A 57,671-nucleotide genomic window follows, 5' to 3' on the forward strand; every position below is an offset into this window, starting at 1 on the left:
AAATCGCCTACTTTTTCATATACTAGACCGTTAGGCACAATAAGAGTACGACCGTAAAAAGAACTAAATTTTGTACCTTTGTAAGAGCAAAGAATAAAACAGAAAACAAAAGAAATAAATGGCGAAAATTGAACGATATAAAAAAGCTGAACTTGTTGAATATTGTAAAAGTATTGGACTGGAAACCAAAGGTAAAGGAAAGAGTATTTTAATGGAGGAAGCTTTGGAATATGGGGACAATGAAATTCGTCAAGCAATAGAAAAAGGAGCAGGACTTCAATTATTAACTTCTAAAATGGAAATATTAGCTGAAGAATATGCTAATAATCTTAATTCCAAAATAGAAAACCGAAAAGAAGAAATGAAAGGGGATGACAACTCTCATTATCTTATTTATCGAGTTTTAGGAATAACCACAACAGAAGGACAACTAATTGATGAATATCAAAATACGGGTCGATTTCTTTATAAATATGCTGGTTCGTTTCTTGAAGAAGCTGCTTCTCTATGTCTTAAATTCAATAATGTTGGAGGAGGTAAAACTCTAGTTGAAAACAATCTAGGTCAAAGACCAAAAACATTTGAAATAGATTTTTTGGATGGTAATAATGCAATTGAGATAAAATGGAGAGACGCCACAACTGATGGAGACCACATAACAAAAGAGCACACAAGAGTAAAAGCAATAGAAAGTTATGGTTATACTCCAATAAGAGTAATTTTTTACTATCCACAAAGGGAACAAGCGAAAAGAATTCAAGCGACCTTAAAAACAATTTACACAGGAGTTAAAGGGCAATATTATGGTGGTGAAGAAGCTTGGGATTTCATTAAAGAATACACTGGATTTGACTTAAAAGAGATTTTGACAATAATAGCAGACAAAAGAACGCCAGAGGATGAAAACAAATAAAATATATTTAGGTAATTGTCTTGAAAGGTTAACAGAAATAGAATCAAACTCTGTTGACTTGGTGTATTTTGATCCTCCGTTTTTCACACAAAAAAAACATAGTTTAGTTACTAGAGATAATTCTAAAAAGTATGAATTTTGTGACAGTTGGGATTCTTTAGAAGATTATTTAGAATTAATTGAATCTTGTCTTAAAGAATGTAATAGAGTTCTAAAAAACACAGGAAGTGTGTTCTTACATTGTGATAAAATAGCTTCACATTACATTCGAGTTTCGTTGGACAAAGTTTTTGGAATGAAAAACTTTAGAAGCGAAATTATTTGGAGTTATAAAAGATGGTCTAATTCAAAAAAAGGATTGTTAAATTCTCATCAAAATATTTACTTCTATTCAAAAAGTAAGGATTTTAAATTTAATCAATACTACACAGATTATGCTCCAACAACTAATCTTGACCAAATTTTACAAGACAGGCAAAAGACCTCAAATGGAAAGTCTGTTTATAAAACAGATAAAAGCGGAAATATAGTTTTAGGAAAAGAAAAAAAAGGTGTGCCATTATCTGACACTTGGGAAATTCCATATCTAAATCCAAAAGCAAAAGAAAGAGTTGGTTACCCAACTCAAAAACCAGTTTTACTTTTAAATCAAATAATAAAAATTGTAACTGACAAAGGAGATTTGGTTGTTGACCCTTTTTGTGGTAGTGGTACGACTTGTGTTGCTGCTAAATCTATGAATAGAAACTTTATTGGAATAGACGCTTCTAAAGATGCTGTTGATTTAGCTAACCAAAGATTAGAAGAGATGATAATAACCGATTCTGCTTTACTCAAAAAAGGTTCAAAAAGCTATCTTGAAAAAACGGAATATGATACTGCTCTATTAAAAAGTATTGATGCTTTACCTGTTCAACGAAATTCAGGAATAGATGGGTTCCTAAAAGCTCATTTCCAAGAAAAACCAGTTCCTGTTAAAATACAGAGTGATAGTGAAACTCTAAATGATGCGATTGAAAAATTAGAACGAGCTTGTTTAGGGAGAGAATATCATTTAAAAATTGTTATTCAAACAAAAAAAGAAGCAAAGGGAAATAGATTGTTTGATTTTATATCAGATGTAAGAATAATCAAATCAGATAAATTAAAGATTGAGGAAATGAAAGAAGAAATTACTGTGCCTAACAAAGTGTATAAGTAATTGCTGATTTTTGCTACTCTAGAAAGTTTTTTACAAGTCTTAAAGTTGGTGCATATTTACAAAGTTGATTACTAAATTCACGCAACTACTCATAGCCCAACCGATATAAAAAATAGCAGAAAAGTGCAAGTTTCAAAATTTGTACTTTTCTGCTATCTTTGTTTTTAAACTGAAAGAATTAGCTTTTTAGTCTGCTACTTTTCATATACTAAAACGTTGGCAACAAGGCTGGATGACTCACACGGAGAAAAAGGGCTGAAAAAATGTTTTAGAAATTGATAAAAGCCATTCACAATTTCTAAAGTTTAACTAAATTTGAATGGTATAACTTAAAATTATTTATTATGAAATCATTAGATTTAAGTCAGATGGAAATTGTTACAGCTGGAGAATGTTACAGCTGTGGACAAGCTGTATTTATGGCAGCAGCAATGGGTAGTTGGTTTTTTGGAGGCATAGGAGCTGCTATAGGAGCAGGACTAGCTGCACTAGGACCAAATTGTTTAGATATGCAAGATACAGGAGCATGTGAGTAAATTTGAAGAAAACACCTAAGCATTTTTTATTTTGCTTAGGTGTTTATTAAAATGATTACAATGGATTTAATGTTTGACTACTTAAAAAATGAAATTAAAGAAATTATTAGTATAAAATGTATTAAACAAGATATTAATAAATTAACTATTAAAAGTAATTATTATTACTTTAACTTAAAAAAACAAGAAAGCAACTACATTTTTTCTTATAATTGGAATTTCGGCATTTTAGGTAAATTTATTTTTAATAAAAAGTTCAATAATATGCTTGAAATTCTTAAAATAATCAAAGATTATTCTGATGAAAATAATATAATATTATCTACAATATATAAAAGCAAAAAATGAGAAATAACTATATATTATTTTCATTCCTTGTGTTTTTAAATTTTATACTTGGCTATCTTTCAAAAGAACTTTTAAATTCTGATGAATTACTTTTAAACTTTCTAGGAGAAAATTTTTCTAAAGAACAACTTAATGGCTTTATATCAACTCAAAATAAAATTGAAAGATTAAGTTATCTATTTATACCTTTATTTTTATTTTTAAAAATTACAATTATCTCTTTCACTCTTGAAGTAGGAATTTTCTTTTTTGATAAAAAAATTAAATTTAAAAAGTTATTTAACATAGTTGTGAAAGCAGAATTCATATTCTTATTAGTCATTATCTCTAAAACCGTTTGGTTTTACTATTTTCAATCAAACTATACAATTCAAGATTTACAACACTTTCATCCGCTTTCTGCTTTAAATATTGTTGGATATCAAGGTTTAGAAACTTGGTTTATCTACCCTTTTCAAGTTATAAATATTTTTGAATTAGTTTATTGGTTACTTCTAGGTCATATGATTAGTAAAGATATAAACTCTAATTTAGATAAAGCAATGACAATAGTTGCAAGTAGTTATGGTTTAGGCTTACTAATTTGGGTAGTTGTTGTTATGTTTTACAATTTAAATATGAGTTAAATTATGAATAAAAAAAAGATACTACTTATAATCATTTTTTGTATAGTTTGCCTACTATCTTATTTAGGGTATAGTATTATTATAAAATCAAAAGAAAAAAATGAGATTGCTAAGCAAATACAAACTATTCCAAAGTTTGAATTAAAAACATTAGAAAATATTTCATTTACAAACTCAAATTTACAAACTAATATCTCTACTATTTTCATTTACTTTAATAGTGAATGTGATTTTTGTCATCACGAAGCAGAAAGTATAAGTCAAAATAAAAATAAGTTTAAAAAAGTTCAATTTATTTTTGTTTCAACAGAAAATATTGACACTATCAAACAGTTTTCAGAAAAACACAAATTAAACAATCAATCCAATATAACTTTTTTATATGATAGTGATTACCATTTTACTAATAAATTTGATGCTCAATCTATTCCGTATATTTTAATCTATAATAAAAATAAAGAGTTAATCAAAAAGCATAATGGTCAAATAAATGCTAACGGAATTTTAAGGGTATTAAATCAAAATGACTAAAACAATAAATACGTCTCAGAAATACCTACAACAAACTTTTACAATGCAACACGACCAATCTGATTGTGGTCTTTATATAAAAAGCCAAAAATTCTACTATTAGACGAGTTTACCTCTGCAATGGATAGAAAAACAGAGTAGTTTGTTTTAGATTTGTTGAATAAGTTAAAATCTGAATTGACAATAATTTTTATTTCTCACAGATTACATTCTTTACCGAAAATTGCTGACCGAATTTATGTTTTGGAAAACGGGATTATTACTAACTTTGGGAATCACGAAAAACTTATGGAATCAAAAAATTTTTATAGTGAATTCTGGACTGATTTGGGGCTTGAATCATGAACTGAATAACGCCCAGTTGCCAACATTGTATAAAAATAATAGCGGTTTAATCGCTAAAATGAAACAAAGTAAATATAAAAAGGGTCTGTGATTATCCGAAAAGTAAGTGCGACAAAATCCGCTACTATTCTTATACGAGACCGTTGGTAGCCATTATGACCCGTCCTGAAATATGTATACAAAAAACAACAAGTATATGTATAAAAATGATGGATATGTAAGACGTTATAGTGAGAGTTTTAAACTCAAAGTATTAGCAGAACTTACCAAAGGAAACCATTCCAAAAGACAAATTGCCTTAACTTACGGCATACAATCTAGTACGATAAACGTATGGATTAAAAAATATGACCGTAAAGATTTAATGAACACCCGTGTAACCGTGCAAACAGACGACGAATTATCCCGTATTAAAGCCCTTCAAAAAGAGCTAAAACAACTCAAAGATCTTCTTATTAAAAAGGATCTAGATAAACTTGTGAATGATAGTTATCTTGAAGTAGCTGCTGAAAATCTTGGCTATAAAAATGTTGAAGAATTAAAAAAAAACTTAAACATAAAGCCTTAATGAAAATAGCACCGATTAATAGAAAAAAAAGAAGGTACGCCATCGCTACTATTTGTAATGCTTTCGAGTTAAAAAGAGATGCTTATTACAAATATCAAAAAAGGTTTGTTCTTAAAAAACAAATAGAACAAAATGTAATAATGCTTGTTAAAAAAAGCAGGAAAACATTACCCAGAGAAGGTACTAGAAAGCTAATGAAATCCTTACATAATGATTTTAGGAAACAGAATATAAATATAGGTAGAGACCAGTTATTTAGAATCTTAAAAGAAAATAATTTGTTAATTAGAAGGAAAAAATATTCTTCTAAAACAACCAACTCTTACCATCGTTTTTATAAATATAAAAATATCATAAAAGACCTGATCATTAATAGACCTAACCAAGTTTGGGCTTCGGATATTACCTATATAAGAACTATAAATGGATTTTGTTATTTAGCACTTATTACTGATATGTATTCAAGAAAAATAGTAGGCTATGATATTAGTGATAGTTTAGAACTTAAAGGCTGTGTTAGAGCTTTAAATAAAGCTATTTATCAAACTAAAAATACCGAAGAAATCATACATCATTCTGATAGAGGAATACAATATTGTAGCAATGTTTATACTCAAATTTTGAAAAGAAAAAAGATACAAATCAGTATGACCCAAGAAAATCATTGCTACGAAAACGCAATGGCCGAAAGAGTTAACGGAATTTTAAAAGATGAATTCTTCCTCGACCAAACATTTACAAATATCAATCACGCCAAAAAAGCAACAAAAAATGCAATCAAATTATATAATAATAAAAGATTACATTTATCTTTAGATTATAAAACACCTAATTACGTGCACAAAAATGTAGCATAAATTTTAATAATTAACTGTAGCCCTATTTTAGGACGAGACATTAGAACCGAGTAAACAGAGTGAATTTAAGACCATCCGATTTACGGAATTAGCACAAAAAAAAGAAAAACACTCTCTGGAAAAGTTAAAAAGTGGAAACCTAAAAAGTCGAAACCGTGGAAAAACCACACGAAGAATAGCGGCTAATTAAATTGTTCTTCTAACTAATTTTATAAAACAAATATATTATGAAAAATTTATTTTTATCAGTAGTATTATTACTAACAGTTTCATTTACTTTTGCAACAAATGATGTAGAAAAAGATTCAACATTTGATGTTGCAATTGTTGAAATGACCAATTATGCAGAATTAGCAAGTGTTGATTTTACAATGAACAGTGATATATCTTACTCTATCTCATCAGAAGCAGAAGCGGCAATTTGTGGCTTTACTTTTTCTTGGGACACTGACGAATTTGGTTCAGGAAGTACTTGGGTTGATTGTTCTGACGACACATTTGGGTCTTTTAGCGATTTTATGGATGTAATAATGGCATGGTTCTTTTAATAAGAGTTTGTGTTTTAATAGTTAAAATATAGGGTTGGTAAAAATTATCAACCCTATTAAAAAAAAAATAAAAAATGAGACTCTTATTAATATTATTTAGTATCCCTTTTGTTGCTTTATCGCAAATTGAAAAAGGGTACATTGAATACAATTATCAAGTACCTGCTGAAAAGGTGATTATTAAAAATGCAATTCTTGAATTTAGCAATAATAAATCTTTATTCATATACAATAGAACTGATTTACTTAAAAATGATAACTCTGGAATAAAATCTGAAGGCACAAACGTTAAAGCTAGTTTCAGCATTTCTGACGATTATGGCACACAAGTATATAGAGATTTTACTAATAAAATTATAATAAATAGATTTGCAAGAATCAATAAGTTATTTAATCCTTTTAAAGTTGAAGATAATTGGATAGCTATCAATTGGGGAATTAAAGACGAATACAAACAAATTGGAAAATTTAAAGCACAAAAAGCTATAGGTGTGTATAGGGGAAGGACATATACAGCTTGGTTTACTGAAGAAATACCTTTGCCATATGGACCTTGGAAATTATTTGGTCTTCCGGGACTTATTTTAGAAGCAGAAGATTCTGAAAAGATGTTTAAGGTAGAATTTAAAAGCATAAAATATCCTTGTAAATGTGATTTCATTATTAAAAAACCAACTACAGAAGAATCAAAAACCCTCAAGGAGTATGTTGAATTTAGAGATAACTATAATGATTATGTTTTTAAAAAAATGAAATCTAAACTACCAAGAAATATTGCAAATAAAATGAGGCAAATACCAAAAAAAGGTCATAAGAGAAAATATAGAGGTGAAAAAGTATATGAATGGGAAACAGAAGAGAAAAAAGACAAATAGTATTTTCAATTGCATTTATATTCTTCCTGTTTTCAACATCAGTTTCTGCTCAAATTAAAATAAGTGGTTTTGTGAAAGATAGCACAAAAGTAAGAGGAGTTTTTGCAAACGTAGTTTTAAAAACAAGTGTTGATAATTCTATCATAACATATGTTATAACAAATAATGACGGTAGTTACTCTTTAAAAATTAAAGAAACCGGGAAATTCAATTTGATTTTCTCTGCTCTTTCATTTGAAACAAAAATAATTCCATTAACAATAAAAGGCACAGAAAAAAACATCAATATTGATGTTTTTTTAAATTCTAAAACTGTTAAACTCAATGAAGTTATTATACAAGCAAACAAGCCAATAACAGTCAAAAAAGATACTGTTATTTTTAATGTAAAATCCTTTTTACAAGGTAACGAACAAGTAGTGGAAGATTTACTAAAAAAAATACCAGGATTAACGGTAGAAAGTGATGGGACAATAAAAATAGGTAATAAAGAAATAGAAAAAGTAATGGTAGATAGCGATGACTTCTTTGAAAGAGGTTACAAAATTCTAACAAAAAATATGCCACCAGACCAAATCGATAAAATTGAATTATTACAAAGATATTCAAACAACAAGTTGCTTAAAAATGTAGAAGAAAGTGATAAGGTCGCTTTAAACCTTGTATTAAAAGAAGATGCAAAAAGAATTTGGTTTGGAAACATTAATTTAGGTTATGATATTACATTAAATAACAGATACAAAATTAGTAGTAATTTAATGAATTTTGGTAAGAAAAATAAATATTATTTTCTCACTAATTTTAACAATGTTGGTTATAATGTCACAGGCGATATTAATCATTTAATACGTCCTTTTCTCTATGGAGAACCAGCAAGTATTGGCGACAATCAAAGCGTAAATACATTAATCAACTTAAATTGTTTTACACCAAACTTTAAAGCATCAAGAACCAATTTTAATAATACAGAATTGGCATCATTAAATGCAATTTTCACCTTATCTAAAAAAGTAAAACTAAAAACACTTGGGTTTTTTAATTGGGATGAAAATGATTTTTTTAGAAATTCCGCTCAAAATTTTAATATTAACGGAATAGAATTTACAAACACCGAGGATTTTGTATTACGGAAAAAGAAATTTATAGGTTTCGGAAAAATAGATTTAACCTATGATATTTCAAAAACTAAAATGCTTGAAGTAACAACAAAATATAACAATCAAGATACTGAAAATACAAGTAATTTGAATTTTAATAGCCAACAAACAGTAGAAATTTTAAAAGACAGAAACACCTTATTTGACCAAAAAATCATATACACAAATAAATTTAAAGACAACAAGGTTTTCCTGCTTACAGGACGATATATAAACGAAAAAACACCTCAAAACTATACAATCAATCAATTTTTCTATCAAGATTTATTTCCGAGTTTTATCAATACAAATAATGTGCAACAATTAAGTGAAAACAAAATGCAGTTTGCTGATTTTGAAGCACATTTATTAGATAGAAAAGAAAACGATAATTTATTAGAATTACAATTTGGAAACGAGTATAGAAAAGACGAATTGTTATCTTCCTTTTTGTTAAAAGAAGACAATGCTATTTTAGAAACACCGACAGATTATCAAAACATAACGACATACTCTGTAAACAATTTATATTTCACATCAAAATACAGAATAAAATTGAAAGATGTTGCAATTACAGGAAAATTAGATTTTCATCAATTATTCAATCAGTTAGTACAAAATAATAAAACAGAGCAACAACCTTTTTTTATAAATCCAACCGTAGGTTTAGATTGGAAAATAAACAATAAAAACAGAATACGAACCTCGTATTCCTATAACACCACAAATGCTAAAATTTTAGATGTTTACAATAATTTTGTTTTAACAGATTTTCGTTCTTTCTCAAAAGGAATAGAAACGTTTAATCAATTAAATGCTTCAACTGTGTTTTTAAATTATCAATTAGGTAATTGGAGTGATGTGTTTTTTGCTAATACATCCATTATTTACAGTAAGAATTTTGATTTTTTTTCAACAAACTCTTTTATAACTCAGAATTACTCACAAGCAGAAAAAATTATTATTAAAGACAGAGAAATTCTATCTATTAATACTAATATTGACAGATATTTTAAATCTTTATCATCAAACTTAAAATTAAATTTAGGTTATTCAAAATCAAATTATAAAAATGTAGTTAACAATTCTGTATTACGAGAAGTGAAATCGACTAATTATAATTACGGTTTTGAAATTCGTTCTGCTTTTAAAGGTTTTTTTAATTACAATATTGGTTCAAAATGGACAGTAAACGAAATAAAAACTACTATAAATAACTCATTTACAAATAACGAATTGTTTTTAGATTTGCTTTTTGAGATTAATGATAATTTAAATTTCCAAATTCAAAATGAACGTTATTTTTTCGGAAATATAGATTCAGAAAATAACACTTATTATTTTTCGGATATCGAAGCGAGATATACTTTAAAAGAAAATAAATTAAGTTTTTCATTGTCGGGTAAAAATCTGTTTAACACAAATACTTTTAGAACATATTCAATCAGTGATATTAGCACATCAACAACCGAATATAGATTACTACCAAGATATGTGCTTTTAAAAATGGAATATAGGTTTTAGCTTTATGGAATATCAACAACGGCTACCAACACGGTATAAAAATAATAGCGGGTTTTGTGCTAAATTCAAAGTGAGTATCTTTGTACAAAGTTTAGTGATAAATTGAAAGGCAAGTGCTTTTAAATCCGCTACTATTCTTATACAACAACGTTGTAAATAATGCTGAAACTCACTCAAAAAGATAAAATGTGGAAACAGTAATTATAATCTTAATAGTTGGATTTATTCTTTATCAACTTTTCAAATTCTTTGCAAGTGAGGAAAAGACAGTCAAGAAAAATAGAATTGAAACGAATAAAAAAGTTCTTGAACAAAAGGAGGAAATTGAAGGCAATCAAAAGAGAAAAAGCTATACGACTGAATTTCAAAAATCGATGATGCGACTGAATACGACTTTGGTTAATTCTGCCAAGAGTGAGTTTGAGGAATTTAACCTGAACGAATACTCGATTGAGCAAAAATTTGACTGGTTCTACGTCATATCTTTCGGATTTAAAAACAGAATTTTGAGCTATAATTTTGTTTTGGAAACAGAATCAAAAGAATTGGAAAACCCAATGTTCACTGAAATGAATGCAAAAGTAATTGTTTACCCAAGTTCGGTGCTGATTAAAAATGAGGATGAATTTAAGAAAGCTTACGAATTAGAAAAGTCATTTTCAATTCTAACTGACATTAAGAAATCATTGGAGCACGATGAGTATTTGAAAAAAACATCAATACCAAGCGACTGATTTTTAAATAAACTGAATGGAAAAGCAACGTACGATAATTTGATTATATTGCATAAAAACAAAAAGAATGGGAAGTTTAACTATTTCAAATAAAACTCTAGATAAATATTTCGGCTATTTGAAAAACTTAGATAATAATAGTAAAAAAAGTTTAATTATTAAATTAACTAAATCAATACAAACAAAATCAAAAAAACCATTTGACATCAAATCGGTCTTTGGTGCTTGGCAAGACCATAGAACTTCAGACGAAATAATTAATGAAATCAAATCTGCTAGAGTTGATAAACGAAATAATTTGAGTTTAGAATGAAATATTTATTAGATACGAATATCTGCATTCACCTATTTCGTGGAAAATTTAACGTAATAGAAAAATTTCAAGAAATAAATCTCAATGACTGCGCAATTTCAGAAATCACTCTTGCGGAACTAATCTTTGGTGCAGAGAATAGTCCTAACCCAAAAAAGAACTTTAAAATAGTTGATCAATTCTCGGAACAAGTTAAAATCCTTCCAATTTTTAATTCAATACGGATTTATGCAAAAGAGAAAGTCCGTTTAAGAAAAAAGGGAATAATGATTAGCGATTTCGACTTATTTATTGGTTCTACTGCAATTGCAAATGAATTGACTATGGTTACGGAAAATGTGAAAGAGTTTAAACGAATTTTAGGTATTGAAATTGAAAACTGGGTACAAAGATGAGGAAGGCACTATTTACAACATTGTATAAGCGTAATGCGGATGAAAGTGCTAAACTTGAATAAATTGAAAATTAACAAACATATTGCTAAACCGAAAGGTAAGTGTTTCAAAACCCACACTACGCTTATACTTTCCCGTTAGTCTTCATTGAAGGAGACCGAATTTTCAATAAAAACTGATGTAAAATTGAAGGTATTTGTATTTTGAAAACGAAATATTGACAACGAAACAAATGAAAGAAGAAAATGATTCGTAAATTTATGAATTGAAATTAAAGGAATTAATATGACAGAAATAAAAGACGGATATATAAGAGATTACATCTCTGGAGAACAAGTTAAAGCAACACCGGAAGAGGTTGATGCTGTTCAAGTATTTTCAAAAATGCTTGTTGAAGATTATGGTTATCCAAAGGAAAACATTCAAACAAGACCGCAGTTCAGAGTTAAATCACATCCATCTGATAAAAAAGGATACCCTGTTGATATAGCAGTTTTTAGTAAGTCTGAAAAAAATGACGATAATGCTTACATTATTGTTGAATGTAAGAAAAAAACCAAAAAAGATGGTTTAGACCAATTGAAAGATTATTTAAAATTTTCTAATGCTTATCTTGGAGTTTGGTTTAATGGTGAAGAAACTTTATTTCTTCGGAAAATTGAAAAAAATGGGAAAGTTTATTTTAAAGATGACATTCCCAATATCCCAACCTATACCCAAAGATTGCAAGATATTGGGCTATTTAAAAGAAAAGACTTAAAACAAACTCATAATTTAAAATTCAAATTTGTCTCAATAAGAAATTATCTTGCTGGTAATGCTGTCGGTATAACAAGAGATGAAGAACTTGCAAGACAAATTATTAATTTGATTTTGTGTAAACTATATGATGAGAAATTCACAAAACCCGATGATATTGTTCAATTTAGGGCGGGAATGGAAGAATCAATCAAAGATGCATCCAATCGCATAAAAGCACGTTTTGAAGAAGCAAAAAATGTTTACCCTGATGTACTTGACAAAAAAGATACTATTGAGTTAGATGATAAGTCGCTTGTTTATGTGGTTGGTGAACTGCAAAACTATTCATTGATGGAAACTGAACGTGATGTTGTTGGTGATGCTTTTGAAGTATTTATCCACAGGGCATTAAAAGGAGGGCAAGGTCAGTTTTTTACGCCAAAAAATGTTGTAAAAGCGGCAATTCAAATACTTGATGTAGATGTAAATGATAAAGTTATTGACCCTGCTTGTGGTTCAGGGGGGTTCTTAATAGAAGCATTAAAATATCAATATACAAAAATTGAAAAGCGTGGAAAAGAATATAATTGGCCACAAAATGAAATTGACAATGAGAAAAACTCAAAAGCAAGTGTAAATATTAGAGGAATTGAAAGGGACAATTTTCTAAGTAAGGTTGTTAAAGCCTATATGGTAATAATGGGAGATGGCAAAAGTGGTATTTTCTGCGAAGACTCACTTGAACCAATAAAATCTTGGCATAATAAAACACAATCAAGTATCCAATTTGGCACATTTGATATTCTTCTTGCAAATCCACCTTTTGGGGCAAATATCCCTGTGGTTGGTGAATCTAAATTAAGTCAATTCCCATTAGGTTACAAATGGAAAAAAAAGAAAGATGGAAGTTGGGAGAAAGGCAAAGTTAGAACAAGTGAAGCACCCCAAATTCTATTTATTGATAGATTTTTAGATTTATTAAAAGATGGTGGTAAAATGGGCATAATATTACCTGACGGAGTATTGAGTAATCCTACCACTGGTTATATTATTCAACACTTATTGAATAATGCCGAATTAATTGGACTTATTGATTTGCCTATGAGTACTTTTTTACCATATACACCAACCAAGACACATTTAATATTATTGAAAAAAACATCAAAGCCAAGAAAAGACTATTCTTTCTTTATGAGTTATGCTAAAACTTGCGGACACGATAAGAGAGGACGTAAGATTTATGAAGATGAAATAGCACTCATTCCTAATCACCTAAAAGAATTAGAAAATGGAGGGTCACCATCACATCTTGGTTTTAAAATGAAATTTAGTGAAATAACCAATAATATTTTATTGCCAAAATACTACAATCCTGATATTAACTTTGAACTAAATAAATTTGTCGAAAGTGGTAAATACACAGTAAAAACAATTAAACAACTGGTTGATGAGAAAACAATAACTGTATCTCGTGGAAATGAGGTTGGTAGTGAAAATTACGGAACTGGCGATGTGCCTTTTGTTAGAACATCAGAGGTTTCTAATTGGGAAATTGTTGCTGATTCAACACATTGTGTATCAGAAGATGTTTATCTCGAATATAAAACAAAGCAAAATATTGAAATAGAGGATATTCTTGTAGTAAATGATGGTACTTATTTGATGGGCAGAACAGCAATGGTTACAGATATGGATTTGAAAATCGTATTACAAAGTCATTTTAGAAGAATTAAAGTTATTAATAAAAAAGCGATGTCACCATATTTACTTCTGACTATGCTTGGTTTGGAAATTGTGCAACGACAAATTGAATCAAAATCATTTAGACAAGGTACAATCTCTACTCTTGGTAGTAGATTACTTGAAGTTAGAGTACCCGTTCCAATTGACAAAAATGAACAAAAGAGAATCATTGAAGAAGTTAAAATCATAGTTCAGAACAAAAGAGATGCAAAATACCACGCTCAGAATTATGAAATACTTGGAAAAAAAGAGAATCTAATGGGAATTAAAAATAAGGCTAAACTTGGTAATTTATAGAAAAAAATAACAACGAAAGGCTAACAAAGGCTATACGTAATTTGGGCAACGTGCTAAATTTGAACTTAGTAGCTCTAAATAAAATTTGTAATAAATTGAAAGTTAATAGTTTCAAAACCCCAAACTACGCATAGCCGAGACCGTTAGCTACAATAGCCCTAAGAAAGGTTAGTGGTAATTTCCCCACCGCACAAGAGGTTTTTATTTGATTTTGCCAACACACTGACAAGCACATTGCGCCTGCCCTTCGGGACATTCACAAAGAGCTTGCCTTCCAACCCTCAGATTTAAGAATTTGAATTTCGTTTTCGAGTTGGGTACAATTTCTGCTTAAAATCTGTGATTTCATCTTTCAATTTCTTGTTGGCACTATTCAATAATTCATTTTGATACTTCATGATACTTAATAGGTCATGTATGGCATTGAGGTTTTCCAGTTGAACGGAAACGATTTTTTCTAAATCAGCTTTGGTATATCTTCTGCTCATAATAATTGCTTTATGACAATAATTAATTTTTACGAAAATACAATAAATTATTGTTTTGTAAAATTTAAATTCGATTTAACAGCAAGAAATTTACATGAAACTACAATTAACAGGGAAAACTAAGAGTTTTAAGCTTTGTATATTTACACCAAACAGCAATTTAATTGCACAATGGATAAAATAAATTACAATCGGATAAAAGCGGTTTTGGCTGAAAAGAACGTGTCATCAAAGGAACTTTCAAAGCATCTCGAAAAAACAGAATCTACCGTTTCGAGATGGTGCACTAATGATGTCCAGCCTTCGGTTGAAGTGTTTTATCAGATAGCCTTATTCCTAAAAGTTGATATAAGAGATCTTTTCGTTTCCACAATGTAAATCTTATGAGAATTCTTGTTCAACCATACGGTGCAATCACTTTAGGTGCTTTTCTTAAGGACATTCTTTCAGGAAAGCATGGTGAATTTAAAGTGTTTCAATCTTGTGTTGCTTTTGCCAAGCGATCTGGAGTTCGTCATATTCAGGGAGAAGTCAAACAATTTTTAGAAAATGATGGAAATCAAGTTCGAATAGTTGTAGGCATTGATCATTCTGGGACGAGTGTAGAAGGTCTGGAAGGCTTATTGGATTGTTGCACAAAAGGGGAAGTTTGGATTAATCACTGTGAAGATAAGTTTGTAACATTTCATCCTAAAATCTACCTGTTTGAAAATGATGAAAAGGCTATATTAGTAATAGGCTCTCAAAACCTTACCGAAGGTGGTCTTTATACAAATGATGAATCTTCCGCTGTTTACTGGCTCAATATTGGTAATAAAGCTGATGATGAATTGCTTGCTGAAATTAAATCGTACTTTGATATTTGGTGTGACCCAAAATCTGAAAACAGTAAGCAACTTGACTCTAGTTTTTTAAAAGTCTTGACAGAGAATGGTAACATTCTTCCTGAAGTGTTTTTGACCAATGGAAAACAAAGTTCAACCAAATCCGAGCCATCGACAGATTCCATTCAGAAAGAAGCACTTTTTTCAAAATCTCAAGTTAAAAGATCTGCCCCGAGAATTTCAGTCAGTAAAGCGACTAAAGCTATAGAACTCAAATCAGAAATTCCTACATCTGATTTGTCTTCTACTGGATTTGTAATGACTTTGCAAAAAACAGATGTTGGAACAGGTCAAACAACAAAAGGTACAAGCCGAAGGTCGCCAGAAATATTCATTCCGTTATCAGCACGAGATTTTGCGCCAGACTTTTGGAGGTGGAAAGAAAGTTTTACAGAGGACAAAAAAAGGCCAGGAAAATTTGACCGATTAGGAGTAAAGATGCGTATAGGCGGAGAAACAGCTATTGTAAATATGATGACTTGGCCTGTTAAGCATGATTTTAGACTAAGAAGTGAAGTACTTAGGAACGCTGGAAATATCGGTGATATTCTAAGAATTGAAAGAGTTGATGGCTCTGACGAATTTTCTTATTATGTCGAAATAATTCCTAGAGGGACAACTTCATATGATCAATATTTAGCTCTTTGTTCAAACAGTACTAGAAATTCTAAAAAAACTTGGGGATACTACAACTAAGCTTTCCTAAAGAAAAGAATAGACTCTGCTTTCCCAGCATTTTTCTTAAAAATATCTCGAGAAACTAACATATCCATAGATAGTTTTTCCTCCAAAATCAGCCCACAACTTTCACCAAGTTTAGCCAATAAATTGTCCGTTTCAATTTCAATTCTCGTATCTCCAGAATTTGTATGATTATTTCCGACAACAACAAAAGCCATTCCCCCTTGTCGTAACAATAGTTTATATGACTCAAAGATTCTCTTCATATCAAAAAAATATTTGGAAAGCAATGGCGGTAGATTTTCGCGCCTGAAACCAACTTTGTTTTTTTGATTTAGATTGTAAATTAAATCAATCAAATCTACTATTTCTTGTGTCAGAAAACTCTTATGCTTCAAATAATACGTCCAATACGCTTCTCTGTTTGTTTTAGTTATCTCTCTGTTTCCAATCATATCATAATCCCTTTCCCTATGTCCTGACCTAGAAAGAAAGTTTAAATAATATAAACTTAACCTATCTGTATCAAGATAAGGGAGTGCAGTAGCGTATGGTGGTGAAGTTATTATGGCATCAATCTTACCGACCTGATTTTTGAAAATTTGTGCTGATTTACGGCTATCACCTTCAAACAATTGATTTTTACCAGTATTAAGACCTTGATTTTCATATAGTAGAACCAAAATTGAATTAACTGATCGATCCAACTCATCTAAAAACAACTTTGAGACATTTATTTCTGAATTTTCAGGTATATGTTTACGAACTCTTAAGTCATCATCTTTTTGCCATGATATGTTTCTTATAATATTACTCAAAGCTACCTTGAACAAGTTTTTACAGACAACTTCTTTTACCTGCTCAATTCGTGCAACAATACTGTCTAACTCAACTAAAACATCTTCGGAAAACCAATTCTTTAAATACTCTTGGTCTTCTATAGATAAGCGTAAAAACCATTTTAATTTATTGTTCTTACTAAGACCTTGATTTGAGATTTGTTGTCTTAATGTTTTATACTGTTCTTCTAACAATTCGGGATTAACATTTAGAACATCACATTTAGTTTGTGAAATAAAAACTGATAGCGGATTTAAGTCAAGTCCAAAAGTCTGACACCCCATTAACATTGATTCAACTAAAGTAGTACCACTACCGCACATTGGATCCATCACCTTAGATGATTCTGATGCTCCGGAGATATTGAGTAATGATCTCACTAACTGAGGGAAAAATTTTCCTCGATATTCATGAATTCCATGCGGACCATATCGAAGATTTCTTCTGTTTATCTTAGGGACATTTCCATTAAATGGTAATAAATCTTGAAAATCTAAAGGGTATTTATCTTTCTTCAGCAAGGTGGTCGTAGCTTCTACCCTGACTTGTTTTGTAACAATATGCTCTAATTCATTACCATTATATACTCTTTCCCAGTATGCTAAGCGATTAGCAAGTTCTTTTTGAGAAAACTTTGATTGGACTGAAAAATTAAGGCTATCTAGTTCATTTCCTTTTATTGGCAGTGGATTACTTCCTGCCAATGCTTCTAATTCTTTAAATGCAAGAACTCTCTCAAAAGGCTGAATATATGACTTAATTACACAATTTATTTGATATAAATTTTCCATTAGTATTTAATTAAGTCTATTCTTTAATATTACAATATGCTCTTCTCTTATCTTTCCAATTTTAGGATTAAATGATTTGCGAGTACTTTGAAGGGTGCGGTTTATGTTTGCTTCAACTTTATAACCTAAGCCCTTTGCAACTTCAATAAGTAACTCATCATTTTTGATCCTTTCTCCTTTCAAAGTGGAATCTCCTATAACAAAACAAGCATAGCCATTATTACGGATCATATGTGTCAACCAAGATAATATTGTATAAAGCTCTCCTCTGAAAGTATCTGCCGTAGCAGCATTTTTACCTTTCCGACTATACTTTCTATGACTTCCTATTTCATCTTGTTTAAATGTAGGTTGATCCATACCAAGCCACATCATTCTAGTTCTGTGATATAAATGATAACTATACGCATTTGGATAAGGAGGGGAGCATACAACTAAATCTACTGGAGGAATTTCTGGAGGTAGTAATATGCTAGACTGGAGGACTTGTGCTTTATATGGAGTTATAACTTCTTCACTGAACTCCAAAGATTTTTTAATCGTATGCCTTAGTGCCCTGACAAATTGTTTGAATGTATCTCCAGGCTTCGTGTTTTTTTCTCTTCGAACATATCTCGTATCTGAATCTTGTCGAGATACGATAACTATAATTGATGAAAAAGCGGTCAAGGCTAAATCTCTAACTCTTAAATTTTCAATCCTCAAACACACCTCTTTTATATAGGATAATTCTTCTATAACATGTTGATCAAACCAGTCCTCAACTCCCTTAAATTTGTGTTTTTCTACGTAATTATAAAGTGTTTCACCAAATAAAGTGAGCGTTCCTGTTGAGAAATTCTCACTTAATCCCTCTGTGTCTTTCGCCAGATTAACTAAGATCTCAACCTCTTCTTCATCAATAACGTGCGTCTTAGCCCTACTCATCAAACAAGCTAATGGATTTGAGTCAATCCCAATCGCGTTACATTCTAACCGCAGAGATTCAACCAAAGTTGTACCACTTCCACAAAACGGGTCGAGAATAGTGTCTCCAGTAGAAGCTAGTTCTCTAATTAGAGTTTTTGGAATCTGCGGGATGAATTTTGCAGGATATGGATGAATAGAATGTGTGAGATAGCTACTATTAGCATTATTAAAATCCCAATCCACTTTATGAAGTTGAGCTATTTTGAGACTTGCTGGATTTGTTTTTTCATACACTTCTGCAGGTTCATTTACCAAATTAATAGAGCCTTGAGAACCATTTGCGAAATTCAAAATATCGGAAACCTGAGAATCGTTAAATACTCTCCATCCATTTCTATTTCTATCTGGTTCTTGGATTTTGCCCTCTCTTAGCCACCTTAATATTGTGTCCTTATGTACGCCAGCTTTTTGGGCGACTTGTTGAGTTGTATAATTTTCCACATCCATCCTTCAAGTATATGTAAGTATATGCAAATATATGTATATTTGAAAAATAAAGAAATTCTGCCAACGCTATTTGCACATTACCATCCTCGTTCCTGCGGTGGCAAAGAACAAAGCCAACGCACAGATAAAAAGAATTAAAAAATCAAATAAAAACCTCTTCTCCCCTCGCTTGGGAATAGGGAAAAAGAAAATAAATAGTAAAAAGAAACGGCAATGCTAATCGGGCTACAGTAGCTAACAAGGTGTATAGGTCATAGCCTCCCTTCGGTCAGCAACACCCCATACACAGATCGTTAGGCACAAGCAAAACCAAACCAACAAACATTTGAACAAAATATGGGACAATTCAGAGATGTATCAATAAAAAATGTCATTGAGGACTTAAATCAAAGCTACTTTCTTCCAGATATTCAGAGGGAATACGTTTGGTTAAGAAAAGCCAAAGAAAAGAAAATTGAACAACTTTTTGATTCCATTTTACGAGGTTACCCAATTGGTTCGTTTCTGTTTTGGAAACTCAAGAAAGACGATATTGAAACCAATAAAGACGCTAAAGAAGATTCGGAAAAACTGAACTTCCAGCTGTACAAGTTCATTGAAAACTATGATGAACGAAAAACACACAATGAAAAGGTCAATATTGAGCAAATAAATTCAGACGATTTATCTATCGTACTTGACGGACAACAAAGGTTAACTTCACTTTATATAGGACTTAAAGGGACGAGAACTCTAAAAAAACCTAAAGCTTGGTGGGATAATCCTAACGCATTTGAGGAAAAACAACTCTTCTTAAATTTAAGATACAAACCAAACGAAGAAAATCCAGATGATAACTTTGATTTTGATTTTTTACGAAAAAATACTGTTCCAAAAATTGACGAAAACAACTATTGGTTTAAGGTTGGCGAAATTCTTCAATTAGGAAGTATCGTAAGTTACGCTAGAGAAAACAACCTTTCTGACAACGAAGCAGAAATATTAGAAAAATTAAAAGACGCTTTTTGTACAAAAAGCTTGATTTCATATTTTGAGGAAACAGAAAAAAACCTTGACAAGGTTTTAAAAATCTTTATTCGTGTAAATAGCGGTGGAACACAATTATCATATTCAGACCTTTTAATGTCAATTTTGACTGCGAATTTCTCAACCGATATTCGTGATTTAATGAACAAGTTTGTTGATTCAATAAAAGAACAAGGTTTTGGTGTAATGGGCAGAGACCAAGTACTAAAAACTTGTTTACTCTTGACGGAAAGCAACCATATCTTTCAACTAAAAAACTTCAGCAAAAGTAATATCAACAAAATTGAGGATAATTGGGAAGAAATAACCGAAACGATTTTTAAAGCAACAAAACTTCTAAAAGAGTTTGGTTATACAAACCAACTCTCGTCTGCTTATATTTTATCAGCTGTTGCTTATTACATTTTTAAAAAGAAAACCATAACACAAGAAGACAAAACAGAATTACTGAAATTTGTGCGAAACGCACAAATTACCAGTTATTTTACCACTTCTTTAGATGGTAAATTAGAGGTTGTCGCCAAAATCATTAGAACAGCTGAAAATTTTGAAATAGTTAATAAAAATCTAACTACAAGCAAAGTACAACCTTTAAAAATATCAAGTGACGATATTGACAGAATGATGGATTTTCAATATGGGAATCCTGCAATTCTTCCGATTTTACAAATTTTATATCCAAATCTAGATTATAAGAATTCAACTTTTCATATTGACCATATATACCCGAAATCAAAATTCAAACAAAAGAACACAGATTTAGAAGAAGATTATCTAACAGAAGCTAATTTTCTCTACAATCTTCAACTACTGCAAGGAGAAGAAAATTTAGCAAAAAAAGCAAAAGATCCTGAAAAGTGGTTGAATGAACATTTTTCTAGCAACATAGAACAAATTAAGGCATATAAGGAAAGGAATTATATAGAACCAAATTTTGAACTGAATTGGAGTGTAATTAAGGAGTTTGACGAATATCGAACCGAAAAAATAAAGAGCAAACTAAAAGAGATTTTGCTTACCGAGAAAGAAATGCCAGTGCCTAACAATGTATAAAAATAATAGCGGTTTAATCGCTAAAACGAAAGTAAGTAAATATAAAAAAGGTCTGTGTTTAACCGAAAAGTTAGTGTGTGTAATCCGCTACTATTCTTATACTAGACCGTTACCTGCAAGCTAAAAAAGCCAACGCACAGTCAAGCACATTTAGTTTTTGCCGACACGAAATCCAACGCTGAAAAAACTAAAAGAGCTTGCCTTTTCCCTCTCAAAAATTCGTTATTCTCATATTAATTTGATAGATTTGCAAAAATCGCCAAGTCAAAATGAGCAAGGTAAAAATGGAAAGTTTCGGTAGTTATATAAGAAGGCTTAGAACTGAAAAGGGGCTAAACCAAACAGAATTAGCTGCAAAAGTCAAACTTGACAGCGGAAGTATGAGCAAGGTCGAAAACGACAAAAAACACTTGGACGAAGAAAAATTGATACTTCTTGCAAAGGCACTTGATATTGATACTGAAATTATGAAGAAGCAGTATTTAAGCGACCAATTCGCCAAAGAATCTGTAAAATATAAAGTTGAAGAGTCGAGAACGATATATGAGCTTGCAGAATCAAAAACTAAATATTATCTAAACAATAATGTTAAACAAGGTACTCTTAAAATATAACCAAAATTATGAGTGAAGAATTATTACAAAGAGACCTTCAAAAAAATCCCGAAAAAATTGGGAAATGGGACTTTTACAATATTGGAGCAACTTCTGTAAAAGCTCTTAAAGAATACGGAATTATTCGTAATGTAAACTACGGAAAAGAAGAAAGAAAAAAAGTTGACGCTCTAATTGTTCAGCAAAAGAATGTAATTGTTGTTGTTGAATACAAGAAGCCTTCTGAGTTTAAGACTAAAGCTGAAAAGAACAAAGCAATCAAGCAAGAGATTGAAGTTGCTAAAAAAATCGGCTCAAATATTATCATTGCCACAGACACAAAAGAATCTGTTTGGGTAAATGTAAAAACAGGTAAACGAATAAAAGATGAAGATGGGAAGGAGTTGAAATACAACTTTAATCCAAAAGACGAAAAACTTCCAGATTTAATTGAGAAAATAATTTCGTCAATCAATGAAATTAATGACCAAATAAAGCCAAAAAAATTAGTCAATCCAACAGATTTAGCAAAGCAAATTTGGCAAGACATTTGGTCTGTCAGTGGTGCAACGCCTGAAAATTGCCTTTACACTTTTGTCGAGCTTTTTATTTTTAAATATTTAAGTGATTTAGGAATTCTCGGTCAAGGAATAAACTTTGACCATTTACAGGAAAGATATGATTATCAAATTGACAATCCAGATGAAGAGGCTTTAGGTTATTATGCACAAACAATTAGACCTCAAATTAAAAACCTTTTTCCTCCAGGGATGGACGGAACAACTATTATTAACGGGACAATATTTGTAAGTAAAGACCAGAAAGCAGTAAAAGGTTATAGCACTGTATTCAAAAAGGTTTTAGGTAAATTCAAAACTTACGGAAAGCTTGAATACATTGATAAAGATTTCAAGAGCCAACTATTTGAAAGTTTCCTTAAAGAAAGTATAAGCAAAAAGAATTGGGGTCAATTTTTCACTCCACTAAAAGTAATTAGAGCCATTACAGAAATGGCAAAAGATGATATTAAAGTTGGTTCAAAAATATGTGACCCAGCTTGCGGAGTTGGAAAATTCTTGCTTGAACCAATTTTCACAAAACTTGACCAGTTTTACGAAGTAAAAAATGGGAACCTCAAACCTAAAGTCACAATTCACGGATATGATAAAGGATTTGATAAGGACGAACAAAAAACCATAATATTAGCAAAAGCTAATATGCTTATTTATTTTTCTGACCTATTAAAAGAAAATCCAAATATCACTAATGATTTTGCAGACTTGTTCAATGAAAGTTTCGTCTTAAAAACCAACTCTATTTTAGGAACACTTTCAGATGCGGTTGAAAATGAATATGACCTTATCTTGACGAATCCTCCTTATGTAACAAGTGGCAGCAGTAACCTAAAAGAAGAAGTCAAAAAAAATGGCGATTTAGTTAACTATTTTAAAGTTAACGCAATGGGAGTTGAAGGGTTATTTATGGAATGGATTATTAAAGCCTTAATACCAAATGGTAAAGCATTTATTGTCGTTCCTGATGGTATTTTTAATCGTCAAAATGACAAAAACCTAAGGCAATTTATAGTTGATGAGTGTTTCATTGATGGTATTATTTCACTACCACTTAACACTTTTTTCACCACTAATAAGAAGACATATATTTTAGCTCTCACCAAAAAAGCTGACAAGAAAGAAAAGCAAAAATCACCTGTATTCTCATACTTGGTAAGTGAAATCGGAGAAAGTAGGGATGTTTACCGTTTTGACATAGAAAACAATGATTTATCTGAAGCAGTTACACTTTATTCATTTTTCAAAGGCAATAAGGAGAATTTTGCTAAAATAAACACAGATAAAAGGTGTAAAATATTTCCTTTTAAAACCTTTGGGGAGAGCATTGAGAAAAGTTGGATAATTGACAAATGGTGGTCGGAAGAGGAAAAAATTGAAATTGGATTAAGTGAGAAAAAGGAAAAAGTAGGTCTTTTAGAATTTTCTTCCTTGGTTGAAGATATTGCAGTTTCAATAAGCGGCTTCCAAGAAGAAATAAAAGAGCTTTCAGAAAAAAAAAAGTCTGAACTAACCTATTTAAACTTTAAGATTAAAGACTTATTTTCTATAGAAAGAGGAAAATCGAAATACACTAAAAAATATGGAAATCAAAACAAAGGCAATTCCCCTGTTTATTCTGCTTCTAACAACGCTCCTCTAACTTATATTAACTCGTCTGACTATGATGGAGAATATTTGACTTGGGCTACAAATGGTTTTGCAGGTTATATTATGGTTATTAATGGTAAATTCTCTATTAATGCAGATAGGGGACTTTTAAAACCAATAAAAGAAAATATCAATATTACCTACATAAAAAACGTATTAGAACCAACATTGAGAGGTCTTGCAAAAGGACGAAAGGGAGAAAAAGGAGAAGATGAATTTACAAAAGTTTATCCCTCAATGATTGAAAATGTAGAAATTAAAATGCCTGTTAATGAAAATGGCAATTTTGATATTGAAGCTCAAGATGAAATTGTAGATAAGATTCTCTTCACGGAGGAGATAAAATCAATAATAGAGAACTATAAATCTCAATTAAATGATTTGATAATTCAGTTTGACCAATTTCAATATAAAGACGTTCTAATATCCAATATATTTGAACTCCCACCCATTAAAGGTTTGACAAAGACGTTTATTAATAAACACAAAGGAAATATCCCTGTTTATGGTGGTAAAATCAAAGAAATTCCCATTGGTTATATTTCAGATAATTTAACGAATGTTAAATATTTTGAGAATTGTTTAGGTTGGAATCGAGAAGGTTCTGTTGGATATGTTTTTCTTCATAATCATAAGTTTACAACAAATGACCACCATAGACCGCTCATTTTGAAAAACGAACACATTTCTAATATAAATCTTGAATATGCCAGATATGCTGTTGAAGAAACATTATTGAGCCAAGGTTTCAAATGGAGTAAAACTGCAAGTAAAGAGAAAGTTTCTAAACTAACATTTAAAGTACCTGTAAATAAAGCAGGAGAAATAGACATTGATATTCAGAATGAAATTGCACAAAAGCTTAAGAAAATAAAAGAAATCAAATTTTCAATATCTAAAGAGCTTGATAAAATATTATATAGCAATGTTGATTATGTTGAATAGCCAACACATAAAGCCATACACATTTGCAATTCGCACCAGCCAAAGCTAAAGCCAAAAATTGCAAAAGAGCTTGTTACATTGAAATAAAAAGACAAACTGAATAATTTGAAAGTCAATCTGAACGAAAAAGCCCTGTGGCTAACAACGTATAAAATTAATTGCTGGTTTTAGCCAATTTACGAAAGTTATCGCAGACTTTAAATCTGTGTTTTATTTACTAACTTTAGTGACCCGTCCTGAAATATGTATACAAAAAACAACAAGTATATGTATAAAAATGATGGATATGTAAGACGTTATAGTGAGAGTTTTAAACTCAAAGTATTAGCAGAACTTACCAAAGGAAACCATTCCAAAAGACAAATTGCCTTAACTTACGGCATACAATCTAGTACGATAAACGTATGGATTAAAAAATATGACCGTAAAGATTTAATGAACACCCGTGTAACCGTGCAAACAGACGACGAATTATCCCGTATTAAAGCCCTTCAAAAAGAGCTAAAACAACTCAAAGATCTTCTTATTAAAAAGGATCTAGATAAACTTGTGAATGATAGTTATCTTGAAGTAGCTGCTGAAAATCTTGGCTATAAAAATGTTGAAGAATTAAAAAAAAACTTAAACATAAAGCCTTAATGAAAATAGCACCGATTAATAGAAAAAAAAGAAGGTACGCCATCGCTACTATTTGTAATGCTTTCGAGTTAAAAAGAGATGCTTATTACAAATATCAAAAAAGGTTTGTTCTTAAAAAACAAATAGAACAAAATGTAATAATGCTTGTTAAAAAAAGCAGGAAAACATTACCCAGAGAAGGTACTAGAAAGCTAATGAAATCCTTACATAATGATTTTAGGAAACAGAATATAAATATAGGTAGAGACCAGTTATTTAGAATCTTAAAAGAAAATAATTTGTTAATTAGAAGGAAAAAATATTCTTCTAAAACAACCAACTCTTACCATCGTTTTTATAAATATAAAAATATCATAAAAGACCTGATCATTAATAGACCTAACCAAGTTTGGGCTTCGGATATTACCTATATAAGAACTATAAATGGATTTTGTTATTTAGCACTTATTACTGATATGTATTCAAGAAAAATAGTAGGCTATGATATTAGTGATAGTTTAGAACTTAAAGGCTGTGTTAGAGCTTTAAATAAAGCTATTTATCAAACTAAAAATACCGAAGAAATCATACATCATTCTGATAGAGGAATACAATATTGTAGCAATGTTTATACTCAAATTTTGAAAAGAAAAAAGATACAAATCAGTATGACCCAAGAAAATCATTGCTACGAAAACGCAATGGCCGAAAGAGTTAACGGAATTTTAAAAGATGAATTCTTCCTCGACCAAACATTTACAAATATCAATCACGCCAAAAAAGCAACAAAAAATGCAATCAAATTATATAATAATAAAAGATTACATTTATCTTTAGATTATAAAACACCTAATTACGTGCACAAAAATGTAGCATAAATTTTAATAATTAACTGTAGCCCTATTTTAGGACGAGACATTAAACAAACATAACGGTCAAGAGCGGACTGACCCTCCAAAATCGGAAAATGTGAAAGTTGAAACCGAAATAAAAGAAAAAGTAAACCGAGTTATCGAAAATCGAAAGAGTAGAAAAAATTATTAACTTGGAAAAGTCTTAAAAAATTGAAAAAGATTTTTCCCCTAAAACTAAATATTATGAATATTTTAAAGTTTTTAAGAATACCATACTTATCTATATTTATGGCTTCATTGATATTATTTGTTTCTTGTGAACAATACGATGCCCCAGAACAAATTCAAAATAAATTTGACTATTCTTCTTTTAATAATTTCAAGAGTAGTTCTTATTTTGATGATATTGTTAAAAATGTAAAAAGTAGATTTTCAAAATCGAAAGAGAGTACTAATCAAATTGTACTTGATGAAGTAAATGCTCAATTGGGTACTAATATTGAAATTCCAAATGATGCTTTACAATTATCAATTGAGATGAATCCGACTGATATATTGACTATCGCTAAAAACAATAGTTGGTTAACTCAAGAAGATGTTATAATTACTAATGAATTTATTGAAGATATGGAGTCTAAAGGGTTTGACATTGCTGTTGAGAATTACGAAAGTAATATTTTGGCTGTGAATTTGTCAAATGAAGAATTTGCTAAAAAAAATCTTTTTATTAATATGGTAAAAAGTATGGAGTTTAAATACCCAGACTTATATGATAATAATGAATCAGCACAAGCTAAATCTTGGTTAAAATGTGCAGCTGCTTCTATTGCTTTAGCGTCTGCAATTGCAGGTACTTTATCATGTGTAACAATTGCTGCTTGTGCTCTAGCTATGGTTTTGGTTTATGCAGCTTCAAATTCTTTTGCGGATAATTGTTTAGAATAAATTTTTGATATTATGTGGAAACCTTCAAAATTAACATTATTAATTTTAATTTTAATCACTTCTATTTCAGGAGGTATAACTTTAAGTTATGTCGATTGGGAGGCCATAAAAATAGGTAAGAAAATTTTCGGTGAATTAAAATTACCTATTATTTTTATAATTTTAAGTCTTTATTTTCTATTTCCATATGTGAAAAGATTAAAAGAAGACAAATCTGAATAACGTGGCATAACACGGTATATAAAAAATAGCAGTTAAGTGCAAGTTTTAAAATTTGTGCTTTTCTGCTATCTTTATTGTTAGATTGAAAGTAACAGCATTTTTACTCTGCTACTTTTCATATACTAAAACCGTTAGCTATAATTAAAAAAAATAGCTAAGTTCTAATAAATATATGTATTATCTTTGATAAAAACAGATTATATGATTCCATCAGATTTTAGAGATTATTTCACAAACAGTTCTACAGCTACTCAGCAAGAGATTGTGTCGTCTTTACTATCACTGTCTTTGCAAGGGAGTGCTGTTAAAGATGATAAACAGGATAAAGCTATTACCTGTCCACATTGTACAAAGAAACGTATTCGAGCCAATGGTAAACTCAAAGGTGTTCAGCGTTATTTTTGTAATGATTGTAAGAAGAACTTTAGTGAGACTACAGGCAAGTTTTGGTATGGTATAAAGAAGAAAGACAAATTAAGCAAGTATCTATACTGCCTATTGTCTGGCTATAGTATTAGGAAAAGTGCCAAAGAAACAGGGATATCCATTCAAACCTCTTTTGATTGGCGACACAAATTACTCACCTCATTTTCTAGTGTTTCAGTAGAAGAATTTCAAGGTATTGTTGAGAGTGACGATTTGTTCTTCGCTTATTCAGAAAAAGGAAATCGTCATTTAGATAGAAAACCAAGACAACGCGGTGAGAAAGCAAGCAAAGCGGGCATAAGCAATGAAAAAGTAGCCGTAATTGCTACTTGCGATAGATCTGGAAACAAAGACTTTAAAGTAGCAACCAGAGGTCGTATAAGTAAAAAGGACTTAGATAAAGTACTCAAAGGAAAGCTCAACAAAGTAGAGGTCATCTGTAGTGATAGTCATAGAAGTTATGGTGCTTTTGCAAAAGCAAATACACTTAATCATAAAAAGTTTAACGCCTCAAAAGGACAGCGAACTATAGATAAAGTGTACCACGTACAAAATGTTAATAATATGGATATGCGATTGAGAAAATTTATGGAGTCTTTCAATGGTGTTGCAACAAAGTACCTTCAAAATTACTTGAACTGGTTCTTGGTTCTTGAAAAAATTAAGAATTCCACTAGCAAAATGACCGTTGTTACTGCTATTGCTTCAAATAGCGTATGGTATGAATATAAACAACAACTATTTAATATGTTAATTAGAACTTAGCCATAATTTATAGAACCATTACCTTTTCCAAAGGAAAATTTCAATTCGAATGTCGAATTAGTAACTGAGATTTCAGTTTTAGCACAAACTATTCAGCAAACACAAGAGCAATACAAGCACTCTTCTCCTCGCCAAAAGACAATATTGAAAGCTAGTCTAAGTGAGTGTTGGACAAATCTTGATAGCAAAGTTTATCAACTTTATGATTTAACTGCTGACCAAATTTCCTTTTTCAACGAAAGAGGGAGAAATATTAACCGCCTAGAAATACTTGATAGATTATGATTAGTAAAGACATATCTAACTTTCTAAATGAACTTTCTGATGATTTATTAATTGTCAATAAGCTTATTGTTGGTGCATACCTTCAATTCAACAAAATAAAGGTAAATAACAATAAATTAATCATTTCTTGCATTGAAGGTAATGATGTAAAAACCATTAATACATTTATCAAACTAATAGAGTTAAAAAATGGGAAATTCGATTTTGAAGATGTTATTCACTTATTCGAAACGAGTATTCCTTCAAAAGATATTTCTGTAAATGGAGCTGTTTACACACCAAATTATATAAAAGATTACATAGTTCAAGAGACGCCATTAAAAATAGAAGATTCAGATTTACCAACTATTAAAGTGTCAGACATTGCTTGCGGAACGGGAGCTTTTTTATATACTGTAGCCCAAGAAATAAAGGGAAAAACTAACAGAAGTTACTTTGATGTTTTTAAACAAAATATTTATGGTCTTGACATCTCTGATTATACAATTACAAGAGCAAAAATTTTATTATCCCTTTTAGCAATCTCAAACGGAGAAGATGAAAAGGAATTTGAATTTAATTTGTTAGTTGGTAATGCCTTAAATTTCGATTGGAATAATCAAATAAATCAATTCAAAGGTTTCGATATAGTTATTGGCAATCCTCCTTATGTAAGAGCTAAAAATTTAAGCGAAGAAACTAAATCACTTTTATCAAATTGGGAAGTTACAAAAACTGGTAATCCTGATTTATATATTCCATTTTTTGAAATAGGTCTTAAATATCTAAAACCAAATGGAATTCTTGGGTATATAACCGTTAGCACTTTCAAGAGAAGTGTAAATGCTAGAAATCTTAGAGAATACTTTAAAACGAATCTATTTGATTTGAAAATTCTAGATTTTGGCAGTTCACAAGTATTTGCAAACAAGTCAACTTATACCTGTATTGTATTTATCGAAAAGCGAAAATCCAAAGAGGTTAAATATCAAAAAACAACAGCTAAGGATTTTTTGAATAAAAAAATTGTAGATTTTACTCATATCAATTACAATCTATTAAACACCAAAAAAGGTTGGATTTTAAATAAACCTGACGTTTTAGAAAATATTAATAAAATTGAAAATATTGGGATTCCATTAGGCGATAAATTCCCAATAAGAAATGGTTTAGCGACTTTAAGTAATGATATTTTCATATTTAAACCAATCAATGAAGATGAAAATTATTTCTATCATCAGAATGGAAAATTGCACAAAATAGAAAAAGGAATTTGTAGAGATATTATAAAACCAAACAGACTTAAAACTGAATCGGAAATTCCCACATTGAAAGAACAAATAATTTTCCCGTACTACCAAATGAATGCTCAAGCCAATCTTTTTGACTATAAACCAAATAAGAAAATTGCTTTTGAGGAAGACTACTTTAAGGCTAATTTCCCAAACGCATATAAATATTTAGAAGGAAACAAGGCTCAACTATTGAATAGAGATAAAGGAAAAAACACAAAATACAAATGGTTTGAGTTTGGAAGAACCCAAGCATTGAATGATTTTGGGAAAAAGTTGTTATTTCCTTATATGGCTGGACAGCCTTACTTTGTTTATACCGACCAAGATGACTTATTGCTTTATGCAGGTTATGCAGTTTACTTTGATTCAAAATGGGAACGGAAACTTACAATTTAGACACTTTTAAATTTTCCTTTAAACATTACAAAACCTCAATAAAAACAACACAATACCTTTATTTAAAGGCGTAAATTCAGTTACAAAAAAATTGTATAATATTTAATAGTGTTGCAAAATTGATGTCTAAATGTTGTCTAAACTATTATTTTGACTATTTTTGAAGTGTTCAAAATGTTTAAAATATGGCATCAATTAAATTATCTATTCAAAGTAAATCTGATAATGCACAAATTTATTTAAGGCTCTCAATCCGAAGAGGTTTTTATCTAAAACGAAAAATAGGCTTATCAATTAACTCAAAAGATTGGAGTTCTGCAACTGGACTACCAAAGCAAAACAATCCTACAAACAAAAACCTTACTACAAAACTAAAAGACCTATCAAATAACATACTTCAAAACCTCAACGATGTAAATAGCAAAGGCGAAGAAATTGATGGCGACTGGTTAAGTTATCGTATTGACTTATATTTTAACCGAGTTCAAGAAATCGGAAAACAAAGTGATTATTTGTTAGATAGTTTACAAAAAATCATAGACACTGCACCAACTCGAAAAAATGGAAAAGGCGGTATTGGACTATCTAAAAGCCGTGTCAATGGATTTAATGGACTGAAAAGCACTTTAGAAACGTATCAAAAAGCAAAAAAGGTTAAACTAAAAGTAAAGGACATTAATTTAAAATTCGTGAATGATTTTACGGAATTTATGCAAGGTCTTAAATACGCAAACGGCAATACCCAAAAGAAAATTTCAGATATTAAAACCGTTTGTTTAGATGCTCAAGTAAATGGTGTTGAAACCAGTCCGCAATTACTAAAGGTTACAGGAATAAAAACCCAAAACGATTACATCATTTATTTAACGGAAACTGAACTTGAACAAATAGAACAAACCGAATTTAAACGTGAAGCATTGATTAATGCTAAAAAATGGTTGTTATTAGGTTCGTTGGTAGGTCAAAGAGGTAATGATTTGCTCGACCTTGACAACAGCAACATAACGCACAAAAGAGGTTTAAAACTCATAGAGTTAACCCAAAAGAAAGGAAACAAAAAGGTTTTTATTCCATTTTCGACAAAAATGGAAATCCTTTTAAATGACGACTTTCCCTATAAAATAAGTATTCAAAAATTCAACAAGCACTTAAAAGATGTTTGCAAAATTGCTGAAATAAACACTATTACTAAAGGTTACAAACACGATAATAAAATTAAACGCAAGGTTTTAGGCGAATATGAAAAGTGGGAATTAATAACATCACACGATTTAAGACGAACATTTGCTACTAATAATTATGGCGAAATGCCAACGCCATTAATTATGAGCATCACAGGACACGCAACCGAAAAAACCTTTTTAAACTACATCGGTAAAACAAGTATAGACCACGCTCAACAGATAGCAGACTACTATATTAAACAAGCCGAAAAATCACAAAAGAAGTTTAAACCAACCATATTAAAAAACAAGAAAGTATCATAAACTATTATTCAAATGAATTTAGCAGAAAAGCACAGTGTAAAATGGGAAAATAGATATGATATTTTAAGCCCTAAAACGAGACATAATATTATTGACGATTTAATAGAACCGTTTAAAAAAAGAGGTTTAGAAAGGGAAAAATTAATAGCAGAACACCCAAGATTAATTGACGAAAATGGAAACCCAACTGAACGCCTTTTGATTACAAATAACAGATACATTGACGGTCATATTACTGGGTTTCATTCAGACGAAAAAGGTGGTTATTCTATTTTTCAAGCAAAAAATAGGATTGAAAATGAACAATGGCAATACATTATAAAAAAACGAGAAAAACTATCAATTTTAGCCAAACTACAAAGGTCATTGAATGAGTCAAATATCGACTACTCTAAAATACAAGAAACCAAAAATGAAATAGATGTTTTGTTTGTAGATATTTTTGAGATTAAAGAAGATACAAATACCAAAAACATTATTTTAAAGAAAGGTTTTCCTAAATATTGCGAAATAGGTTCTTTATTTGCTCAAGGGTTTATTTCAAAAAAAAGTAATAACTCTAAATTAGGATTTAATTTTTATTACAAGGAATTAGAATTTGAAAGCGTAAAAAAACTTGCTGAATACCTTGAGGATGAAGTTTTAAAAATTGATACAGGTGTTAGGCAATACATCAACGACACTTTAACAGACAACGGACAAAAAAACTTTTATCGTTCAAAAGGAATGATAAAAAAGGTATTCAATTATTGTAAGGAAAAAAACATAAAAACAACTCAATCTTTTCAATCAAAATACAGCAACTTAAACAACCTGCACTAAAACTGCACCGTGCAGACAGTTTAGTGATAGAAAAATAGATAGTAATTGCGAGAAATTTAAAACTCGTAATTATGAAATCTGTACAACTTATTGAACTAACACCAGAGCAATTACAAACTGCAATAATTGACGGTGTAAAAGTTCATTTAAACGAACTTAAAAAATCATTTCAACCCAAAACACCAACAGAATATTTAACACGTTCAGAGGTTGCGGATTTACTAAAAATAAACCTTTCAACAGTTTACAACTGGACTAAAAACGGAATACTTACAAGTTACGGTATTGGTGGCACAAGAATTTACTACAAGCGTAAAGAGGTAGAAGAAGCAATTGTTAAACTAAATCAGTAAAGCAATGGCAAGGCAAAACCCAATTAAATACGTTTTTAACGTATCTAAATCATTTAAGGAAGTTAGGCACTACAAAAGTGAAAAAGTGATAACAGAACCTAATCTTTTAACCACAGACGTAAACATAAGCAAAGACAGAAGGTATAACAATTCTCAAAACGTGTCTTATTGGCTTAAAATCCGTGAGAAAAAGAAATGGAGCAAAGACATTACTGGTTTAAAAGTAACCGACAAACCGTTATTGTATTATGGCGATATACCTACCAAGCATAACAATAGAAATATTCCAACTCATTTACTGGTGTTTAAATTCAATCGTGGAGGTAGTCAATTGATTATTTACTTATATCGGAACTATTACCCAAGTAGTATTCAGAAACTACAAAGCATTTTATCAAACCATTACTAAAATAAAAAGAGGGTTCGCAAAAACCCTCTTTAATTGTTCAAATGTTTAGGTAATACGGCAAGGCATTACCTAATGCAAATATACACATTCGCATTGATTGATTTTATTAAAATACTGGTTAAATCTCCTAAAATTGAGCATCTATACTCCAATCCTAAACTTACTTTTTTTAGGAAAGAATCAAGACATACAGGAGAATACAAAACTAAAGAAGTGGCAGATTATCATTTCTGTAAAGTAATAATTTATGAAAATGGAACTGTACTTTTTAAAGGCAGTATTCATAAATTTTGGAACTCCCTAAATCAATGTATAGCACCAAATTTTAAAATGCACAATTACACAGGATATAATGGTAATTTATTTACACTAAAAAATGTAAACGAAGTATTTAAACACTTAGAAAAATTGTTTGGTTGCAAACTTCAACAAATGCTAATTAGAAGCATAGAGTTCGGAATTAATTCAGATGTTAATTTCAACCCTAACAAATTCTTAACAGGTTTGTTGTTTCACATAGGGAAGCCTTTTGAAAGTCAGTATAACCGAACGTACTTTGAAGCAATACACCAAAAATATAAAATCAAGATTTATAATAAATCCTATCAATTTAAAATGCCAAATAATGTATTACGATTTGAGATAAAATATTTCAAGATGTGTGAATTAAAAAAAATAGGCATTTACACTTTACAAGATATTAATAGTAAAACCATATTAGAGGTATGCTCCATTATTTTAAAACGATTTGATGAGGTCATTTACTTTGACAAATCAATATCAAAAAAACAATTAACTAAAAATGAAAAAGAACTATCAAAAAACTATTCAAATATTAATTATTGGATTGACGATTTAAAGGCTATTCACAGACATAGACACAAAAAACGACTTAAAGAACTTATTGCAAAACACTCAAAAAATTTGCACCAACAAATCAAAGAAGATTTACTTAAAAAGTGTGTAATAATTAACCAAGTAACAAAAGATGGTTTTGTGTAATAATTAACCTTTTAATTATAGAGTTATTGATTACACATTTTAACAAACTAAAATAGATTAAAATAGTTATGGCAAACACAACAGGAAAAAAGTTTGGAGGACGTAAAAAAGGTACACCAAACAAAACAACCAAAGAGATAAGAAATGCTTTTCAGTTGATAATTGATAAGAACCTCAACAATATAGACAAGTGGTTAAACGAAATCGCAGAAACAAATCCTAAAAAAGCAATAATTCTAAATATATCAAATATGTATTATCAAAATTAAATACCATTAAAATTGAAAATAGCCAAAAAGACGACTATAAAAATATGTCAGACGAGGAACTTGAATACTGATTTAAAAGGTGGGAATTTGAATAAAAACAATAGATTAGACCGTATTTATAAACAACTACGCCCGGGCGCACGTGCGCACGTAATATAACAAATAAGATGTTTAGTATGATTTTTAATTATTGTTGACAATTAACCAAATAGGTTTATAACTAAAATATTCAATATCTTTGAAGTCGGAATAAAACGGATCAAGACTAATTGTTGTGTTTTAGGCAAAAATTTGTGTTAATCTGAACAGGAAGAATTCTACATTTTTAACACCTCTAAACTGCGCTCTAAAGGCTTTAATCTTAGCATTAAAAGATTCAGCAGAAGCATTTGTACTCCGATTGATAAAATAATTGAGTATTGACCGATAATTTATAGAAATTGTATTTGCTATTGTATTAAAAGCTTTAAAACCAGATTTTTCTACATCATTATACCAATGTGCTAGTTTTGTATATGCAATTTGTATTGATTTAGCTGTATTGAATATATTTCTAAGGCTCTGATTTAAGTTAAAAGCCTTTTGAATATCAGGATATTTTTCAAAAAGTATTTTGCTTCTTAGATATTGATTTTGTGTCCATTTTTCAGGAGATTTATAGAGTAAATATCTACTTCTAGCTAAGAGTTGTTTTCTAGTGTCCCCATTGTCAAATATCTCAGGTTGATACTCTTTACCTTTTGTTTTTGCTAACTTGATTAGGTCATTTTCTAGGTCTATTGCATTCCATCGATGTTTTATTCTAATATCTTGTAGCGCTTCTAGAGCTAGTTTTTGCACATGGAATCTATCAGTTACTTGTATGGCCTTAGGGAAACATGTTTTGGCTATATTTTTCATAGAGTTCGCCATATCTAGTGTAATTTCTTTGACTTTGTTTCTTTTTTTAGAGGATATTTTAAGTAACTGTTCTATAATGGGTTCTATCTTAGTGCCTGCAAAAACCCCTACAATAGCTCCTTTTTTACCTTTGGCTTTTTTATTGGTAATAATGGTGTAGAGTTCTCCTTTAGACAATGCTGTTTCATCAATAGATAAATAAGCACCTATATTTTCAGGAAAAACATGCCACTCTTTAGCATGTTTTTTTTGTTTCCATTGTTTAAACTCACTTAAATAATCACGATATTGACGTCCAAGTTTTTTACCATCAACTCCGTAAAATCTACCTATAGTTCTACAATCACTGGTTTCTCTATCTACTAATTTCTTTTAAAAAAGCAGCGAACTGCTCTGTCATTCGAGTCCCCTGTGCTACTAAATTCCAATCTCTTTGTACAATTTGTTTGGTCTTCCTATCTAACCATCTACGACGTTTAATGTGAAGATATACTGTGTTGCCTCGTAATGGAAAGTCTTGAATGGTAAGCTCTTTATGAAATCCGTGAGCTATCAAGATACGTTCTGATTCTTCTTTGGGAACTATGTTACGTTCTTCAAAATACAAATGCATCACTTCATTTTCAACACTATGTTTTGACAAATCAAAATGTTCAACTAACAACTCTGGTAAAATTAATTTTAGTAAATCTATATAAGTATCCAACCTCCTTTTTTTACAAAGATCACAATACTATTTTAAATTCACACACAACTTTTGAGATTGATCCAATAAAACCGTAAAATTGACATAATAAAGCATAGTAGCGTAATCGTATTTTTCTCTTAAGAAATCTCCAATTTCAAACAAATTCAGAAAATACAGTTAATCGTTACGCCCAGTTTGGGCGTGGCTGACTGTATTGAATTTGGGCGTTTGGAGATGCCTTTAAGGGGTATGGTTCAGTTTCACGCCCTTTCTTGTTTAATACGTTTTATTTGTAACTGGTAAAACATAAAATTTTATCATTTATGAAAAAAGGTACTTCATCAAAACCTTTGCGTTACGGAATAATTGGATTAATAACTGCTTTACCAAATGCCTTATTTACATTATTGTCATCGACATTCATTTTAGAAATGAGTGATACCGTTATGAGTGATGACTTAAAAACTGAACAATCACTTTTTTATTTCAAATTAGTTTTATGGTCTGCCGTAATAGGTTTTTTATTTAGCCTTATTTCAAAAAGGTTTTATCGAATTGCTGGATTTGTTATGTTGTTATGTGGCTTGTTAATTTTAATATCAATCGTAACGGCAAACGTCTTTTTAATATTTCCTGCAATCTTCTTTATAATTGGTGGCACATACTGTTTCACACAAGAAAAAATTAACACAAAACAATAATATTATGAATAAAAAACACTTTTTACTATTACTTGCAATTTTATCAATGAGTTTCGTTTTTTCACAAAAACAAGAAAAGATTAAACTCAAAGGCGTAATTATGAAAAATGACTACCATAAAAAAATATCGTGGGTTAAGTCAAAACCAGTTTCATTAGAAAGCAAAGATTTTACTGTAAGTACTTTATCTACAACTTACCTACAAATTTATTTTGGTATGATGGAAAAGAACGGCAAACCATATTTAACAAATATTAGGCTCGTTAATCATTTTGATAATAGTGATTGGATTTTTTACGATGAAGTCAGTTATCTTTTAGGTAGTCGTAAAGAAATAAGAACACATAAAGGCGTTGTTTTTAAAGTCAAGACAGATAAAACAGTTAGAGATGTAGATAATGGCGTTACAGAACATTCGGATATACTGGCATTGGGTCAAGCAAAAGAGTTTATAAAACACGTCATAGAAAATGACGAAACAAGGTTAAATGTACGTTTCACAAACAATGATGACAACAAATACCAAGATTTTACAATTAGTAGCACTAAAAAACTCAAAAAGCACTTCAAGGTATTAATAAATAATTACAATATCCTAAACAAGGCTTACAAAATTGATGAAACGTTTTAAAGTCGAAAAGACCTCAAAATAAGTAATAACTCAACAAATTCAAGTGTTTGCAAAGGATGTCAAAGTTTAGTGCTTTTTCAAAAAGATGTCTAAATGTTGTCTAAAACAGAAAATAAAAAATCTCAATATATTTAAAATCAAATAGTTGAGGTTTTTATTTGTACTCTTAAAGGGAACTGAAAGTTCTAAAAAGGATTTTGGAATCTAAATTGTTTTGGTATTACATAAAAAAAACAAGCAAACCATATTCAGGCAATTATTTTGCTTTAGCCAAGAATTACGTCAAGGATTTTGGGATTTGCAATTTGAATGAAAATGAAAAGAATTATTTACTAACGACAGACTCGTTAGAAGAGAGAAATGATTTCTTGTTTAAAAAATATAATATTAACCCGAAAGCAATAGCGGATTAGCCAACGCAAGGTTCAAGCACATTTATTTTTTTGCCAACGCTAAAGCCAACGCACAAAAAAATAAAAGAGCTTAAACCTCCAACGCTAGCAAGTTTGCGAAAAAAAAGCCAGCAGGTAACAATGTATATAAAAAATAGGCGAAACAGTAGTTGATTCGAGGGTTTTGGCTCGTATCAAACTTTGTGCTTAACCAAAAGTTTGGTACTTCGAAATCGCCTACTTTTCATATACTAACCGTTGGCACAAATACTGACCCGTCCTGAAATATGTATACAAAAAACAACAAGTATATGTATAAAAATGATGGATATGTAAGACGTTATAGTGAGAGTTTTAAACTCAAAGTATTAGCAGAACTTACCAAAGGAAACCATTCCAAAAGACAAATTGCCTTAACTTACGGCATACAATCTAGTACGATAAACGTATGGATTAAAAAATATGACCGTAAAGATTTAATGAACACCCGTGTAACCGTGCAAACAGACGACGAATTATCCCGTATTAAAGCCCTTCAAAAAGAGCTAAAACAACTCAAAGATCTTCTTATTAAAAAGGATCTAGATAAACTTGTGAATGATAGTTATCTTGAAGTAGCTGCTGAAAATCTTGGCTATAAAAATGTTGAAGAATTAAAAAAAAACTTAAACATAAAGCCTTAATGAAAATAGCACCGATTAATAGAAAAAAAAGAAGGTACGCCATCGCTACTATTTGTAATGCTTTCGAGTTAAAAAGAGATGCTTATTACAAATATCAAAAAAGGTTTGTTCTTAAAAAACAAATAGAACAAAATGTAATAATGCTTGTTAAAAAAAGCAGGAAAACATTACCCAGAGAAGGTACTAGAAAGCTAATGAAATCCTTACATAATGATTTTAGGAAACAGAATATAAATATAGGTAGAGACCAGTTATTTAGAATCTTAAAAGAAAATAATTTGTTAATTAGAAGGAAAAAATATTCTTCTAAAACAACCAACTCTTACCATCGTTTTTATAAATATAAAAATATCATAAAAGACCTGATCATTAATAGACCTAACCAAGTTTGGGCTTCGGATATTACCTATATAAGAACTATAAATGGATTTTGTTATTTAGCACTTATTACTGATATGTATTCAAGAAAAATAGTAGGCTATGATATTAGTGATAGTTTAGAACTTAAAGGCTGTGTTAGAGCTTTAAATAAAGCTATTTATCAAACTAAAAATACCGAAGAAATCATACATCATTCTGATAGAGGAATACAATATTGTAGCAATGTTTATACTCAAATTTTGAAAAGAAAAAAGATACAAATCAGTATGACCCAAGAAAATCATTGCTACGAAAACGCAATGGCCGAAAGAGTTAACGGAATTTTAAAAGATGAATTCTTCCTCGACCAAACATTTACAAATATCAATCACGCCAAAAAAGCAACAAAAAATGCAATCAAATTATATAATAATAAAAGATTACATTTATCTTTAGATTATAAAACACCTAATTACGTGCACAAAAATGTAGCATAAATTTTAATAATTAACTGTAGCCCTATTTTAGGACGAGACATACGAGCGACGAAACTGACGACTAGAAATGTTAAAAGAGTTTCCTTAGTTGGAAGGCAATAATGCAAGTACTTTACACTCTTACAAAAGTAAAGTGCGAAAATTTAAACCCTTTTTAATTATGCGTAAAGCAATTTTAAAATCTAAAAAACTAGCCTTATTAGGCTTGTTTGTGGCATCATTTGTTTTGATGTCTGCGAAAAGTTCAGAAGAATCACCAATGAAATTTTGGGGTTCAACAACAACTTGTGATCCATCTTACTCAATTGAGCCAGGAAGTTGTTATCAAAATTGCACGACTACTTATCAAGTATTTTGGGTAGTTGTATCTGAATCAACTTCTTATGCAAATCCTTGCTAATTAAGTTTAACAAATCTGCTTTTCATTAAATGAAAAGCAGATTTAAATTCAATCAAAATGAAAAAAATATTATTCATCGCGTTTTTATTTAGTCAAATTTATTCTTATTCACAAGAGAAAAAACTCATAATATTGGATGAAAACAACAACCAACCAGTAGAATATTGTAGCGTATCAGTAATAGGGAAAGACAGAGGCGAATATTCGGATAGTAAAGGCTTAGTCAAAATAAATAGTAATGAAAGTGATAGTTTATTAATTTCACATATTTTATATAATGAAGTTAAAATAAAATTCAAAACAATAAAAGATACCATTTGGTTGTCTCAAAAAAATCAATTTTTAGACGAAGTGGTTATTTCATCATCGAAAGATTTTAATGAATGGAGCAAAGAAAGAAAAGAAAAACACCAATGGAATATTCAACCAAAGACTGAATTTAGTGTTTTCTTCGAAAAAAATAAAGATATTCAAACACTATCAAAAATTAGATTTCCAATAGAAAACTTGATAGAATTAAAAAGTGAAAATATTCATAGGGCTATATTCCGTTTGATTTTATACTCAAATGACAAGGGAAAGATAGGCGAAAAGATAAATACAGAAAATATAATTTATTCATTATCAGATGAGTCTAAATCAATAATATTTGATTTAGGAGAAATTTATAAAATACCAAAAGAAGGTGTATTTTTAGGTATAGAATTTATTGGGTTTGAAGATTTAAATAAATCTATTCTTGAAAATGAACGAAATAATTATATTAAACTAAGTTTTGCATCGACAAAATCAAGTAAGACATTTTATTCTAATAAATTTATAAATAATGGCAAGTGGTCATTACTTGAAAAAAATACTTCAGTTTTTCCATTTAAATTAAAGACTGGTCTTTCTTTAATTTTCGCTTATAAGTAAGTACTTGTGCCAACACCGTATAAAATTAATTGCTTGTTTTTGCTAATTTGGAAAATACTCGCAAACATTTTAGTTAGTTTTGTATTTAGTAAGGTTCGTGCCAACACACGCAACTAATGGCTATTCCGTTTCGATTTGTGCCATTGATTTCGGAGTCATAGTGCCATTAATTACGGTTTAAACTGTGCTAGTTTTACGGTTTGATTTGTGCCACACATTGACATTACACAGTGACCACTTATAGAGATTAAGTAAGCAATTACCTTGCTGTTTATTATAAAAATAACAGCATGGCAAACACACTTGATCCTATGGACTTAAAACAAATACTAAGCCTTCATTTAGATGGTTTAAGTAATCGTAAAATAGGTATAACCCTTGGCATATCTCGTAATACCGTCAATGGTTATCTTCGTTTATTTAAGGGAAGCGATTATGATTTGAAGGCGCTTCTAACGTTTGATAATTTACAGTTAGAGCGTCTATTTACCATATACACAACTATTGGATATGCAACAAAAAATGGTACAAAAGGTTAAGCTACATTTTTGATTTGATATAATTTTTCAAATTCGATGATATTTTTGTAACCAAGAGCAGAATGTCTTCTGTATCTGTTGTACCAAGTTTCTATGTATTCAAAGACTTTAATTTGAAGACTTTTGTTGGATATAAACTTATTGTCTATCATTAGTTCTGTTTTGATTGTTTTAAAAAAAGATTCAGCTACTGCATTATCCCAACAGTTTCCTTTTCTACTCATACTGGGTGTTACATGATAACTTTTAAGGATATTAACAAACGCATGAGATGCGTATTGTACACCTCGATCAGAATGAAAAATCATACCTTCACAAGGCATTCTGTTGTTTACAGCCATTCTCCATGCAGCAATGATAGTTTGTCTTGCTTTGAGTCCATTGCTCAAAGACCAACCAATGACTTTACGATCAAACAGGTCAATAATTACCGTTAAGTACAGCCATCCTTGTGCAGTCTTTAAATAGGTAATATCAGAAACCCATTTCTGTGCAGCAGCGGTAGCTTTAAAATCTCTATCCAATACATTATCAGCTACTGGATATTGATGCTTAGAATCTGTCGTGACAACAAATTTCTTTTTACGAACTGCTTTAATCCCGTGTTTTTTCATCAATCGTGCTACCCTAGACCTAGATACTTTAAACCCTTTAGCTTTGAGTTCCTCTGTAATTCTAGGACTTCCATAAGTAGATTTACTTCGCTCACAGATACGGTGAATCTCAGAGAGTAGCATACGATTTTTTCCATCTCTATCTGATGGAACATAATTCTTACTCCTGTAATAACTGTTTCTACTAATTTTAAAAATTTTACACATCTTCCCAACCGGATATTCTCTACTGTAATCTTTGATAAATTTCAATACTTCCGATCGCTCTTGGAGAAGATGCTCACGGCCTTTTTTAAGATATCCCGCTCCATGGTAACATCCTTGAGCTGTTTACGTAATCGCTCTAACTCTTTCTGATCTTCTGTGAGTTGTTTGACGCCATTACCGCTAAAAGCTAAATCAGGACGCTGTTCTAATTCTCTACGCCATCTGTAAATAAGATCTGCACTGATTCCCAATTCCATGGCAATCTGCTTTGTGTTACCTCGTACATTGCTTAATTCTACTGCTTTAATTTTAAACTCTTTACTGTATTTTCTTCGTTTCATATGGTTAAGTTATTTTAGATAAAATTAGCTTAACTCTTTGTCACTCTAAATGTAGCAAGTCCACTTAGTCACATTAGACTTCCTTAAACGACAGGAAAATATTATTATAACAGGTGCATCTGGCGTAGGTAAAAGCTATATCGCACAAGCTTTGGGACACCAAAGCTGTATGTTACAACATAAAACACTGTATCAAAATACTGCCAGAATGTTTAAAAGACTAAAACTTTGTAAAATTGATGGAACCTACCTCAGAGAACTTAATAGAATCTTAAAAGTTGAACTTTTAATACTTGATGATTTTGGGCTTCAGAGTTTTGATAATCATGCTCGTGAGGCGTTAATGGATATTATAGATGACAGACATGGAAAATCATCAACTATAATAGCATCACAAATACCTGTGTCAGCTTGGTATGAAACTATAGGAGAAGGTACTATTGCTGATGCCATTTTAGACCGTATCGTCAACTCATCACATAGAATAATGCTCGAAGGTGAATCAATGAGAAAAACCATTTTACAAAATGATAAAAACTAAATTTTAACTATTATTGCAATACTTCTATGAGTGGCACTGTTTGACCGAAATCAGTGGCATGGTCACTCCGAAATAGCCAACTAATCTTATACAAAACCGTTGGGCGTAATTCTGACCCGTCCTGAAATATGTATACAAAAAACAACAAGTATATGTATAAAAATGATGGATATGTAAGACGTTATAGTGAGAGTTTTAAACTCAAAGTATTAGCAGAACTTACCAAAGGAAACCATTCCAAAAGACAAATTGCCTTAACTTACGGCATACAATCTAGTACGATAAACGTATGGATTAAAAAATATGACCGTAAAGATTTAATGAACACCCGTGTAACCGTGCAAACAGACGACGAATTATCCCGTATTAAAGCCCTTCAAAAAGAGCTAAAACAACTCAAAGATCTTCTTATTAAAAAGGATCTAGATAAACTTGTGAATGATAGTTATCTTGAAGTAGCTGCTGAAAATCTTGGCTATAAAAATGTTGAAGAATTAAAAAAAAACTTAAACATAAAGCCTTAATGAAAATAGCACCGATTAATAGAAAAAAAAGAAGGTACGCCATCGCTACTATTTGTAATGCTTTCGAGTTAAAAAGAGATGCTTATTACAAATATCAAAAAAGGTTTGTTCTTAAAAAACAAATAGAACAAAATGTAATAATGCTTGTTAAAAAAAGCAGGAAAACATTACCCAGAGAAGGTACTAGAAAGCTAATGAAATCCTTACATAATGATTTTAGGAAACAGAATATAAATATAGGTAGAGACCAGTTATTTAGAATCTTAAAAGAAAATAATTTGTTAATTAGAAGGAAAAAATATTCTTCTAAAACAACCAACTCTTACCATCGTTTTTATAAATATAAAAATATCATAAAAGACCTGATCATTAATAGACCTAACCAAGTTTGGGCTTCGGATATTACCTATATAAGAACTATAAATGGATTTTGTTATTTAGCACTTATTACTGATATGTATTCAAGAAAAATAGTAGGCTATGATATTAGTGATAGTTTAGAACTTAAAGGCTGTGTTAGAGCTTTAAATAAAGCTATTTATCAAACTAAAAATACCGAAGAAATCATACATCATTCTGATAGAGGAATACAATATTGTAGCAATGTTTATACTCAAATTTTGAAAAGAAAAAAGATACAAATCAGTATGACCCAAGAAAATCATTGCTACGAAAACGCAATGGCCGAAAGAGTTAACGGAATTTTAAAAGATGAATTCTTCCTCGACCAAACATTTACAAATATCAATCACGCCAAAAAAGCAACAAAAAATGCAATCAAATTATATAATAATAAAAGATTACATTTATCTTTAGATTATAAAACACCTAATTACGTGCACAAAAATGTAGCATAAATTTTAATAATTAACTGTAGCCCTATTTTAGGACGAGACACTGTTAATTCATCTAAATAATTAAAAACTAATTCAATATTCTTACTGTGATTTGTTAGCTTCTTTTTGATTTCTTCAATGTCAAGTTTTAAATTTAGATTGTCTATGATTGCTTCTCGCATTTCAATAAAAATCTCTATTATTTTAACACTCATTGTTGTTGCTCGTTCACTTCTTAAAACATTTGCAAGCATCATTACTCCGTGTTCTGTAAATACTTTTGGTAAAAATGACGAGAATTTTAAGTTTTTAAGGTGGTTGCAATTTGCAACCACCTCTTTTTTTTCTGCTTCTGTAAGTTCAAACATAAAGTTAGAAGGAAAACGATTTATATTTCTATTTACTTGCTGATTTAATCTTTTTGTAGTTACTCCATAAAGTTCTGCAATATCACTATCTATCATTACTTTATAATCTCTAATTAGTAATATTCTACTTGCTATTAATTCGTTTGGAACTAATGGTTTTCCGTTATTATTTTCGCTCATTTTATACTATAATTTCTGTTTGTAAAAATAGGTTTTTATTTGGAGGTCACAATTTGTGACCTCCAAAAGTGCGATACCTAAATCATAGGATGATATTTATCTATATCACTTTGTAAATCTTCTAATTTATTGACTAAATAAGTTTCTGTACTGCTTATATGTTTGTGTCCTGCCATATATTGAACTTGTCGTAAATTGTATATTCCCAACCAATGTGTTATTACTGAAGCACGTATTTGTCTAAAGTTTTGGAACTTTTTATTTTGCTTTCGTAATGTTTCTGCAAAACGTTTCCAGTTATCGTTTCCGAAGTTACTTTTTCCTTTGCTTATAAATAATTGATTACTTTCTTTATTGGATAGTTTTAAGAGTTCTAATCGTGTTTTTAGTTGGTATTCCATCAAGTCCATTATTTGATATGATTTTAATTCTAAACTTCTTTCTGCTCCTTTTTTATCGCCTTGTATATAGATTTTTCCTTCTCGTAATTGCAAACCTTTTAAAGTAAGTGTATCTATTTCTTTAGTGGTTAATCCTTGATAAATCAATAATCCTAATGCTACTTTATTTCGTTTTCGTGTGAGTAAATGTACTTGCCACCAATTTCTATTATTTCGCTTGTCATCTTCATTTGGGACTTGATAATCATTGTACAACTTTTCTAATGCTATTAGTGTAAATATATCGTGTAATTTCTTGGTGTGTGTTCCTCTTAATTTTATATGTTTTGCAGGATTGTTAATGCGTTTATTGTGTAATATTTGCCAATTAAAATAATGTTTTAGAGCAATTAAATTATGACTTCTTGTAGCATTACATAATCCTTTCTTTTGTAAATAATATAAGTATGCTGTGAGTTCTTTTGTAGTTGTATTTTCTACTTCTGTATTGTCTTTATCTAACCAACTTATAAAATTTAATACTTTGGTATTGTAGCGTTTAATAGTGGTACTGCTTAATTCTTTACTTTCTAAAAATTGTTTAAAGCTGTTCATTGTTTTGGTCTATTAAGTGCGTGTAAATCTGTGTACTTTCTAAACTACTATGTCCTAAAAAGCGACTGATTTTATTTAATGGCATTCCTGCTTGCAATAAATGAGTAGCAATACTATGGCGTAAATTATGAAGCGTTAAATGTTTGTTCTGTAATTCTATATTATCTACTTGTAATTGCAGTAATTTTAATCGTGTATATAAAGTTCCTCCAGTCATTGGTTTTGAAGTAACACCAATAAACAAACGACTTTCTTTTTTGCTTTTTGCCAATATTGGTCTGTAATCATAAATGTATTCTTCTAATATTTTTGCACTCTGTTTACTAAATGGTACAAAACGTTCTTTGTAGTTTTTACCTTTTCTAACGTGTAAAATACGTCTGTCTAAATTGATGTCATTTAGCTCCAAATGAGTTCCTTCATTTCTTCGTAATCCACAACCATAAAAAACGGTTAAAATGGCTCTATCTCTTGCTTGTAATATTTCTTGTCGTTGGTTCTCGGTATCTCTATAGGTTACTTTATAAAGTAGTTGTATATCTTCTTTTGATAGTACGGTGATGTCTTTGGTATTGAGTTTTAATAAAGGTATTCCAAGATTCGGAACATTACGAACGCCTTTATGATGTAAGTACTCTAAAAACTTTTCGATAGCCTGTAAATGCTTGTTGATGTAATTATTACTTAATCCGCCACCACGTCTTAAATTGCTTCTGTTATAGATGTAATTGTAATAGTTTTTAATATGTTGATGTTGTAAATTATGGATATGATTTATTCTGTTGTTTTCCAAGAAGTGTAAAAATTCTCTAACGATATTCGGCATATTGTAAACACTCATTGGGTTGTAACCTAAAATATCCAACCATTCTTTAAAACCGATTTCTAAATGTTGGTAACTGCTATTTTTTAAGATTAAATTTTTCATCCCTTATGTCCATTTTTTAGATTTCTTGCGATTTAGATTTAACTGATTGATTTTGTGTGTGATATTTCGCAAAAAAGACACTTGCGAGTTATTTGCGACTTGCGTTTTATTTCTTCTTTATTTTCTGTAAAGCCTTGTCTAATACGGTTTCTATATCTTTTTGTAGCTTATCGTAATCTTTAGTTATTAGCAATTCAAACGTATAACTTCTTGTCTTTTTATTAGTATTTCGCTTGATGTAACCTAACAGTTGTAATTGCTTATTGTAATTCCGTAATGTACTTTCTTTGATACGTAATTGTGTTCTTATTTCTAATCCTGTAAAGTCAGAGCCTGACACGCCTTTTTTTCTTTTTCTTTCTTTTAAATACGTTTTTAGCAACTCTAAATAGTTTCTCGTTGCTCCATTGAGTTCATCACTCTTTCGTAATAAGGTTTCTTTTAAAAGTTGGTTGGCTATTTCAATATCTTGTATAGTTACTTCTATATATTCTTCGCCTGTTTCTGTATCGTATTTCTTTTCTCTTTGTAGTTGATAATAATAGGTTACAGCTTCTATAAATTGTAAATAATGTGAGTTCGTTCTACGGGGTTTAAATACAGATTGTGGTAGTTTTAAATGCTCTGCAAACGGATTAATAATTCTAATGGGTTTTAAAAAGCGTTGTACATTTTGTAAAAATTCTTGTATTTCTCTTTGTTTGTGTGTATCTATTTTTCCAGCAGATACTCGACGTTGGTATTCCATTATGAGTTCGTCTTGTGCTTTACTTTCGTCCAAGTAGAGTAGGAAGCTCCTGTTTGCATTGTCCTCATAAATTTGCTCCTTTGTGGTGCATCCTGCTACACAAACAGGACCTTCAACAATTAAATGTATGGTTTTGGTTTTTCCGTTGCTGTCTTTTCTAACTATGGTTTTTACAATTCGCTTTTTAGTTTGTAGTTCTCGTAACGGATAAAGCGCATTTAATAATCCGTCTAAATCTTCAATAACAATGACTTTGTATTTTAAATCTGTTTTACCAAAATAATAAAAGGCATTATCACTTAAAGTGGTAATGTTTATAATATCTTCTTGTGGTATGCACTCACTTATTTTTTCTTGTAAATGGGTTTTTCCCGTTCCCGAAGCTCCAAAACTTATAACGTGTAAAGGTTGTTCTTGCTTACGTTTTGTCATTATTAAATACATTATTTGACGATTTACCACTTCGCCAATAACTCCAGATTGTTCTATTAGCTTGTCTGTATTTTCTAATAGGTTTGGGTCGAGTAAAAAATCTTTTACTGTTTTTTCCTCTTTTGTTGTAAGCTGTTTTACTTTGGGTTTTAAATTCTCTGTTTGTTCTTTTATCTTTTCAAGTCTGTATTTTTCCAGTTCTTCTGTAAGCTCTGATAATGAAGCTGCTATTATTGACGTGCCTATTTCTAACTTTTCTGCAATCCTTCTTATAAATTTCTCTAATTGTGTATCGTTGTATAAATCTAAATTATGTCTTACTGGTGGTCTGCTACTTTCTTGTAACTGTACTTTTATGGTTACTCGCATTCTGTCTAATCCCTCTAACTTTATACCTCCTAAAATTGTGAGTTGTAAAATATCATTCTCGTAAATTAATTGGTCTGGGTTGTCTGCGTTAAAGTTTGTAGCCATTGTTAATAATTTTATTTTCTGAATGATTATTCACAAAACTATATAATTATTCAGACACAAACAAGAACTAAACCATTTGTTTCTGATGTTTACTTCATATATATTTGTCCTTTATAGCTTTTACACCCTGTAAAACTGAACAATAATGGACTTTGGAAGTAAAATAACATTAGTACGTAAACAAAAAAAACTATCTCAAAGTGAGTTGGGTAAACTTGCTAATGTGTCTGGTGATATTGTAGGTAAGTACGAGCGTAACGAAATGAAGCCATCTATTGATACTGCACATAGATTAGCTAATGCTCTTAATGTTACGTTAGATTATTTGGTGGGCGATAGCGATACCGTTCTTTTTGATAAAGATATTACCAAACGCATGGAAGCTATTATTAATATGGAAAGTGAAGATAAAAAAGCACTCTTTAAAATTCTTGATGCTTATATTAGAGATACTAATGCTAAAAAAACTTATTCATAAAAAAAGAGCCGATTAAGGCTCTTTTAAATCTTTTATAAAAATATCTAATTCTTTACTTTCATACAAATCAATACATTTCGCTATTGTTAAATTAGCATTGACTTTACTTTTATATTTTGCTTTAGCTTTTTTCAAATATTCATCAATAAAATCAATTGCTTTTTCATAGTGTTCTATATCATAATTTCCCATTTGAACATACATTCCTGCACTTCCTTCTGCTCTCAAAAGGGAATCTTTAATAGGAACACCTTTATACATACATTGACATAGAACATATTTTTTAAAATTGCTTTTTTCTACATCAACAATTTTAATCTTATCTTGAGCCTTACAACTTAAGAGAACAAAACATAAAATAATAAATAATAAATGCTTCATAAGTTTATTTAGTTATCCATAATTTTCCAACACCATTTGATAAGTAAAAACTAGGCGAATAGTTTCCACCCAATCTATTACTACCATCCCATAAAGTTCCGTGTCCAGTAGCATCACTCCAAGTTCCTCTCGTGTCATAAATAATAACACCTGTATGTCCTTTAAAATGATTAGGGTCTGAACTAATAATACTAGGAGGACCGTATGTAGCTGTTAAATGTTTTTCTAAAGCCACAACCCTAAATATATACCAAGCTGTCTTACCTTCACTTGAAGATGTCTGTCCTTGAATATAAGGTATGCTTGCGCCTGATTTATTAAGTGTATGGCTCACTCTACAAGCACACGTATTGGAAAAATTCCAGCATCAATATTTTGCTCTACACGACCACCAACCATATCTCCAAATTGGTCATTTGTAATTCCCCCTCCAGGATAATCACTACCGTATTTAGGATAATTACTTTCTAAATCAGAAAAAGAAGGTAGAGTATTTGGTCTATTAATTGCAGTAGCTCCGTATTTATTAATGAATTGGTCATATTTCCCTATAACTGCACTAGAAGCCTGTAAACTAAGTATATTATTCCAATCACTTAAATCTGTAACTTTTACTAATTGGTCTTTACCATCATCCACGTGTACGCGAGTAGTATTCCCTTTGCTGTCAGTATATTCGTAATCTGTAAAGAATTTTCCGCCATCAGGGTCAACTCCATTAATTGGGTTATTACCCATTCCCAAATAAGGGGAACTATATTGTCCTGCTGGGTCAGTAGTTAGCCAACGACCTATACGACTATCCCACAGTCGTAACTCAAACGCTTCCTTCCCAGTTTCAGGGTCTTTTTCTTGTCCTTGATACGCATATCTATACGGTTCTCCATTTACAATTTGTCTATTCGGCATTGGCATCCCAAAGGAAAAGTAATCTAATGCATTTTTTTTGGTAGTTTGCTCTTTTTTAACCGGTATCTCCTTGTAGAGATAAAAATATTGATATGTACCGGTGCTTGCTGTCATAGCCGATGCTAAGATATAAATTTTTTTTGATTGATGATTGGTTAATTAGTTATTGGTTAGTAATTCCTGGCCCCCGAAGCCCAGCCGTTTTACCAAACTGCCTCTGTTCTTCGGGGACTCCCTTATCCTCCTATTTATACATAATTTGCATTCTAATACAAGTTCAAGCGTTAATATTTGATTGGTTTTTCTCTTGTAAGTTATAATGTAAATTATGTAAAATACTCCCATTCGCCTGACTTCCAACGCTCACTTCTGAACTTCAATTAATGTTTTTAGATTTGATTGTAAAAGATTATGAAGACTAACGCACTTCGTTTGTTTCATTCCGATAATAGTTGAAAATCCTACGCTTTGCCAACCTCTTTTTCAACTATTATCGGAACGTTTTCAGAGGAAGCAAACGTTTTAAAAAGATGAAGATTTTGGCGAGGCTGGATTTCGAGCGCAAAGGCAATCTTCAGCTTTTTAAAATGATAGAGGTTTTGCGACGATTGAGCAAAATAATTAACGTTCGTAGTGCGCTGGCAGTAGCGTTGGCAAAAAGCGTGGGAAGTGCGGATATTTTACATAATAGCAGTTATAGCTACTAAAATATAATAACTCGGCGTTAGCGTACCATTGAAAGGATTTTTGCTACTATAACTACTATTATGTAACTTAGCTTTGGGTCATTTTTAGGGCAAATTTTTTGTTTTTTACTCTGGCAACAGCTCTTTACTTTTTTAAGATTACCGCTTCTTTAAATAACTAAATTTTCTTAAAAAAGTAATGTGCTGTTTGTGTGTCGGGGTACAAAAAATGTGACCTAAAAATGACATCGGCGGTGGGGAACGGAACAAAACCAAAGACAGGGGGTTTTGAGGAACGAAAAAACTGGGTTGGTTTTGTGTGGGGTTTATTATTTCTCGTAAAAAACAAGCCCTAACTCTTCTACTTTTTTAAATTCAATATCAGAAGTAATTAAGGGTAAATCTAAATACAATGCTGTCGCAATAATAATACTATCTGGAAGTTTGGTATGATACGCTTTTCGGATTCTTATGGTCTCCTGTTTTACTGCATTGTTTATGGTTATCGTTTTGCATTGTGATACAAACTCATTGATGATTTTTTCTTCTTTAACCGTAATGCCTTTATAAGCCAATAATTCTAACTCTGTAATGACAGAAATATATAATTGTTTTGCATTTAGTAATTCGGCTAATGTTTCATCTCCATTTAATAAATAGAGAATAATATTAGTATCTAAAAATAACTTACTCCCATTCATTACGTAACTCTCTTTGTGTGCTTAAAGCATCTTTTTTTAAGTTTATTTTCCCAAGGTATTTATAGACATCAACACCTTTTGGTTTTAGCTCTTTAGTTAAATTCTCTAATATATTTTTGATGCTTTTTTTAGTTGCACCTTGTTTTAAGGTTGTTACCATAATATTGTATTTTTATTATAACAAAGATAATTTTTTATTATCTATTTACGAACTTATAAATTCCATTCTTAACTAAAAGGATGATAAATATTAATTGTTTTATGTAAACTTTCTAAATCGTCTTGCTGATAACGTTCTGTCGAACTTATATATCTGTGTCCTGCTAAATATTGAACTTTTCTTAAATTGTGTTGCTTCAACCAACTCACAATTACACTTGTTCTTATTTGCTTTAGATTGATAAATTTATGATTGATTTTCTTTAACTCTTTTACCATTTTAGCTAAACTATTGTGCAATTTTAAACTGCTACCTAATGGTAAAAATAACTGTTCAGTTTCCTTACTGGTTTGTTCTAAAATCTGTGGTCTAATTTCATGAGTATATTCCATCAGCTCCATCAATTGCCAAGGTTTTAATTCTAAGATTCTTCCGTTGCTTTTTTTAGTTCCTAATAGATCTATTTTTCCTTTGTATAATTGTATATTTTCTACTTTTAATTGCTGTAAGTTTTGTGTGGTTAAACCTTGATAAACTAATAATCCTACAATTATTTTATTTCGTTTTCTTGCTAATAAATTTCCGTTTTCAGTTTGATAAGAATAATACAAATCTTCTAACTCATCTGACGTTAAAATATGATGTACGACTTCTTTTTTTACACCTTTGATATTGATGTTTTGAATACTGTTTTCTTGTCTGTAATTTTCTTCTGTGAGATAATTGAAGTAGATTTTTAAATTACTTACATAGCCTTTTAAGGTTCGTGGTTTTAACTTTCTTTCTCTTAAAGTTTCTATGTATTTTAAAAAGGTTTTATAATCTATGGTTTCTGCGGTTGTTCCATACTTTACACACCATTCAGTAAATTGGCTTTGGGTTTTTAGGTATGTTGGAATACTCCCCGTTGTATAACCGTTTTTCTCTAAATAGTTCTTGTACAGCGGTGAGCCACCGCAGGCAATTATTTTCTCTTGCTCCATGGTTGTTTGGGTATATTTTCGAATTTCATATCACTTGGTATTGCCAAGATATGTGTGTAAATCTGCGTAGATTCTAAAGATGCATGTCCTAAAAAGGTGCTAATGTGTTCTATAGCTGCACCTTGTTCTAATAAATGGGTTGCAATACTGTGTCGTAAACTATGAAGTGTAATATTTTTTTCTTGCAAATCTTTATTACCAGTTGCATCTATGATGCACTTTAACCTGTTCGCAAAACTCATTCCTTGTAAACGTGTTCCTCTGTAATTTAAAAACAAAGCTTCGCTTTCTTTGTGATTTTTAAATTGGATTCTAAAATCAAAAATGTATTCTTCTAATATATTCAAACTATGCCTGTTTGCGGGTACTATCCGCTCTTTGTAGTTCTTTCCTTGTCGTACAAATAAACGTTGTTTATCAAATAGAATGTCATTGATATTTAAGTGTACAACTTCATTTCTACGCAAACCACAACTGTAAAAACAAACCAATAAAGCTTTATCTCTTTGTTGTAACTTTTCTTCTTCGTGACTAAATTCTGTTGCTTGGAATAATTGTTTGATTTCTTGTAAAGTACACACACTTAAACTGTCTCTATTGTTTTTTGTTTCGCTTTTTAAGTGAATATTAATTCCTTTGTGGTTGTGTTCTTTTAAATATTCTCTAAACTTGAATAAGGTTTGTTGATGCTTGTTTAAATAACCGTTACTTAATCCGCCGTTTTTTCTTTGGTTTGGTCGTTCTTGTAAGTACTTATAATAATCGGTTACGTGTTGTGTTTGAATATGACCCAGTTCGTTGATATGATTGTTTTCCAGATAATAAAAAAACTCTTTTAAATGATTGGGTAAATTGTAAACGGTGGTTTCTGCATAGCCTAAAACATCTAACCACGCCTTAAAGGCAAGTAATAATACTTTGTAACTGTGGTTTTGTAATTTTAATTTTTTCACTTTTTTTAGTTGGGTATGTGTTTTTTAAGGTTTGGTAGCGAAGTGAGTTTAATTTGCTTTTATTCAGTTATTTAACTTCGCTATTTTATTGATGGCGAACCTATGACGAAGTAGCGAGGTTTATTTGTGTGATGCAATTACCTAAAGCGTTTTTAATCAAGGTTTTTAATTCTTTATACTCATCAACATTTACAATCTCAAAATGATATAATTGTCCTTTTTTACCTTTCACTTTTTTGATGTAATCTTCTGCTAATAATTGCTTGTTGTAACGTCTTAATGTGGTTTCTTTTACTCGTAGATTTTTACGTATTTCAGCATTATTAAAAGCAGTTTGATTATTCTTTTAGATAATTTTTAAGGCCTTCTAAATGGTTTCTTGTTGCTCCTGTAATGGTGTCACTCTTTCTTAATAAAACTTCTGTAATCAATTCGTTTGCTTCTTGTATATCTTCTATAGTGGTTTCTATATAAGCCCCCTCTAAATCTCCCCCATTAGGAGAGACTTTTTCATATTTAATTTCTCTTTGATATTGTTTATAAAATGTTATCGCTTCTATAAATTGTAAATAATGACTGTTGGTTCTTCGTGGCTTAAATACTGCCGATGGCAGAGATAAATATTCTGCAAAAGGATTAATGACTTTGATGGGCTTTAACACACGCTGTACGTTTTGTAGTTGGCTTTTGGCTTCTAGCTGTTCGCTTTCATCTATTTTGCCTGCACTTATTAAGCGTTGATAATTCATCACTTTAATATCTTGTTCTGCAGACTCATCAATGTAGAGTAAGAAAGAACGATTGGAATTATCCTCGTAAATACTTTCTTGTGTGGTACAACCCGCAACAGACACAGGACCTTCAACAGTCAAGTGAATGGTCTTGCTCTCGCCACGCGAGTCTTTATGAACAACTGTTTTGGTGATGCGTTTTTTAGATTGTAATTCTCTAAGTGGATACAATACAGATTCTGCTCCGTCTAAATCTTCTATTAAAATGAGTTTGTGTTGTAATTCGGTTCTATTAAAATAGTAAAACGCATTGGCGGATAATACGGTAATCTCTATTTTGTCTTCCTCTGGTATCAGTTCTGCTACCTTGCTTTGTAAATGGGTTTTTCCCGCTCCAGAACTTCCTAAACTAATACAGTGTAATGGGTTGTTTGTTTTTCTACTTGTAAATATTAAATACATTAATAATCTATTATCGACTTCGCCAATAACACCAGATTTACCAATTAATTCGTTGGTCTTTTCTAACAGATTTTTAGATTGCAGAAATTTAATAGCTGCTTTTTCTTCTCTTGTTGTGAGCTGTTTTATAAATGGTTTGTGTGCTTCTGTTTTTGATTTTAGAAGTAAAAATCGGTAGTTTTCTAATTCATGAGTTAGTTCTTGGAGGCATCGCCTCACGATGCTTGTCCCAATTTCTAAGCGTTCTGCACATTTACGCACTAATTTTTCTACTAAATTATCGTTGTATAAATCGATGCTTTGTCTTAAAACAGTGTGTGCTTTTAGTTTTTGTATGGATAACGTTACTCTTAGGGTGTCTAATTTATTGGTTTTTATCCCGCCTAAAATGTGGAGCTCTAATGCTTTTGTGGTGTAATTGTAGTTGTAAGAATTGGAAGTGTCTAACATTGTTAAAAAGTTTATTTTCTGACTTATTTATCACAAAACTAAAACATTTATCAGATTTAAACAAGGCTTATTTGTCTTTGTTGTGATAATAATATCATATATATTTGCTTAAACCTTATTATATATAGCATTTTAAAGACTTTTAAGTATGAATTTAGCAGGACAATTATCTAAGTTACGTAAGCATAAAAAATTATCTCAAAATGATTTGGGTAAAAAAGCAGGTACTTCTGGAGATCTTATCGGACGTTATGAAAGAAACGAAGTAAAACCATCGATTGAAGTGGCTTCTAAAATTGCAGATGTACTTGAAGTCTCGCTAGATTTATTAATTGGTAAAACTACTGTAGAAGTTGACCATAGTATCTTAAAACGTGTTTTAGAAGTACAACAGATGGAACAAGTGGATAAAAACCATATTCTTTATACTTTAGATGCTCTTATTAAAGCGACTAAACTTAAATCTATTGCATAAAAAAACTACCCCTAATTTAGCTTAGAGGTAGTTTCTTTTATTTGCCGATAAGTACTTGTTTAAAATAGCAAGCGGAATAAACCCTAGTTTTACAAGTACTAACAAATTTTATTGCTTCAAAAAACTAGAATACACCTCTTTTATAAGGGTTTAATGTTTTTGTAAATTGCTAACAATCAATAACAAACTTCGTTTGTTTTTCATAAGCACCCGTTTGAACCATTACCCAATTAAGGCTCTTTACATTTTTTTAGGATATTTCTATATCATCTAAATAAGAAAGGATGTAAGACTTTTTATAACTATCATCTTCTTTTAATAAAATTATTTTCAGCTGTTTTAATTGCTCAATATTCAAAACACCACATTGAACATACAAGTAGAAATGTGGAAGGTAAAAGTTGTCTCTATTTATATAGTTATGCATATTCTCTTTATGAGAACATTCAGAATATGTACTTAAATCATCTATATATACTTTCCAAAATTGTAATTCTTCATTATTAGGGTAATTTTTAAAAGCATCATTAAATAATTTTTCTATTTCCGTTGTAAAATTTGATATCTCATTTTCTGTAAATATTTTTTCTGTTACACAAAATGATTCAAGACCATAATCAAAAGAAATATTCCAAAAAAGAAGAATTAAATTTATGTAATCATTTTCAGAATGATTCTTAAAACTTATGTTATTTCGGTATAAATCAACAGATTCTTTTATATTAATTTCTTCTAACATCATTTTGGTATTGAATTAACCCCTGCATTTGTAATTTTTCCACCTATAGTTTCTACCCATACTTGTTTTCCACTTCTAAAAGTTTTGTGAAAGGTTTCAACACCTGCTTTAATTTTATGTGCGTTGGTGGTTTTTACTAAATTATTACTGTTTGAAGCAACATTTTTAAATAAATTTAAAAATCTATTTTGAGATTGTACTGTTTTAGGATTAACGTGTCCAGCTGAATTCCTAAATATGTGTTTGAGAGCATTAGGATTTCGTAAGAATTTCAATAAATTAAGAGCTCCTTTACCTCCTATTAAATCCATTGCCCCAACACCATACGTAGGCTCAACAACTTTTAACTGCACATATTGTGGTTCGAATCCT

At 30.4% G+C, this 57,671-nt stretch carries 61 protein-coding genes and 3 pseudogenes (1 of these 64 cut by a window edge); 44 read left to right on the plus strand and 20 right to left on the minus strand.

The features are described 5' to 3' along the window. Positions 1-118: 118 nt before the first annotated feature. The 15 genes from GKR88_09910 (at position 119) to GKR88_09980 (ending at position 14,231) form a co-directional block, all read left to right on the plus strand. Positions 119-913 (plus strand): ApaLI family restriction endonuclease, encoded by a 795-nt coding sequence (locus GKR88_09910; protein QMU64566.1) that lies wholly within the window; start codon positions 119-121, stop codon positions 911-913. Then, entirely contained in the window at positions 900-2,114 is a 1,215-nt protein-coding gene (locus tag GKR88_09915; GenBank protein ID QMU64567.1) for a site-specific DNA-methyltransferase, read from the plus strand. The genes GKR88_09910 and GKR88_09915 overlap by 14 nt, the downstream gene beginning before the upstream one ends. 344 nt (positions 2,115-2,458) lie before the next feature. Continuing rightward, positions 2,459-2,650, plus strand: a complete 192-nt coding sequence (locus GKR88_09920; protein QMU64568.1) for a hypothetical protein — start codon at positions 2,459-2,461, stop codon at positions 2,648-2,650. A gap of 60 nt (positions 2,651-2,710) precedes the next feature. Continuing rightward, positions 2,711-2,998: a hypothetical protein gene (locus GKR88_09925; protein QMU64569.1), complete on the plus strand. Its 288-nt coding sequence runs from the start codon at positions 2,711-2,713 to the stop codon at positions 2,996-2,998. Beyond that, entirely contained in the window at positions 2,995-3,624 is a 630-nt protein-coding gene (locus GKR88_09930) for a hypothetical protein (GenBank protein ID QMU64570.1), read from the plus strand. Before GKR88_09925 ends, GKR88_09930 begins: the two co-directional genes overlap by 4 nt. 3 nt (positions 3,625-3,627) lie before the next feature. Continuing rightward, entirely contained in the window at positions 3,628-4,155 is a 528-nt protein-coding gene (locus GKR88_09935; protein QMU64571.1) for a redoxin domain-containing protein, read from the plus strand. A 541-nt stretch (positions 4,156-4,696) separates the two neighbouring features. Further along, positions 4,697-5,068 (plus strand): transposase, encoded by a 372-nt coding sequence (locus tag GKR88_09940; GenBank protein QMU64572.1) that lies wholly within the window; start codon positions 4,697-4,699, stop codon positions 5,066-5,068. Further along, positions 5,068-5,925: an IS3 family transposase gene (locus GKR88_09945; protein ID QMU64573.1), complete on the plus strand. Its 858-nt coding sequence runs from the start codon at positions 5,068-5,070 to the stop codon at positions 5,923-5,925. Before GKR88_09940 ends, GKR88_09945 begins: the two co-directional genes overlap by 1 nt. A 227-nt stretch (positions 5,926-6,152) precedes the next feature. Continuing rightward, positions 6,153-6,473, plus strand: a complete 321-nt coding sequence (locus GKR88_09950; GenBank protein ID QMU64574.1) for a hypothetical protein — start codon at positions 6,153-6,155, stop codon at positions 6,471-6,473. 74 nt (positions 6,474-6,547) lie between these two features. Beyond that, positions 6,548-7,348, plus strand: coding sequence for a GLPGLI family protein (locus GKR88_09955; GenBank protein QMU64575.1), 801 nt, complete (start codon positions 6,548-6,550; stop codon positions 7,346-7,348). Further along, complete coding sequence (locus GKR88_09960) at positions 7,318-10,008, plus strand: TonB-dependent receptor (GenBank protein ID QMU64576.1); 2,691 nt, start codon at positions 7,318-7,320, stop codon at positions 10,006-10,008. Before GKR88_09955 ends, GKR88_09960 begins: the two co-directional genes overlap by 31 nt. A 188-nt stretch (positions 10,009-10,196) precedes the next feature. Beyond that, complete coding sequence (locus tag GKR88_09965; protein QMU64577.1) at positions 10,197-10,742, plus strand: hypothetical protein; 546 nt, start codon at positions 10,197-10,199, stop codon at positions 10,740-10,742. A gap of 67 nt (positions 10,743-10,809) precedes the next feature. Further along, the gene (locus GKR88_09970) at positions 10,810-11,055 is read left to right on the plus strand and encodes a hypothetical protein (GenBank protein ID QMU64578.1); all 246 of its coding nucleotides are present in this window, start codon (positions 10,810-10,812) and stop codon (positions 11,053-11,055) included. Continuing rightward, positions 11,052-11,450, plus strand: a complete 399-nt coding sequence (locus GKR88_09975) for a PIN domain-containing protein (protein ID QMU64579.1) — start codon at positions 11,052-11,054, stop codon at positions 11,448-11,450. Before GKR88_09970 ends, GKR88_09975 begins: the two co-directional genes overlap by 4 nt. Before the next feature lie 285 nt (positions 11,451-11,735). Continuing rightward, the gene (locus GKR88_09980) at positions 11,736-14,231 is read left to right on the plus strand and encodes an N-6 DNA methylase (GenBank protein ID QMU64580.1); all 2,496 of its coding nucleotides are present in this window, start codon (positions 11,736-11,738) and stop codon (positions 14,229-14,231) included. A 287-nt stretch (positions 14,232-14,518) separates the two neighbouring features. Here GKR88_09980 and GKR88_09985 read toward each other — a convergent pair whose 3' ends face one another. After that, entirely contained in the window at positions 14,519-14,719 is a 201-nt protein-coding gene (locus GKR88_09985) for a hypothetical protein (protein QMU64581.1), read from the minus strand. A gap of 171 nt (positions 14,720-14,890) precedes the next feature. Between GKR88_09985 and GKR88_09990 the strand changes: the two genes are divergently transcribed. After that, positions 14,891-15,097 carry a helix-turn-helix domain-containing protein gene (locus GKR88_09990; protein ID QMU64582.1) on the plus strand — a complete coding sequence of 69 codons (207 nt, stop codon included), beginning with the start codon at positions 14,891-14,893 and terminating at the stop codon, positions 15,095-15,097. Between the two features lie 5 nt (positions 15,098-15,102). Further along, entirely contained in the window at positions 15,103-16,299 is a 1,197-nt protein-coding gene (locus tag GKR88_09995; GenBank protein QMU64583.1) for a hypothetical protein, read from the plus strand. Here GKR88_09995 and GKR88_10000 read toward each other — a convergent pair. After that, on the minus strand, positions 16,296-17,915 hold the full coding sequence (locus GKR88_10000; protein ID QMU64584.1) for a hypothetical protein: 1,620 nt from the start codon (positions 17,913-17,915) through the stop codon (positions 16,296-16,298). The genes GKR88_09995 and GKR88_10000 overlap by 4 nt on opposite strands. 6 nt (positions 17,916-17,921) lie before the next feature. After that, on the minus strand, positions 17,922-19,331 hold the full coding sequence (locus GKR88_10005; protein ID QMU64585.1) for a MerR family DNA-binding transcriptional regulator: 1,410 nt from the start codon (positions 19,329-19,331) through the stop codon (positions 17,922-17,924). A 336-nt stretch (positions 19,332-19,667) separates the two neighbouring features. Between GKR88_10005 and GKR88_10010 the strand changes: the two genes are divergently transcribed. The 14 genes from GKR88_10010 to GKR88_10075 all read left to right on the plus strand — a co-directional run bounded on the left by GKR88_10010 (position 19,668) and on the right by GKR88_10075 (position 35,297). Further along, on the plus strand, positions 19,668-21,410 hold the full coding sequence (locus GKR88_10010; GenBank protein QMU64586.1) for a DUF262 domain-containing protein: 1,743 nt from the start codon (positions 19,668-19,670) through the stop codon (positions 21,408-21,410). A 269-nt stretch (positions 21,411-21,679) separates the two neighbouring features. Then, positions 21,680-22,024, plus strand: a complete 345-nt coding sequence (locus GKR88_10015) for a helix-turn-helix domain-containing protein (GenBank protein QMU64587.1) — start codon at positions 21,680-21,682, stop codon at positions 22,022-22,024. Between the two features lie 8 nt (positions 22,025-22,032). Further along, entirely contained in the window at positions 22,033-25,170 is a 3,138-nt protein-coding gene (locus tag GKR88_10020) for an N-6 DNA methylase (GenBank protein QMU64588.1), read from the plus strand. A gap of 267 nt (positions 25,171-25,437) precedes the next feature. After that, a complete protein-coding gene (locus GKR88_10025; protein ID QMU64589.1) occupies positions 25,438-25,809 on the plus strand; it encodes a transposase in 372 nt (123 codons plus the stop codon). Beyond that, complete coding sequence (locus GKR88_10030; protein QMU64590.1) at positions 25,809-26,666, plus strand: IS3 family transposase; 858 nt, start codon at positions 25,809-25,811, stop codon at positions 26,664-26,666. Before GKR88_10025 ends, GKR88_10030 begins: the two co-directional genes overlap by 1 nt. A 219-nt stretch (positions 26,667-26,885) precedes the next feature. Then, on the plus strand, positions 26,886-27,587 hold the full coding sequence (locus GKR88_10035; GenBank protein ID QMU64591.1) for a hypothetical protein: 702 nt from the start codon (positions 26,886-26,888) through the stop codon (positions 27,585-27,587). Positions 27,588-28,010: 423 nt separating this feature from the next. Beyond that, a complete protein-coding gene (locus GKR88_10040) occupies positions 28,011-29,000 on the plus strand; it encodes an IS1595 family transposase (protein ID QMU64592.1) in 990 nt (329 codons plus the stop codon). Between the two features lie 281 nt (positions 29,001-29,281). After that, positions 29,282-30,955, plus strand: coding sequence for an N-6 DNA methylase (locus GKR88_10045; GenBank protein ID QMU64593.1), 1,674 nt, complete (start codon positions 29,282-29,284; stop codon positions 30,953-30,955). Positions 30,956-31,140: 185 nt separating this feature from the next. Next, complete coding sequence (locus GKR88_10050) at positions 31,141-32,442, plus strand: tyrosine-type recombinase/integrase (GenBank protein ID QMU64594.1); 1,302 nt, start codon at positions 31,141-31,143, stop codon at positions 32,440-32,442. 12 nt (positions 32,443-32,454) lie between these two features. Beyond that, positions 32,455-33,264, plus strand: coding sequence for a hypothetical protein (locus GKR88_10055; protein QMU64595.1), 810 nt, complete (start codon positions 32,455-32,457; stop codon positions 33,262-33,264). 71 nt (positions 33,265-33,335) lie between these two features. Further along, the gene (locus GKR88_10060) at positions 33,336-33,617 is read left to right on the plus strand and encodes a helix-turn-helix domain-containing protein (protein QMU64596.1); all 282 of its coding nucleotides are present in this window, start codon (positions 33,336-33,338) and stop codon (positions 33,615-33,617) included. Positions 33,618-33,621: 4 nt separating this feature from the next. Beyond that, complete coding sequence (locus tag GKR88_10065) at positions 33,622-34,026, plus strand: hypothetical protein (GenBank protein ID QMU64597.1); 405 nt, start codon at positions 33,622-33,624, stop codon at positions 34,024-34,026. 72 nt (positions 34,027-34,098) lie between these two features. Then, on the plus strand, positions 34,099-35,028 hold the full coding sequence (locus GKR88_10070) for a hypothetical protein (protein ID QMU64598.1): 930 nt from the start codon (positions 34,099-34,101) through the stop codon (positions 35,026-35,028). Positions 35,029-35,096: 68 nt separating this feature from the next. Next, positions 35,097-35,297 carry a hypothetical protein gene (locus tag GKR88_10075; protein QMU64599.1) on the plus strand — a complete coding sequence of 67 codons (201 nt, stop codon included), beginning with the start codon at positions 35,097-35,099 and terminating at the stop codon, positions 35,295-35,297. Between the two features lie 279 nt (positions 35,298-35,576). On the opposite strand, the gene GKR88_10080 is transcribed toward GKR88_10075, so the two are convergent. Together GKR88_10080 and GKR88_10085 are read right to left on the minus strand one after the other, a co-directional pair. Continuing rightward, entirely contained in the window at positions 35,577-36,530 is a 954-nt protein-coding gene (locus tag GKR88_10080; GenBank protein QMU64600.1) for a DDE transposase, read from the minus strand. A 22-nt stretch (positions 36,531-36,552) separates the two neighbouring features. Next, positions 36,553-36,903: a transposase gene (locus GKR88_10085; GenBank protein ID QMU64601.1), complete on the minus strand. Its 351-nt coding sequence runs from the start codon at positions 36,901-36,903 to the stop codon at positions 36,553-36,555. A 305-nt stretch (positions 36,904-37,208) separates the two neighbouring features. Here GKR88_10085 and GKR88_10090 point away from each other — a divergent pair, with 305 nt between their 5' ends. The 7 genes and pseudogenes from GKR88_10090 (at position 37,209) to GKR88_10120 (ending at position 41,970) form a co-directional block, all read left to right on the plus strand. Then, a complete protein-coding gene (locus tag GKR88_10090; GenBank protein ID QMU64602.1) occupies positions 37,209-37,586 on the plus strand; it encodes a hypothetical protein in 378 nt (125 codons plus the stop codon). A 4-nt stretch (positions 37,587-37,590) separates the two neighbouring features. Next, positions 37,591-38,217, plus strand: a complete 627-nt coding sequence (locus GKR88_10095) for a hypothetical protein (protein ID QMU64603.1) — start codon at positions 37,591-37,593, stop codon at positions 38,215-38,217. Positions 38,218-38,920: 703 nt separating this feature from the next. Continuing rightward, positions 38,921-39,292, plus strand: a complete 372-nt coding sequence (locus tag GKR88_10100) for a transposase (GenBank protein QMU64604.1) — start codon at positions 38,921-38,923, stop codon at positions 39,290-39,292. Beyond that, entirely contained in the window at positions 39,292-40,149 is an 858-nt protein-coding gene (locus tag GKR88_10105) for an IS3 family transposase (GenBank protein QMU64605.1), read from the plus strand. The genes GKR88_10100 and GKR88_10105 overlap by 1 nt, the downstream gene beginning before the upstream one ends. A gap of 88 nt (positions 40,150-40,237) precedes the next feature. Beyond that, on the plus strand, positions 40,238-40,549 hold the full coding sequence (locus tag GKR88_10110; protein QMU64606.1) for a hypothetical protein: 312 nt from the start codon (positions 40,238-40,240) through the stop codon (positions 40,547-40,549). Positions 40,550-40,606: 57 nt separating this feature from the next. Further along, complete coding sequence (locus GKR88_10115; protein ID QMU64607.1) at positions 40,607-41,464, plus strand: hypothetical protein; 858 nt, start codon at positions 40,607-40,609, stop codon at positions 41,462-41,464. A gap of 290 nt (positions 41,465-41,754) precedes the next feature. Further along, positions 41,755-41,970 (plus strand): annotated as a pseudogene (locus GKR88_10120) (IS21 family transposase). 29 nt (positions 41,971-41,999) lie between these two features. Here the strand turns inward: GKR88_10120 and GKR88_10125 are convergent. Next, positions 42,000-43,165, minus strand: a protein-coding gene (locus GKR88_10125; GenBank protein ID QMU64608.1) for an IS3 family transposase whose coding sequence is annotated in 2 segments (ribosomal slippage) — positions 42,000-42,916 and positions 42,916-43,165 — 1,167 coding nt in all. Because the reading frame shifts where the segments join, the coding sequence is not laid out codon by codon here. A gap of 58 nt (positions 43,166-43,223) precedes the next feature. Between GKR88_10125 and GKR88_10130 the strand changes: the two are divergent. From GKR88_10130 to GKR88_10140, 3 genes and pseudogenes are all read left to right on the plus strand, one after another. Continuing rightward, positions 43,224-43,706, plus strand: a pseudogene (locus GKR88_10130) (ATP-binding protein). Positions 43,707-43,858: 152 nt separating this feature from the next. Further along, entirely contained in the window at positions 43,859-44,230 is a 372-nt protein-coding gene (locus GKR88_10135) for a transposase (protein ID QMU64609.1), read from the plus strand. Then, positions 44,230-45,087 (plus strand): IS3 family transposase, encoded by an 858-nt coding sequence (locus GKR88_10140; protein QMU64610.1) that lies wholly within the window; start codon positions 44,230-44,232, stop codon positions 45,085-45,087. The genes GKR88_10135 and GKR88_10140 overlap by 1 nt, the downstream gene beginning before the upstream one ends. Here the strand turns inward: GKR88_10140 and GKR88_10145 are convergent. From GKR88_10145 to GKR88_10160, 4 genes are all read right to left on the minus strand, one after another. After that, on the minus strand, positions 45,063-45,614 hold the full coding sequence (locus GKR88_10145; protein QMU64611.1) for an ORF6N domain-containing protein: 552 nt from the start codon (positions 45,612-45,614) through the stop codon (positions 45,063-45,065). The genes GKR88_10140 and GKR88_10145 overlap by 25 nt on opposite strands. A gap of 77 nt (positions 45,615-45,691) precedes the next feature. Continuing rightward, positions 45,692-46,609: a tyrosine-type recombinase/integrase gene (locus GKR88_10150; protein QMU64612.1), complete on the minus strand. Its 918-nt coding sequence runs from the start codon at positions 46,607-46,609 to the stop codon at positions 45,692-45,694. After that, positions 46,596-47,537 (minus strand): tyrosine-type recombinase/integrase, encoded by a 942-nt coding sequence (locus GKR88_10155; protein QMU64613.1) that lies wholly within the window; start codon positions 47,535-47,537, stop codon positions 46,596-46,598. Before GKR88_10155 ends, GKR88_10150 begins: the two co-directional genes overlap by 14 nt. A gap of 106 nt (positions 47,538-47,643) precedes the next feature. Next, on the minus strand, positions 47,644-49,191 hold the full coding sequence (locus GKR88_10160; GenBank protein QMU64614.1) for a hypothetical protein: 1,548 nt from the start codon (positions 49,189-49,191) through the stop codon (positions 47,644-47,646). Positions 49,192-49,336: 145 nt separating this feature from the next. On the opposite strand from GKR88_10160, the gene GKR88_10165 reads away from it, so the two are divergent. Beyond that, the gene (locus GKR88_10165; protein QMU64615.1) at positions 49,337-49,669 is read left to right on the plus strand and encodes a helix-turn-helix domain-containing protein; all 333 of its coding nucleotides are present in this window, start codon (positions 49,337-49,339) and stop codon (positions 49,667-49,669) included. 12 nt (positions 49,670-49,681) lie between these two features. Here GKR88_10165 and GKR88_10170 read toward each other — a convergent pair whose 3' ends face one another. The 3 genes from GKR88_10170 to GKR88_10180 are packed head-to-tail and all read right to left on the minus strand — an operon-like array spanning position 49,682 to position 51,073. Beyond that, positions 49,682-50,050: a hypothetical protein gene (locus GKR88_10170; GenBank protein QMU64616.1), complete on the minus strand. Its 369-nt coding sequence runs from the start codon at positions 50,048-50,050 to the stop codon at positions 49,682-49,684. 4 nt (positions 50,051-50,054) lie between these two features. After that, positions 50,055-50,384, minus strand: a complete 330-nt coding sequence (locus tag GKR88_10175; GenBank protein ID QMU64617.1) for a hypothetical protein — start codon at positions 50,382-50,384, stop codon at positions 50,055-50,057. Next, positions 50,381-51,073 carry a hypothetical protein gene (locus GKR88_10180; GenBank protein ID QMU64618.1) on the minus strand — a complete coding sequence of 231 codons (693 nt, stop codon included), beginning with the start codon at positions 51,071-51,073 and terminating at the stop codon, positions 50,381-50,383. The genes GKR88_10175 and GKR88_10180 overlap by 4 nt, the downstream gene beginning before the upstream one ends. Before the next feature lie 416 nt (positions 51,074-51,489). Here GKR88_10180 and GKR88_10185 point away from each other — a divergent pair, with 416 nt between their 5' ends. After that, a complete protein-coding gene (locus GKR88_10185; GenBank protein QMU64619.1) occupies positions 51,490-51,666 on the plus strand; it encodes a hypothetical protein in 177 nt (58 codons plus the stop codon). A gap of 308 nt (positions 51,667-51,974) precedes the next feature. On the opposite strand, the gene GKR88_10190 is transcribed toward GKR88_10185, so the two are convergent. The 5 genes and pseudogenes from GKR88_10190 to GKR88_10210 all read right to left on the minus strand — a co-directional run bounded on the left by GKR88_10190 (position 51,975) and on the right by GKR88_10210 (position 56,085). Next, positions 51,975-52,346 carry a PIN domain-containing protein gene (locus GKR88_10190; GenBank protein ID QMU64620.1) on the minus strand — a complete coding sequence of 124 codons (372 nt, stop codon included), beginning with the start codon at positions 52,344-52,346 and terminating at the stop codon, positions 51,975-51,977. Beyond that, positions 52,333-52,506, minus strand: coding sequence for a hypothetical protein (locus GKR88_10195; GenBank protein ID QMU64621.1), 174 nt, complete (start codon positions 52,504-52,506; stop codon positions 52,333-52,335). Before GKR88_10195 ends, GKR88_10190 begins: the two co-directional genes overlap by 14 nt. A 68-nt stretch (positions 52,507-52,574) precedes the next feature. Beyond that, positions 52,575-53,489 (minus strand): tyrosine-type recombinase/integrase, encoded by a 915-nt coding sequence (locus GKR88_10200; protein ID QMU64622.1) that lies wholly within the window; start codon positions 53,487-53,489, stop codon positions 52,575-52,577. Continuing rightward, complete coding sequence (locus GKR88_10205) at positions 53,471-54,442, minus strand: tyrosine-type recombinase/integrase (GenBank protein ID QMU64623.1); 972 nt, start codon at positions 54,440-54,442, stop codon at positions 53,471-53,473. The genes GKR88_10200 and GKR88_10205 overlap by 19 nt, the downstream gene beginning before the upstream one ends. Before the next feature lie 100 nt (positions 54,443-54,542). Next, positions 54,543-56,085, minus strand: a pseudogene (locus tag GKR88_10210) (hypothetical protein). A 148-nt stretch (positions 56,086-56,233) separates the two neighbouring features. On the opposite strand from GKR88_10210, the gene GKR88_10215 reads away from it, so the two are divergent. Next, positions 56,234-56,560: a helix-turn-helix domain-containing protein gene (locus tag GKR88_10215; GenBank protein QMU64624.1), complete on the plus strand. Its 327-nt coding sequence runs from the start codon at positions 56,234-56,236 to the stop codon at positions 56,558-56,560. A gap of 250 nt (positions 56,561-56,810) precedes the next feature. On the opposite strand, the gene GKR88_10220 is transcribed toward GKR88_10215, so the two are convergent. After that, on the minus strand, positions 56,811-57,302 hold the full coding sequence (locus GKR88_10220) for a hypothetical protein (GenBank protein ID QMU64625.1): 492 nt from the start codon (positions 57,300-57,302) through the stop codon (positions 56,811-56,813). Next, positions 57,299-57,671 carry the 3' end of a hypothetical protein gene (locus GKR88_10225; GenBank protein ID QMU64626.1) on the minus strand. 521 nt of this gene lie beyond the right edge of the window, so 373 of the gene's 894 nt are visible here — the last part of the coding sequence; its start codon lies off the right edge, out of view — the gene reads right to left on this strand; its stop codon occupies positions 57,299-57,301. Before GKR88_10225 ends, GKR88_10220 begins: the two co-directional genes overlap by 4 nt.

The organism is Flavobacteriaceae bacterium, from assembly GCA_014075215.1.
Taxonomy (GTDB): domain Bacteria; phylum Bacteroidota; class Bacteroidia; order Flavobacteriales; family Flavobacteriaceae; genus Polaribacter.

Coding starts and splice junctions, on each gene's coding strand:
- GKR88_09910 (QMU64566.1), top strand. CDS start 119: ATGGCGAAAATTGAACGATATAAAAAAGCTGAACTTGTTGAATATTGT.
- GKR88_09915 (QMU64567.1), top strand. CDS start 900: ATGAAAACAAATAAAATATATTTAGGTAATTGTCTTGAAAGGTTAACA.
- GKR88_09920 (QMU64568.1), top strand. CDS start 2,459: ATGAAATCATTAGATTTAAGTCAGATGGAAATTGTTACAGCTGGAGAA.
- GKR88_09925 (QMU64569.1), top strand. CDS start 2,711: ATGGATTTAATGTTTGACTACTTAAAAAATGAAATTAAAGAAATTATT.
- GKR88_09930 (QMU64570.1), top strand. CDS start 2,995: ATGAGAAATAACTATATATTATTTTCATTCCTTGTGTTTTTAAATTTT.
- GKR88_09935 (QMU64571.1), top strand. CDS start 3,628: ATGAATAAAAAAAAGATACTACTTATAATCATTTTTTGTATAGTTTGC.
- GKR88_09940 (QMU64572.1), top strand. CDS start 4,697: ATGTATAAAAATGATGGATATGTAAGACGTTATAGTGAGAGTTTTAAA.
- GKR88_09945 (QMU64573.1), top strand. CDS start 5,068: ATGAAAATAGCACCGATTAATAGAAAAAAAAGAAGGTACGCCATCGCT.
- GKR88_09950 (QMU64574.1), top strand. CDS start 6,153: ATGAAAAATTTATTTTTATCAGTAGTATTATTACTAACAGTTTCATTT.
- GKR88_09955 (QMU64575.1), top strand. CDS start 6,548: ATGAGACTCTTATTAATATTATTTAGTATCCCTTTTGTTGCTTTATCG.
- GKR88_09960 (QMU64576.1), top strand. CDS start 7,318: ATGGGAAACAGAAGAGAAAAAAGACAAATAGTATTTTCAATTGCATTT.
- GKR88_09970 (QMU64578.1), top strand. CDS start 10,810: ATGGGAAGTTTAACTATTTCAAATAAAACTCTAGATAAATATTTCGGC.
- GKR88_09975 (QMU64579.1), top strand. CDS start 11,052: ATGAAATATTTATTAGATACGAATATCTGCATTCACCTATTTCGTGGA.
- GKR88_09980 (QMU64580.1), top strand. CDS start 11,736: ATGACAGAAATAAAAGACGGATATATAAGAGATTACATCTCTGGAGAA.
- GKR88_09985 (QMU64581.1), bottom strand. CDS start 14,719: ATGAGCAGAAGATATACCAAAGCTGATTTAGAAAAAATCGTTTCCGTT.
- GKR88_09990 (QMU64582.1), top strand. CDS start 14,891: ATGGATAAAATAAATTACAATCGGATAAAAGCGGTTTTGGCTGAAAAG.
- GKR88_09995 (QMU64583.1), top strand. CDS start 15,103: ATGAGAATTCTTGTTCAACCATACGGTGCAATCACTTTAGGTGCTTTT.
- GKR88_10000 (QMU64584.1), bottom strand. CDS start 17,915: ATGGAAAATTTATATCAAATAAATTGTGTAATTAAGTCATATATTCAG.
- GKR88_10005 (QMU64585.1), bottom strand. CDS start 19,331: ATGGATGTGGAAAATTATACAACTCAACAAGTCGCCCAAAAAGCTGGC.
- GKR88_10010 (QMU64586.1), top strand. CDS start 19,668: ATGGGACAATTCAGAGATGTATCAATAAAAAATGTCATTGAGGACTTA.
- GKR88_10015 (QMU64587.1), top strand. CDS start 21,680: ATGAGCAAGGTAAAAATGGAAAGTTTCGGTAGTTATATAAGAAGGCTT.
- GKR88_10020 (QMU64588.1), top strand. CDS start 22,033: ATGAGTGAAGAATTATTACAAAGAGACCTTCAAAAAAATCCCGAAAAA.
- GKR88_10025 (QMU64589.1), top strand. CDS start 25,438: ATGTATAAAAATGATGGATATGTAAGACGTTATAGTGAGAGTTTTAAA.
- GKR88_10030 (QMU64590.1), top strand. CDS start 25,809: ATGAAAATAGCACCGATTAATAGAAAAAAAAGAAGGTACGCCATCGCT.
- GKR88_10035 (QMU64591.1), top strand. CDS start 26,886: ATGAATATTTTAAAGTTTTTAAGAATACCATACTTATCTATATTTATG.
- GKR88_10040 (QMU64592.1), top strand. CDS start 28,011: ATGATTCCATCAGATTTTAGAGATTATTTCACAAACAGTTCTACAGCT.
- GKR88_10045 (QMU64593.1), top strand. CDS start 29,282: ATGATTAGTAAAGACATATCTAACTTTCTAAATGAACTTTCTGATGAT.
- GKR88_10050 (QMU64594.1), top strand. CDS start 31,141: ATGGCATCAATTAAATTATCTATTCAAAGTAAATCTGATAATGCACAA.
- GKR88_10055 (QMU64595.1), top strand. CDS start 32,455: ATGAATTTAGCAGAAAAGCACAGTGTAAAATGGGAAAATAGATATGAT.
- GKR88_10060 (QMU64596.1), top strand. CDS start 33,336: ATGAAATCTGTACAACTTATTGAACTAACACCAGAGCAATTACAAACT.
- GKR88_10065 (QMU64597.1), top strand. CDS start 33,622: ATGGCAAGGCAAAACCCAATTAAATACGTTTTTAACGTATCTAAATCA.
- GKR88_10070 (QMU64598.1), top strand. CDS start 34,099: ATGCAAATATACACATTCGCATTGATTGATTTTATTAAAATACTGGTT.
- GKR88_10075 (QMU64599.1), top strand. CDS start 35,097: ATGGCAAACACAACAGGAAAAAAGTTTGGAGGACGTAAAAAAGGTACA.
- GKR88_10090 (QMU64602.1), top strand. CDS start 37,209: ATGAAAAAAGGTACTTCATCAAAACCTTTGCGTTACGGAATAATTGGA.
- GKR88_10095 (QMU64603.1), top strand. CDS start 37,591: ATGAATAAAAAACACTTTTTACTATTACTTGCAATTTTATCAATGAGT.
- GKR88_10100 (QMU64604.1), top strand. CDS start 38,921: ATGTATAAAAATGATGGATATGTAAGACGTTATAGTGAGAGTTTTAAA.
- GKR88_10105 (QMU64605.1), top strand. CDS start 39,292: ATGAAAATAGCACCGATTAATAGAAAAAAAAGAAGGTACGCCATCGCT.
- GKR88_10115 (QMU64607.1), top strand. CDS start 40,607: ATGAAAAAAATATTATTCATCGCGTTTTTATTTAGTCAAATTTATTCT.
- GKR88_10135 (QMU64609.1), top strand. CDS start 43,859: ATGTATAAAAATGATGGATATGTAAGACGTTATAGTGAGAGTTTTAAA.
- GKR88_10140 (QMU64610.1), top strand. CDS start 44,230: ATGAAAATAGCACCGATTAATAGAAAAAAAAGAAGGTACGCCATCGCT.
- GKR88_10145 (QMU64611.1), bottom strand. CDS start 45,614: ATGAGCGAAAATAATAACGGAAAACCATTAGTTCCAAACGAATTAATA.
- GKR88_10150 (QMU64612.1), bottom strand. CDS start 46,609: ATGAACAGCTTTAAACAATTTTTAGAAAGTAAAGAATTAAGCAGTACC.
- GKR88_10155 (QMU64613.1), bottom strand. CDS start 47,537: ATGAAAAATTTAATCTTAAAAAATAGCAGTTACCAACATTTAGAAATC.
- GKR88_10160 (QMU64614.1), bottom strand. CDS start 49,191: ATGGCTACAAACTTTAACGCAGACAACCCAGACCAATTAATTTACGAG.
- GKR88_10165 (QMU64615.1), top strand. CDS start 49,337: ATGGACTTTGGAAGTAAAATAACATTAGTACGTAAACAAAAAAAACTA.
- GKR88_10170 (QMU64616.1), bottom strand. CDS start 50,050: ATGAAGCATTTATTATTTATTATTTTATGTTTTGTTCTCTTAAGTTGT.
- GKR88_10180 (QMU64618.1), bottom strand. CDS start 51,073: ATGACAGCAAGCACCGGTACATATCAATATTTTTATCTCTACAAGGAG.
- GKR88_10185 (QMU64619.1), top strand. CDS start 51,490: ATGAAGATTTTGGCGAGGCTGGATTTCGAGCGCAAAGGCAATCTTCAG.
- GKR88_10190 (QMU64620.1), bottom strand. CDS start 52,346: ATGAATGGGAGTAAGTTATTTTTAGATACTAATATTATTCTCTATTTA.
- GKR88_10195 (QMU64621.1), bottom strand. CDS start 52,506: ATGGTAACAACCTTAAAACAAGGTGCAACTAAAAAAAGCATCAAAAAT.
- GKR88_10200 (QMU64622.1), bottom strand. CDS start 53,489: ATGGAGCAAGAGAAAATAATTGCCTGCGGTGGCTCACCGCTGTACAAG.
- GKR88_10215 (QMU64624.1), top strand. CDS start 56,234: ATGAATTTAGCAGGACAATTATCTAAGTTACGTAAGCATAAAAAATTA.
- GKR88_10220 (QMU64625.1), bottom strand. CDS start 57,302: ATGATGTTAGAAGAAATTAATATAAAAGAATCTGTTGATTTATACCGA.